We start from the raw sequence: 57,671 nt of genomic DNA, 5'->3' as shown, positions 1-57,671 counted from the left end.
GTGATCCGGTGATTTATCGTATTAAATTTGCCGAACACCACCAGACTGGTAATAAGTGGTGCATCTACCCAATGTACGACTTCACCCACTGCATTTCCGATGCGCTGGAAGGCATTACACACTCGCTTTGTACGCTGGAATTCCAGGACAACCGTCGTTTGTACGACTGGGTGTTGGATAACATCACAATTCCTGCGCATCCGCGTCAGTACGAGTTCTCTCGCCTGAATCTCGAGTACGCCATCATGTCTAAGCGTAAGCTTAACCTGCTGGTGACTGAGAAGGTTGTAGAGGGTTGGGATGACCCACGTATGCCGACCATCTCTGGTCTGCGTCGTCGTGGTTATACCGCCGCTTCTATTCGCGAGTTCTGTAAGCGCATTGGTGTGACTAAGCAAGACAACACCGTTGAAATGGCATCTCTGGAATCTTGTATTCGTGATGACCTGAATGAGAACGCACCACGCGCTATGGCTGTTCTCGACCCGGTTAAAGTTATCATCGAAAACTTCCCTCAGGGTGAAGTTGAAATGGTAACGATGCCTAACCATCCTAACAAACCAGAGATGGGTAGCCGTCAGGTGCCGTTTAGCCGTGAGATCTATATCGATCGTGCTGACTTCCGTGAAGAAGCCAACAAGCAATATAAGCGTCTGGTGTTGGGCAAAGAAGTACGCCTGCGTAATGCATATGTGATTAAAGCCGATCGCGTTGAGAAAGATGATGCAGGGAATATCACCACGCTGCATTGCTCCTACGATCCGGACACATTAAGCAAAGACCCAGCTGATGGCCGTAAAGTTAAAGGTGTGATTCATTGGGTGAGTGCAGAACATGCATTGCCTGTTGAGATTCGCCTTTATGACCGCCTTTTCAGTGTTGCAAACCCAGGGGCTGCAGAAGATTTCCTTGCAACGATTAACCCGGAATCACTGGTTATCAAACAAGGCTTCGTCGAACCAAGTCTGCAAAATGCCGAAAAAGGCAAAGCGTATCAGTTCGAGCGCGAAGGTTATTTTTGCCTGGACAGCCGTTATGCAACTGCCGAAAAACTGGTATTTAACCGTACCGTTGGCTTGCGTGATACTTGGGCGAAAATGGGCGAATAGTCCCTTTTTACTAGGTCAATATCTGACAAAAACGCCGCAAATTGCGGCGTTTTTTTTCGCTTTATAATCATTTGCTTAAATATATCTTCACATTCGCGTTGCGAATTAATGTTATTTACACTTCTTCCTCTCTACTTTTTATGGTCAACCTCGGAACATTAAAAATTCTTATTTTAATTATGTGAGCGCTCTCATATAGAGTTTTGTATTTTATAAATAGTAATTATCAAGATAAAACTCTTGTGTCGTTATTTGTTACAAATGCTCATAAATTATGTGCTCTCTGTCATAATATCGGAATGAACTCTTACAAAGTCATTGATAATTCGCGTCGCGAAAAATAGTCTTAAGGGCAGCAGTAATGCGGGCAAATATTCATAACCGCTTTAGCCGTTAGGCATTTTTACTTTTTTTCGCCATAAGGCGTCTTTTAACGTCCGGCGATTATTGATACGTCAAAGAGGAATAATATATGCGTACGTTTAGTGGCAAACGTAGTGCACTGGCGCTTGCAATTGCAGGTGTCACGGCTCTTTCAGGACTTGTAGTCATCCCTCAGGCAAGCGCAGCAGGCTTTGTTGATGACTCGACTCTGACCGGTGGTGTTTATTACTGGCAGCGTGAGCGTGACCGTAAAGATGTTACGACTGATAAATATGAAACTAACCTTGCGCATTCCACCTGGAACGCCAACCTGGACTTCCAGTCTGGTTTCGCCGCTGACATGTTCGGTCTGGATATTGCGGCCTTTACTGCTATCGAAATGGCAGAAAATGGTAACAGCGGTCACCCGAACGAAATCGCATTCTCCTCTGTAAACAAAGCTTACGACGAAGATTACTCAGGTGATAAGAGCGGTATTAGCCTCTATAAAGCCGCAGCTAAATTCAAATACGGCCCGGTTTGGGCACGTGGCGGTTACATTCAGCCAACCGGGCAAACCTTGCTCGCACCACACTGGAGCTTCATGCCTGGTACTTACCAGGGCGCTGAAGCCGGTGCAAACTTTGATTACGGCGATTCTGGTGCGCTGAGCTTCTCCTACATGTGGACCAACGAGTACAAAGCTCCATGGCACCTGGAAATGGACAAGTTCTATCAGAACGACAAAAAAACCAAAGTTGAATATTTACACTCTCTTGGCGCGAAGTATGACTTCAAAAATGATTTCATTCTCGAAGCGGCATTTGGGCAGGCTGAAGGCTACGTTGATCAGTACTTCACCAAAGCAAGCTATAAGTTTGATATCGCGGGCAGCCCGTTAACAACCAGCTACCAGTTCTACGGTACGCGTGACAAAGTTTCAGATGGCAGCGTTAACGATCTGTACGACGGCACTGCATGGTTGCAGGCATTGACTCTCGGATACAGAGTTGGCCAGGTTGATTTGCGTCTTGAAGGAACTATTGTTAAGGCCGATGGCCAGCAAGGTTACTTCCTGCAGCGTATGACCCCAACTTATGCATCTTCAAACGGTCGTCTTGATGTGTGGTGGGATAACCGCTCTGACTTCAATGCCAACGGTGAAAAAGCAGTATTTGCAGGCGCGATGTATGACCTGAGCAATTGGAACCTGGCAGGTTGGGCAGTGGGTGCTTCTTATGTGTACGCATGGGATGCTAAACCAAGCTCTAAACCAACCACTGACGGTTACTACGATGCTGATAATCGCCTGAAAGAATCTGCGTACAGCCTTGATGCGTTGTACACCGTTCAGGATGGTCGTGCGAAAGGCACGCTGTTCAAACTGCACTTCACTCAGTACGACAACCATTCAGACATCCCAAGCTGGGGCGGTGGTTACGGCAACATCTTCCAGGATGAGCGCGACGTGAAATTCATCGTCATCGCACCGTTCACCATCTTCTGATTCGAATCCGGGCGTGAAAACGCCCGGTTTTCTTAAGGATATCAAACATGAAAAAAATCGTTCTGACTGTGGTGATGGCGTTAGGTTTAAGTGCGTGTGCGCAGCAACAACCTAAAACGGCTCCGGAAGACACAAAACTAAAACAAGCGTATAGCGCCTGTATTAACACCGCAGAAGGCAATCCGGATAAAATTCAGGCCTGCCAAAGCGTATTGAATGTGTTGGCTCAGGATAAGGAACACCAGGAGTTTGCGAAGAAAGAAACGGTTCGTACCCTGGATTACCAGAACTGCATTCAGGCAACACGTACCGGTAATGACCAGGCCGTGAAAGCAAAATGCGATAAAATCTGGCAAGAGATCCGCGCCAACAATAAGTAATCGCTGTATTCAGGCAATAAAAAAACCGATGAGCTTCCTCACCGGTTTTTTTATTGCCTGACACCCAACTCTGGGTGCCGGAGGTGCAGATTACTTTTCGCTGATTTCGTGTGCGTTTTCGTCGGTACGGCAATCACCTTCAGCACAATGACCATAAAGGTACAGGCTGTGGTTAGTCAGACGAATACCATGACGTGATGCGATTTCACGCTGACGGGCTTCGATTGAATCATCGCTGAATTCAATTACTTTGCCGCAGTCCAGGCAAATCAGGTGGTCATGGTGATGCTGCTGTGTCAGTTCGAATACGGATTTGCCGCCTTCGAAGTTATGGCGCGTCACAATGCCTGCATCATCAAACTGGTTTAGTACACGATAAACGGTGGCGAGACCAATCTCTTCGCCCATATCAATCAGACGTTTATATAAGTCTTCCGCACTGACGTGGTGGTTCACCGGCCCCTGCAGCACTTCAAGGATTTTTAATCGAGGAAGCGTGACTTTCAGGCCGGCCTTCTTTAATGCGGTATTATTGTCAGTCATGCGGAAATTGTCCTGTTGCTTAACGATTCGCTCGGAGTCAGGGTGAGCGTTAAGATGAATGCGTCTCATTATAGAACTGCCCCTTCTAAATGGGAACCGCAAGTATTATGCATAACCAAGTTAAAAAATTGCGGTTGAGTCGCGATTTGATGGCCTTGATAGCTATTTGTCAGGAGTTCATTGTACAGGGACAAGCTGAAAAGTTAAAAATTTGTAGCAATTATTTTAATCGGAAATAACTATCAATGTGGCGAAACCCAATAGTCTCGCCGCATTGATGCCCATCGCCCTTGAATATGCAGGTTTATTGCCAGCCTGCATCTTAAAGTAGCCTGGGTTTAGAATCAGGCGTTGATGATATCAGCCAGGTTGAGCTCATCAGAAACTTGTTTAACCCATTTCTGAACGCGTTCAGCAGTCAGTTCTGGTTGACGGTCTTCGTCAATCGCCAGGCCAACAAAGTGGTCATCGTCTGCAAGACCTTTAGATGCTTCGAAATGGTAACCCGCAGTCGGCCAGTGACCGACGATAGCTGCACCGCGCGGCTCAATGATGTCGCGGATAGTGCCTAATGCGTCACAGAAGTATTCTGCGTAGTCTTCCTGGTCACCGCAACCAAACAACGCTACCAGTTTGCCATTGAAATCAACTTCTTCCAGAGTTGGGAAGAAATCGTCCCAATCACACTGGGCTTCGCCGTAGTACCAGGTTGGAATGCCGAGAAGCAGAATGTCGAAGCCTTCCAGGTCTTCTTTGCTGCTCTTAGCAATGTCATGCACCTCAGCAACATCTTTACCGAGCTGTTTTTGAATCATTTTCGCGATATTTTCGGTGTTACCAGTGTCGCTGCCGAAAAAAATGCCTACGATTGCCATGAGTAAAATAACCTCTTGATACTTAATGGTATGGTGGCTGCTATTTGGCCACAGATAGGGCAATCATAGCAGAACACTTCGTGGTGCGGAAACTGCTATCGCCCCGGTGTGCACAGACTGCAAAATCGCATACCAGGACATAGCACTAAAACTAACTGAGATGTTGCTTCAGTTGTTCGAGAAGTATCTCTTCAATCAATTCACTACGACTGATATTGCGCGCTTCAGCCAGCTGATTGAGAGCATCTACCGCATCGTTATTGAGCTTTAGCTCCACTCGCTTCAGGCCGCGTACTTTATCGCGCTTGAGTTGGTTGCGTTTGTTGATACGCAATTGCTCATCACGCGTTAGCGGATTGGTTTTTGGTCGCCCCGGGCGACGCTCGTCCGCGAACAGATCTAATGTAGTACGGTCCGTTTGTTCTTTTGCCATGATTAGACTACTGACAGGGAATTCAGGTGGCACGGAGCGGGGTGCTCTGGCGCAATTTAGCGCGCAATCATACATCAGCATGGCTTGCGCGCCAACGCGTTAGCCACATCTTGCGGCCAGTCGGTTTGTTTTTAATCAGTTTGCCGCTGTTGTGTCGATAAAACGATGGATTGCGCGCAAAACAGCATCAGGTTTTTCTGCGTGAACCCAGTGTCCGGCACCTGCAACCACATGAGCACGCGCCTGAGGGAACTGTGAAAGCAACTGGCTACGATGCGATTCATTAACATAAGGAGATGCGCCGCCGCGAATAAATAGCGAGGGTTCATTCCATGCAGGAATGTTTTCCCAGCCGACAATATTCTCATATTGCTCCCATAGCACCGGCACGTTGAATTTCCATTCGCCATCGGCAAAGGATTTTAGCAAGAACTGAATAACACCTTCTTCATCAAGATACTCGCGCATCACGGTCGCGGCCTGCTGCCGTGTTTTAACGCAAGCGGCGCTGACGGCATTTATTGCAGTGAAAATTTCATCGTGGCGGCGCACCTGATAATCCACCGGTGCAATATCAATCAGTACTAATTTGTCGATACGCTCTGGGGCAATCGCCGTCAAAGCCATCGCCACTTTGCCACCCATTGAATGGCCAATAATAATGGCTTTCTCAAAGTCATATTCATCGAGCGTTTCGACGACATCCTGCGCCATAGCAGGGTAGTTCATCTCAGAGCTTTGTGGTGATAAACCGTGGTTGCGCAGATCGATTTGCAGCAACGTATGATCCTGCCCAAGGTCACGGGCCAGCACGCCCAGGTTATCAAGGCTACCAAAAAGACCGTGAATAAGAACGATGGGGGAATTACTAGTCGATTGTTGCGCAGTTTGCAGGCGAGCATTCAATTTCATGGCAAAGTTCTTTTTTTTTACTTCGTGTGGTTAGGGTATCATAACGGCATCCTGCCGCACTGCCGCAAATTTCCAGTTTAGTCTGACTTTGTGGTGTGACAAAAGCTTGGCGCTACCCGAGGTTGGGATTTGTCCTTATAATCCCAATTACTTGCATTCAGAAAAGATATCGCACTGGATTAAGATGAAAACAATTGAAGTTGATGACGAGCTCTATCGCTATATTGCCAGCCACACGCAGCACATTGGTGAAAGCGCGTCCGATATTTTACGGCGCATGTTGAAATTTACCGCCGGCCAAACCCCAGCTACACCTGCAATTACCGGCCAGACAGGCGCAACTGCTGCACCTGCTCCGGAAGCCAAACCCGTAAATAAAGCACGCGATCGCGTTCGTGCGGTTCGTGAATTATTGCTGTCCGATGAATATGCGGAGCAAAAGAAAGCGGTTAACCGTTTCATGATGGTGCTTTCAACTCTGTATACACTTGATGCTCAAGCTTTTGGTGAAGCGACTGAATCGCTGCATGGTCGTACACGTGTCTATTTTGCAGGTAATGAACAGACGTTGCTGCAAAATGGAAACCAGACCAAACCTAAGCATGTTCCAGGAACGCCATACTGGGTTATTACTAACACCAATACTGGCCGTAAATGCAGCATGGTCGAACACATCATGCAATCAATGCAGTTCCCGGCGGAATTGATTGAAAAGGTTTGCGGCACAATTTAACACCTCGTGTCAGAAGGAAAGGCCAATGGCTAACCACCCTCGTGCAGGACAACCGGCACAACAGAGCGATTTGATTAACGTAGCCCAACTGACGGCTCAGTATTATGTACTGAAGCCCGAAGTGGGGAATAGCGAACATGCGGTGACGTTCGGAACATCCGGTCACCGTGGTAGTGCGGCACGTCAAAACTTTAACGAGCCTCACATTCTCGCAATTGCTCAGGCGATTGCAGAAGATCGTGCAAAAAATGGCATTACCGGGCCGTGCTATGTGGGTAAAGATACTCACGCGCTGTCTGAACCTGCGTTTATCTCCGTACTTGAAGTGCTGGCTGCGAACGGTGTGGAGGTTATTGTGCAGCAGGCGAACGGCTACACGCCAACGCCAGCTATCTCTCACGCCATTCTGACGCATAACAAAAAGGGTGGCGCACAGGCTGATGGCATCGTTATTACGCCTTCGCACAACCCACCGGATGACGGCGGTATCAAATACAATCCACCTAACGGTGGCCCGGCTGATACCAACGTCACCAAAGTCGTAGAAGATCGCGCTAATGCATTGCTGGCCACAGATCTGAAAGACGTGAAACGTATCTCTCTTGATCAGGCGTGGAAAAGTGGTCACGTCCAAGAGCAAGATCTGGTGCAGCCGTTTATCGAAGGGCTGGTGGATATCGTTGATATGGCCGCCATCCAGAAAGCGGGCCTGAAACTGGGTGTTGATCCACTCGGTGGTTCCGGTATCGAATACTGGCAGCGTATCGCGAAGCACTACAACCTGGATCTGACGATTGTTAACGATCACGTTGATCAAACCTTCCGCTTTATGCACCTCGACAAAGATGGTGCGATCCGTATGGATTGCTCGTCCGAATGTGCGATGGGAGGCCTGTTAGCGCTGCGCGACAAATTCGACCTGGCTTTCGCCAATGACCCGGATTACGACCGCCACGGTATCGTCACGCCAGCTGGCCTGATGAACCCGAACCATTACCTGGCTGTTGCGATTAACTACCTGTTCCAGCATCGCCCACAGTGGGGCAAAGATGTTGCCGTGGGTAAAACACTGGTTTCTTCTGCAATGATTGACCGTGTAGTGAACGATTTGGGGCGTAAACTGGTAGAAGTACCAGTTGGTTTCAAATGGTTTGTCGATGGTCTGTTCGATGGCAGCTTTGGTTTTGGTGGCGAAGAGAGTGCTGGGGCATCGTTCCTGCGTTTCGACGGCACACCGTGGTCTACCGATAAAGACGGCATCATCATGTGCCTGCTGGCGGCAGAAATCACTGCCGTTACCGGTAAGAACCCGCAGCAGCATTACGACGAACTGGCTGCTCGCTTCGGTGCGCCAAGCTATAACCGTCTGCAAGCCTCTGCCACTTCTGCGCAGAAAGCGGCACTGTCTAAACTTTCCCCGGAAATGGTTAGCGCAAGTACCCTGGCGGGTGATCCAATCACCGCACGCTTAACTGCGGCTCCGGGTAACGGCGCCTCCATCGGCGGTCTGAAAGTCATGACCGAAAACGGTTGGTTTGCTGCACGTCCTTCCGGTACGGAAGATGCGTACAAAATCTATTGTGAAAGTTTCTTAGGTGCAGAGCATCGCCTGCAAATTGAGAAAGAAGCGGTAGAGATTGTCAGCGAAGTGCTGAAAAACGCGAAGTAAGATGTGAATCTGAAAAGGCGCCGGAAGGCGCCTTTTTTACGTCTGTTGTGTCGGATGTCGCTACGCTAATCCGACCTACGAAATTCAGATTCAAAGCATAAAACGGTAGCCAATTCCGGTTTCGGTAAGCAGATGAGTGGGTCGAGCCGGGTCGTTTTCCAACTTCTGACGTAAATGCCCCATATAAATCCGCAAATAATGGCTGTGCTCCACGGCGTTTGGCCCCCAGACCTGGTTTAGCAACTGGCGTTGTGTCAGAACTTTTCCATGGTTATTGATAAGGGTGGCAAGCAGGCGAAATTCGATCGGTGTGAGGTGGATTTCCGTGCCATCGCGGGTAATGCGGCGGTTCGCGAGATCAACGCTGATATTTGAAAACTGATAAACCGGATCGGGTTGCGCAAGGCTTGCATGGCGACGTAAGACTACACGCAGTCGCGCTTGCAGCTCACCAATACCAAAGGGTTTGCTGAGATAGTCATCGGCGCCGGCATCCAGCGCGTCAATCTTCACTTGCTCATCGCTACGGGCAGAAAGCACCACAATCGGGGTCTGGCTCCACTGGCGAAAATCGCGGATAAAATCAATACCATCGCCATCGGGCAAACCGAGATCGAGAATCACTATATCGGGTTTACGCGTGGCGGCTTCCAGCAAACCACGTTGCAATGTTTCTGCTTCATGTACGCGCAGCGATTCAGCTTCCAGCGCGGTACGCAGAAAACGACGGATCTCTTTTTCGTCTTCAACAATCAGAACTGATATCACATAACCTCGTTCATCTCAGCCAGCTCAGGTGGTGGGGGCAGAGGTAAAATAACATGAAAACTGGCGCCACCTTCTGGTCGATTGGCTGCAGCAATTTTCCCATTGTGAACTTCGACAATCGCCCGGCAAATTGCCAGCCCCAATCCGACTCCAGGGATGGCTGACTCTTTTTTGCCTCGGGAAAATTTATCAAAAATCTTCTGTTCTTGCCCAACCGGAATGCCAGGACCACTATCCCAGACTTCAAGATCGAGTTTATCAGCCAATGGGTGCGCGCGGATGCCTATGTTTGCCTGAAAGCCTGTGTACTTCGCCGCATTTTCCAGCAAGTTTATCAGCACACGTTCAAACAACGGGCCGTCGACATGAATCAGCATCAGCGGGTCAGGCAAATCCAACGCAATATGCCGCCCACCCAAACCCGGCTCCAGCATCTTCAGCGCGCTGCCCACCACTTCTTCCAGCGTTAACCACTCTTTGCGCAGATTAAACCCGCCGGACTGAATACGCGCCATATCCAGTAAGTTGTTCACCAGGCGCGTGGTATTGAGGACGTGCTGGCGAATATCGTTTGCTTGCGGAGCGTGTTTCGAACCTTCAGAGGCTAGATCTAACGTCAGAATTTCTGCCTGACCAAACAGCACTGTCAGTGGTGTGCGCAAGTCGTGTGAAAGTGCTGCAAGCAACGAGTTGCGCACTTGTTCTCGCTCACTGGAAAGCCGGGCTTGTTCTTCGCTGGCGGTCAGTAACAATCGCTCCAGTGCAGTCGCCGCCAGTAACGTGAAGGTCTCCAGTAACCGTTGCTGCTCGGGGATCATTAACTGGCGCAAATTACTGGGTTCGACAATCAACAGGCCGAGAGTTTTTTCCGGCGTTTTTAGCGGCAGAATTTGATACGGCACGCCGGGCAGTGTATCTGTCCCGGCACCGGCTGGTTGGCCTTTATCAAAGCTCCAACGCGCGATAGCTTCGTCCCAGTTTTGAGGTTCGCCCCTGGCATTTACCCGCTCTAATTGGCCATTTTCGTTGGGCAGCAACAACTGTGTACGGGCATTGAAACTGTTATTGATAAATAGCTCGCTGGTGGCAGCAATATCTTGCGGAGTACGTTCTGCGGCGAGGGCTTTCGACATCTCATAAAGATGACGAGTGCGCTGTTCGCGATAACGGGCAATTCGTGCCTGATAACGCACACCTGCGGTGAGATTACCGATAACGAGGCCGACCGTTAGCATCACGGCAAACGTTAGCAGGTACTGAATATCAGAAACCGCCAGCGTGCCGTGGGGGGCAATAAAAAAGAGATCAAAACTAAGAACGCTAATCACAGTTGCCAGCACCGAAGGCCAACGCCCGTAGAATAGCGCGACGATAACGACACCTAGCAAATAGAGCATCACCAGGTTGGCGGCATCGAAGTCCATCAGCCACTGATTGGCAATAAACGTTGTGATGGCACACAAAGCAATCGCCACCCCGCAGCCGCGTAATTGTACGCGCCATTTTTCCGCAAAGCTGCGCGAGTCCAGGGCCGATGGTGATGCTGACGTAGGTTTATCGTCGAGGGCGACGATCACTAAATCGAGGTCTGGGGCACGGCGGGCTAAACGGTCGGCAAAGGATTCCCTGCTCCAGAAGCGACGCGTGGTGCGCCTGCCGATAATAATTTTGCCGAGGTTATGCTCGCGCGCGTAACGCAAAATCGCTTTATCTTCTGCCGGGTCGGCAAGTGTGGTGGTCTCTGCCCCCAACTCTTGAGCGAGTCGAAGCGAAGCTAAAATAGCGCGACGTTGATGTTCAGGTAAACGGTGAAGCTGTGGCGTTTCGACATACACAGCATGCCAGATGCTACCTAGTTTTGCTGCCAGGCGTGCGGCGGTACGAACCAGTTTCTCATTGCCAGAACTGTGGCCGATACACAACAAAATGGCATCACGCGTGTGCCAGACTTTCTCTTCACCCTGATTATCACGCCAGGCCCGCATTTGGTCGTCAACGCGATCGGCGGTGCGGCGCAGTGCCAGTTCACGCAGCGCAATCAAATTCCCTTTACGGAAGAAGTGTTCAATGGCGCGTTCAGCCTGGCCTGCGATATAAACTTTGCCTTCGTGCAGGCGCTGGCGTAAATCATCAGGCGGCAAATCGACCAGCACGATTTCATCGGCCGCATCGAAGATGGGGTCGGGAACCGTTTCGCGCACCTGAATACCAGTCACGCCGCCGACAATGTCGTTGAGGCTTTCAAGATGCTGCACGTTGACGGTGGTGAACACATCAATACCGGCGTCCAGCAACTCTTCCACATCCTGCCAACGCTTAGGGTGACGAGAACCTGGCGCATTGCTGTGCGCCAGTTCGTCCATCAGAATCAGGGCCGGGTTACGCGCCAGTGCAGCGTCGAGGTCGAACTCATGAACCCAGCGTCCACGATGGTGCGTGCGCTTGGCGGGCAGCAGATCCAGCCCGTCAAGCAACGCAGCCGTCTCTTTACGCCCGTGAGTTTCCACCACGCCAATCAGAATACCTAGCCCTTGTGCGCGCAGGCGCTGCGCCTCCTGGAGCATGGCATAGGTTTTCCCTACACCCGCACAGGCACCGAAAAATATTTTCAGCTTCCCGCGTATTGGGCGGCTAACCTGCTCTAGCAGCTTATCCGGATCGGGGCGCTGCGGTTCCTGTGTCATAACAACTCCTTTGAACCTGACTTGGGTAGATGTCGCTTACGGTGCCTGCAAAGCATCCAACGCCACGTTAACCAACAACACATTCACCACCGGTTTACCGAGAAAACCGACCAAAGGCTGAGTGGTATTTTCGGCTATCAACCGTTGGATTTGTTCAACCGGCAGATTGCGTGCTTTAGCGATACGCGGGATTTGCCAGGCTGCCGCTTGCGGGGAAATTTGCCCGTCCAGGCCGCTGGCTGATGCGGTCACCAGTTCAACGGGAACCGCTGGATTAGCCTGCGGATTTGCCGCGCGTAACGCCGCAATACGTGTCGCGACCACCTTATCCAGCTCTGGGTTACTTCCCGCCAGGTTGCTACCGCCTGAAGCCATGGGATTATAGGGCGTTTCAGCCGTAGCAGAAGGGCGGCCTTGTAAATACTTCGCCTCGGTGAAGTTTTGCCCAATCAACTTCGAGCCACGTACCACCGTGGTATCAATAATCAATGAACCATTGGCTTGCGCCGGGAACCACCACTGGGCTAGCAGCGTTGTCATTAGTGGGTACAGCCCCCCTGTAATCAGGGTGAGCAAAATCAGTAACAGTATAGCGGGACGTAAGGTAGACATTTGTTTTTCCTCTTAAACCAGGCCGCAAACGGTTAGCAGCAAGTCGATAGCTTTGATACCAATAAACGGCACAATTAATCCGCCGAGGCCATAAATCCACAGATTGCGGCGTAACATCGCTGCGGCACTGAGCGGTTTGTAGCTCACGCCGCGTAACGCCAGTGGAATCAAAAAGATGATGATTAACGCGTTAAAAATTACCGCACTTAAAATCGCCGACGCAGGGGAGTGCAGGTGCATCACGTTTAGCGCATTAAGCTGCGGGTAAGTCGCGGCAAACGCGGCAGGGATAATCGCGAAGTATTTCGCTACGTCGTTGGCAATACTGAAGGTGGTCAGCGAGCCACGGGTCATCAGCATCTGTTTACCGATGTGCACCACTTCAATCAACTTGGTAGGGTTAGAATCCAAATCCACCATGTTTCCCGCTTCTTTTGCCGCTTGCGTGCCGGAGTTCATGGCCACCGCCACATCCGCCTGCGCCAGCGCCGGGGCATCATTGGTGCCATCACCGGTCATTGCCACTAAACGGCCTTCCGCCTGATACTGGCGAATTAGCGCCAGCTTGGCTTCTGGTGTTGCTTCCGCGAGAAAATCATCAACACCCGCTTCGGCAGCAATCGCTGCCGCCGTCAGACGGTTATCCCCGGTGATCATCACCGTTTTAATCCCCATCTGGCGCAGTTGTGCAAAGCGCTCCTTAATACCGCCTTTCACGATATCCTTCAGGGCGATAACACCGAGCACATTGGCACCTTCTGCCACCACCAGCGGTGTTCCGCCAGTGCGGGCAACACCTTCTACCAGAGTGTCGACCTGCGGCGGGAAGTGTCCGCCGTTCGCCTCAACGTGGCGACGAATAGCATCCACCGAACCTTTGCGAATCATGCGGTCCTGAATATTGATGCCACTCATGCGGGTTTGCGCGGTAAACGGCACAAAGGTGGCATGCAGGTTTTGCACGTCGCGTTCGCGTAGATTAAAGCGTTGTTTTGCTAGCACCACAATGCTGCGGCCTTCTGGAGTTTCATCAGCAAGAGACGAAAGTTGTGCCGCGTCGGCCAGAGTTTTTTCATCAATACCGGGTGCAGGCAGGAAATCAGAAGCCTGACGGTTGCCCAGTGTGATCGTGCCGGTTTTATCCAGCAGCAATACGTCGACATCGCCCGCTGCTTCAACGGCACGCCCGCTGGTGGCAATCACGTTTGCACCCAGCATACGGCTCATCCCGGCAACACCAATCGCTGAAAGCAGCCCGCCGATGGTGGTGGGAATCAAACAGACCAGCAGGGCAATCAGCACTGTAACGCTAACTGCCACACCACCGTATTGCGAGAAGGGCCACAGCGTGGCGGTTGCCAGTAAAAAGACGATAGTCAGCGCCACCAGTAAAATCGTCAGCGCGATTTCGTTCGGTGTTTTACGGCGTTGCGCACTTTCCACCATCGCAATCATGCGGTCGAGGAAGGTTTCACCCGGATTCACGCTGCACTGAATCACCAGCCAGTCGGAAAGGATACGCGTCCCGCCAGTCACCGAGGCAAAGTCGCCACCCGATTCACGGATAACCGGTGCGGATTCGCCGGTAATCGCGCTTTCATCGACCGACGCGCCGCCCTCCAGCACTTCACCATCACAAGGGATAATGTCGCCCGCTTCAACCAGCACAATGTCGCCTTTACGCAGATCTGCGGCGGGTACGTGGTCCATTTGCGCATCATGGTGAGGAGCGCGTAATTTGCGCGCCCAACTGGTTTTCTTCACCCCTTTCAGGCTATTGGCTTGCGCCTTGCTACGGCCTTCAGCCAGCGCTTCGGCAAAGTTTGCGAACAGTACGGTAAACCACAGCCAGATGCTGATGGCTAAGGTAAACGGAGCATCGCCCTGAAGTTTTCCACTGAACATGGCAATGGCCATAAGCGTAGTCATCACGCTACCCACCCAGACGATAAACATCACCGGGTTACGCCATTGCACCTGCGGGGTAAGTTTTTTAAAGGAATCTATTAGCGCCTGACGAATCAGTGCTGGTTCAAATAGCGCCTGTTGCTTGCGACTCATGGAAGCCTCTTAATCACAAATTCACGAAGGAAAGGTGTTCCGCAACCGGGCCTAATGCGAGGGCGGGAATAAAGGTCAGTGCTCCAACTAACAATACGGTACCAATCAGCAGGCCAATAAATAGCGGGCCGTGAGTCGGCAGCGTACCGACGCCTGCGGTTTGCGACTTTTTAGTGACAAGCGTTCCGGCAATCGCCAGCACCGGCACAATCACCGCAAAGCGGCCGAACCACATGCACACAGCCAGAAGCACGTTCCAGAAAGGCGTATTGGCGCTAAGTCCTGCAAATGCGCTGCCGTTGTTATTAGCGGCAGATGAGACGGCGTAAAGCACTTCGCTAAAGCCGTGGATGCCAGAGTTGAATATCCCGGCTCGACCAGCCTCAGTCATCATCGCAAGGGCGGTACCGAGCAGTACCAACGTCGGGGTGACGAGGATCGCCATCGCAGTCATTTTCATCTCCGCAACGTCGATTTTTTTACCGAGATATTCCGGCGTGCGGCCAATCATCAACCCGGCGATAAACACCGTCAGCAAGACAAACAACAACATGCCGTATAGCCCGGAGCCGACGCCGCCAAACACCACTTCACCAATCTGCATCAGCCACATTGGGATCATGCCGCCTAAAGCCGTGAAGGAGTCATGCATTGCATTAACAGCGCCACAAGATGCTGCAGTGGTAATCACCGAAAACAGGCTACTGGCCAGAATGCCAAAGCGGCTCTCTTTACCTTCCATATTGATATTGCTATCCGCGCCAAGCTGCATGAAATGCGGGTTACCTTGTGTTTCAGCCCACATCACCACCACAACGCAGATAACAAAAATGATACCCATCGCCCACAAAATGGCGCGCCCCTGGCGTTTGTCGCCCACTGCTTCACCAAACGCAAAACACAGAGCGGTTGGGATCAGGAAGATCGCCAGCATCTGCACAAAGTTGGTCAGCGCCGTTGGGTTTTCGAACGGGTGAGAGGAGTTAGCGTTAAAGAAACCGCCGCCGTTGGTACCGAGCATTTTGATCGCTTCTTGCGAAGCCACCGGCCCCATCGGCAAGACATGCTGCACACCTTCAAGCGAGGTGAATGGCTGATATGCGGCGATGTTCTGCAAGGTTCCCTGGCTAACAAAGAACAGTGCAATCAACAGTGAAATCGGCAGCAGGATGTAAAATGTGATGCGAGTTAAATCGACCCACGCGTTACCCAGCGTAGTGGCGCTATGGCGGGAAAATGCGCGAATAAGCGCAAACACCACTGCAATACCCGTTGCGGCAGAAAGGAAGTTTTGCACCGTCAAGCCAACCATCTGGCTGAAATAACTCAGCGTGGTTTCGCCACTGTAGGATTGCCAGTTGGTATTGGAGACAAAACTAACAGCGGTGTTTAACGCCAGATGCCAGGAAAGGCCAGGCAATTGCAGCGGGTTAAGCGGCAAACTCCCTTGCGTCATTAAGATGAGGAAAAGCAGTAGTAGACCTAAAACGTTGAAGGCCAGGATCGCGGCAAGATAGCGTTTCCAGCTCATTTCAGCCGTTTCGCTTCCCAGCACTTTCCACATCACCGACTCAACACGACCCACGCCCGGCAGCGGTTCTCCTTCAATTAACCGTGCCAGCACGCTACCCAGCGGTTTTGCCAGTGCAAAAAGCACCAGCAAGAAGCTGGCAATTAATAAGAATGCAGAAGCGGCCATTAGAACGCCTCCGCATTAATCAGGGCATAAATTAAGTATCCCAACAGCATAAATACCAGCACTACACCTGCAATTAGTCCTGCGCTCACAGTCCACCCCCAGTTGCCCGTCATACTTCGCGTTGCAGGTGTGTTGGCTCTTCTCGTTCACCCTTAAGTCAGTTCATCGCGATTCGCTCGATTGCCGCGTTACTCGGCAGAGCCTCGCCCCGTAGGGGCCAGCGCAAGCGCTGTTCAAAAGGATTAAGCCTTTTATCCTGCAACTCGAATTATTTAAGGCTGATAAGTAATTGGAATAAGTGTGAAAGTTTCGGTGCAAAGATGTCGTAAAAGTCTGAGGGCGGGGTGTAAAAAAAGTATAAAAATGCCATATATCCGTCGCCCTTCAAGATGCGGGGGGGATTTGGTATAAAGCCATTAATTAACTAATGGTTAGTATTTATTTAACTATTTTGTAACTTTATTACACCGGGAAATGTAAATTAGTGGCAAAAAGTGTCCTTTAGTGGTCGGATGAGTAGTAAACTTTCAGCCAATGCGATACTATTTTGGCCAGATAACAAGTTCCAACTTCCCGGTTTTTGCTACCGGTCACAATTTAAGGGAGAAGCCTATGACTCTATATAAAGACTATCCATTGCATCAGGTCATCCTGCGTCGCACTTTTGTTGTTGTAGCAGGTGTTCTGGCTTTGCCAGTGATGCTGTTCTGGAAAGATCGCGCCCGTTTCTACAGCTACCTGCACCGCGTCTGGTCTAAAACCAGCGAAAAACCAGTTTGGATGGCTCAGGCTGAAGCCGCATCCGCTGATTTTTACTAAGCTTGCTGAGAAGTCATTACTACGGATACAAAACATCAAAGCCCCATCAGTTCACAACTGATGGGGCTTTTTTACGGCTGATGGACGCGGATTAATGTGCCAGCTCTTTCCAGTTATAAATCTGATTGGTGGTATCCATTACGGGCGCTTTTCCTGCCAGCCTGTTAGCGATGTGTTGCACTGTTTCTTCAGGCCTATCTCCAGGTAGTAAAATCCCCATCCAGCGACGCATTAATTTATCGTTATTGGCGGTTGAATAAATATCCTCTACCGTTCCGGTATCCGGGTTATTAACCTGCGGGCTGTACCAGATAAACATGGGCACTTCAAAAGCGTGCTGGCTTGGTTTTACCCCACCATGATGGTAAACCACGCTTTGTATCGGTTCGCGTTCCAGTGCATGATCGGAAAAATAAGCGACAGAAGCTCGCCTGTCTTTCAGCAGCGCGAAAATATTGCCCAGTAGCTTATCAGTGAAGCGGATTGAGTTGTCATAACAGGCATCAATACCATCGCTTTGCGGCGTGAATAGTGCGTCAGTTGCTGGAAAACGTGTACATTCCGGTTCATGGCTACCATAAATATGCAGCACAATGAGCTGTTTACCTTGATGGTTTAATGCCTTGCGCAAGTCAGGTAATAACGCATCATCATAGCCATCTTTAACCCAGTGTTTATGGGCGGCATTCATCGCGATACCGGTAATCGCGTTATTGTAGTCACCCAGCATCCCTTGCTTGCTAAACCACGATGTATCAAAACCCGCCTGATTAGCCAGATTAATAATATTGTCCGAATAGTGCTGGATATTATGGTTTATCACGGTATCGGCTGTGATCGCCAGCGGCACGGCGGTAATGGTGATAGGTGCTCCGCTAATGGCATGATTCCACAGTAGCAGATGGCTGCGTTCAGCTTCTAATTGCGGTGTGGTGGGTTGCGGGTAACCATAAATACTCATGTTTTCGCTACGTGCGGACTCCCCGATAACCAACACATAAGTATCAATCCCGGTTTCCTGGGTTTGCAGGGAGTAATCGGGAATCTGGCTTGCGATCTGCTTAATTAAATGTTGATCGCTCCATGCCTGAAGAAAATATTTAGTATTACTTATGGGTAAATAGTTCATGACACGCGCGGTGATACTTCCCTGACTGTTTTTCTTAATATGATGGACAGTCGCTTGCACAATATTACTGATAAGTAAAATGGCTAATAAATAAAACGGGTATTTTGCCAGCCATTTACTGCCAGCAGCAGGCATCATCGCAACGCTGCCTAATAACAAAATGACCAGCGCCAGAAAACCTAAACAGTATTTTTGGTATAACCACAACATCGCGCTGATTTCGTGGCTATCACTATCCAGAATGCTCATCGCAAAGCCATAGCTAAACCCGGAGCCAAAGGTGCCTCGCGCATAGAACGTCAGTGTGACATCCCATGCCACCCACAATATTGGCAACACTGCGGCTAATAAGCGGACGAGTTTATTTTTAATTAAACTCAAAGATAACATTAACAATACAAATATTATTAATCTTTGAAACATAACATGTGCCGGAGCAAACAAAACATTAGCTACAGCCACAATCAATATACCTATCCCCAAAGGAATAAATTGGCGTGCTCTACTTAACATATAAATAACATCCGCGCAGAATTACCGTTTTAAACGGTTTTATTAAATTTGCTATCAACGGGCATTAATATACTTAAAGGCATCAATAAGCATAGATATATTCATTTGATGAATTGTTTCTTTGACATGCGTCAGTAAGTCATCTGAACAACAACGCCCTCGGCACTGTTATTTATCGCGCAAAATGTGTGAAGATAAGGCACTACTCATCGAAATCACTGGGGCAGCAGCATGTTGATTTGGCAGGATTTACACCATTCAGAATTGAGCGTAACCGATCTCTACACGCTTCTGGCGCTACGCAATGAAGTGTTTGTCGTCGAGCAGAATTGCCCCTACCAGGACATTGATGGTGATGATCTGGTGGGTGAGAACCGCCATATTCTTGGTTGGAAGGGCGGGAAATTGGTGGCCTATGCCCGTATCCTGCAAAGCGACAGCGAGTTTGAACCGGTAGTGATTGGCCGTGTCATTGTCGATAAAAGCGTGCGTGGCGAAAAACTGGGTTACCAGTTGATGGAACTGGCGATGGCTTCGTGCCAGCAGTATTGGCCAGAGAAAACAGTCTATTTAGGCGCTCAGGCTCATCTGCAATCTTTCTACGCCCACTTCGGGTTTACCCCAGTTACTGACGTGTATGACGAAGACGGTATTCCCCATATCGGTATGGCAAATCGTTAATGACAGATTAATCGCCAGGTAAAAAGCACTAGTGTTGTCTATAGTTAGCGGACGAGTATTTTTTAAACACGGAGAACAGTGATGCAACCGTATGAATCTCGTCTTGATGATGATTTAACTCTGCTTAGTGAAACGTTAGAAGAAGTGCTGCGTTCCTCAGGCGATCCTGCTGACCAAAAATACATTGAGCTGAAAGCACGTGCAGAAGCGGCGCTCAGCGAAGTCAAAGCCCGGGTCAGTAGTGCGTCGGACAATTATTACTATCGTGCAAAAAAAGCCGTTTATCGCGCCGATGATTATGTGCGTGAAAAACCATGGCAAGGAGTTGGCGTTGGCGCTGCCGCTGGTCTGGTACTAGGGCTTTTATTAGCCAGACGCTAGATACCCTTCGCCCTTCAAGTTGCAGGGGCGTTGGCTGCTCTCGTGCACCCGAATCACTTGACTTCAGTAAGCTCATCGGGATTTACTCGATTGCCGCCTACCTGCATCTCGAAGTAACTTGGGTATAATAATTGCGTCGAGTGCCAGCAGAAAAATCTTACCCATTGGGTGGGATTTTTTTTTGCCGCCATGACCACGTATAATCAGGGGTTTTCAGGGAAGGTGAGGTAAACGTGAATTCAGTTGTCGTCGCGCTGCAACAGTTACAGCTTGCATTGAACGCAGAATTTGCGGATGCACCGGGTTTACAGCAATTATCTTGTGCTGTCACCCTAAGTGATGCCTCTGATGCACTCGCATGGTTGGCCAGCCAGCGTCTTTATCCCCAGTTTTACTGGCAACAGCGCAATGGCGATGACGAAATTGCCGCCCTCGGTGCTGTGCGTCTGTTCGATACCTTAGATGCCGCCGGGGCATTTATTGATGACTATGCCGACCAGCCAGCTGTTCGTATTACTGGCGTAAATGCATTTTCACCCACCAGCAGTTTTTTATTTCTCCCACGCCTCGAATGGCGGCGCATCGGTGGCGATGCTTTTCTCTACCTTAATATTTATAGCGAAACTTCCCTGCAAGATGATGCGCGGGTAGCCCTTCAATTCCTTGAAAAAATGCTGCCTGCAAAGCAATTGCCATTGCAGCGTTTAAATTGTGTCGGTGAGCAACATATTCCAACGCAACCAGAATGGAATCAGTTAGTTGACCGTGCAATATCTGCCATTGAGCAGCATGAGCTCGATAAAGTCGTCCTGGCGAGAGCCACCGATCTGCAATTTACTACCGCAGTTTCCGCAGCCGGATTTATGGCGGCCAGTCGCCGGGTGAACCTGAATTGCTATCATTTCTTGATGGTGTTTGATGGCAGCCATGCGTTCCTTGGCTCGAGCCCAGAACGCTTGTGGCGGCGCATTGATAGTGCTTTGCGCACCGAAGCGCTAGCCGGAACGGTCGCTAACCATCCCGACGATCATCGAGCCTGGTCTTTGGGGCAGTGGTTGCTTAAAGACGATAAAAACCAACGTGAAAACATGTTGGTCGTTGAAGATATTTGCCAGCGTTTGCAAAAAACGGTGGGGGCTATTGATGTATTGCCGCCGCAGGTGGTGCGCCTGAGAAAGGTACAACATTTGCGCCGTTGCATCTGGACCGATTTGGCTCAGCCTGACGATGCTGTATGTCTTGCAATGTTGCAACCTACTGCCGCTGTAGCCGGGTTGCCACGTGATGTGGCACGCGGGTTTATCGCCCATAATGAACCGTTTGAGCGTGAATGGTATGCGGGTTCGGCGGGTTATATCTCGCAACGGCAGAGTGAGTTCTGCGTTGCTTTACGCTCGGCAAAAGTAATCAATAATATGGTGCGCTTATACGCCGGAGCTGGAATTGTCGCAGGTTCTGATGCGGCGGAAGAATGGCAGGAAATAGAAAATAAAGCCGCCGGGTTGCGAACGTTGCTAACAAAATCAACGTTCTAAACTATAGGCATGTCTGAGACAATTCGGACTTAATCGTGCTTGTTGCCAACAAAAATGCAGTTTGAAGGGTATTACCGACCCATATCAAAATAACCGTTCCAGCAATAATTATAATGAGTCAGCAAAATTGACTCAGGACTGAATCATGTCGATAAGCTCGTTTAACCGCCGTTGGGCTACGGTAATCCTTGAAGCGCTGACTCGCCACGGTGTGCGCCACGTCTGCATCGCTCCCGGTTCGCGTTCTACACCTCTGACCCTTGGGGCGGCTGAAAATCGGGCTTTTATTTGTCATACCCATTTTGACGAACGTGGTTTAGGTCACCTGGCATTAGGTCTGGCAAAAGCAAGCCAGGCTCCAGTCGCTATTATCGTGACTTCGGGTACAGCGGTGGCCAACCTCTATCCGGCAATTATTGAAGCCGGTTTGACGGGCGAAAAACTGGTGGTTCTTACCGCTGACCGCCCACCGGAACTTATTGATTGCGGCGCCAATCAGGCGATTCGCCAGCCTGGGATTTTTAGCACCCATCCTACTCAATCGATTAATTTACCTCGCCCAACGCAGGATATTCCTGCGCGCTGGTTAGTTTCGACTATCGATAACGCGTTGGGCCAGCAGATGGCTGGTGCGGTTCACATCAATTGCCCATTCGCCGAGCCGCTGTATGGCGAGCCTGATGAAACTGGCATGAGTTGGCAACAGGCATTGGGCGACTGGTGGCAAGGTGATAAACCCTGGTTACGTACGGGCCTGACTCAGGAAGTGCTTAAACAGCGTGACTGGTTCTTCTGGCGTCAAAAACGTGGCGTTGTAATTGCCGGGCGTTTGAATTCTGAAGAAGGAAAACAGGTCGCTGCATGGGCGAAAATGCTCGGTTGGCCGTTAATTGGCGATGTGCTATCGCAAACTGGGCAGCCGTTGCCATGTGCAGATTTATGGCTGAGCAACAGCCAGGCAGTGACAGAACTTGCCGAAGCACAAATTATTATTCAGTTTGGCAGTAGCCTGACCGGAAAACGCGTTCTGCAATGGCAAGCGACCTGTGAGCCTGAAGAGTACTGGCTGGTGGATAATCTCCCAGGCCGGCTTGATCCCGCGAATCATCGTGGCCGTCGCTTGTGTTGCGATATTACACAATGGCTGGAACTTCACCCTGCTGAAAAGCGCGTGGCGTGGGATGAGAAATTAACTACGCTTGCAAAAATAGCTCAGCAGGCGGTGAAAAAGGGCACTCTTGAATTCGGCGAAGCCCAGGTCGCGGCGCGACTGGCTGAATTATTACCGGAAGCCGGGCAGCTGTTTGTCGGCAATAGCCTGATTGTTCGTCTGGTCGATGCTTTTGCGCAATTGCCTGCGGGTTATCCGGTATTTAGCAATCGTGGTGCGAGCGGTATCGACGGCTTACTTTCAACAGCTGCCGGCGTGCAACGAGCCACCGCACGCTCGACGCTGGCGATTGTTGGCGATCTCTCGGCACTTTACGACATCAACTCACTGGCATTATTACGTCAGGTTTCCGCTCCCTTCGTTTTGCTGATCGTCAATAATAATGGCGGGCAAATATTCTCGCTGTTACCAACGCCGGCAGACGAACGTGAACGCTTCTATACCATGCCGCAAAACGTCAATTTTGCCCACGCAGCAGCGATGTTCAGACTCTCCTATAACAATCCGGCAAGCTGGGATGAGTTGCAGGAAGCCGTGACCCATGCCTGGCGTACTCCTCATGCGACCATCATTGAGCTCACCGTTAGTGAAACTGACGGTGCGCAAACCTTGCAGCATTTGCTCGCACAGGTTAGTCAGGCATGATTCTGCATGCTGTTTTTCATGAAGGCCGCGATGCCAACTTGCCGTGCCTGGTCTGGCTGCACGGTTTTTTAGGCAACCGGAAGGAGTGGGAAACTTTCAGCGAACATTTCACCGATTGGCCGCAACTCTTCATCGACTTGCCCGGTCACGGGAAATCAGCCGATATTACGGCTGAAGGCTTTGCTCAAGTCGATAAATTACTGCGAAATACGCTTGTTAGTTACAACATTCTAAGTTACTGGCTAATTGGCTACTCTCTTGGTGGACGAGTGGCGATGTATCATGCTTGTCAGCTTGAGAATTCCGGTTTGTGCGGCTTGATTGTTGAGGGGAGCCATCCTGGACTTACGGATGAGACTGCCCGCCGAGAAAGAAAAAGTAGCGACCAGCAATGGGCGCAGCGGTTACGCACACAACCACTAAAAGAGGTGCTGAACGACTGGTATCATCAAGCTGTTTTCCAGTCGCTCAATGATCAGCAACGCGCTTCGCTTATCGCACAACGCAGCCAGAATAATGCCCAAAGCCTTGCCGCAATGCTTGAGGCGACGTCTCTTGGCAACCAACCAGATTTAAAGGCTACGCTCAAACAATTGCCGTTGCCTTTTTACTATTTTTGCGGTGAGCGGGATGAAAAATTCCGCGCCGTGGCAACCAGCCTGGAATTGTCACCGCAGCTTATTACTGCCGCAGGCCATAATGCACATCGGGAAAACCCAATTGCTTTCACAGCCTGCCTGCTCAATTTATTGCGAAAACCTATCGAGGAAACACCATGATTTATCCAGATGAAGAAATGCTTTATGCGCCAGTTGAATGGCAGGATTGCTCGGAAGGTTACACCGATATTCGCTATCACAAATCAGCTGACGGTATCGCTAAAATAACGATCAACCGCCCTGAAGTGCGTAACGCATTCCGCCCGTTGACCGTAAAAGAGATGATTAATGCGCTGGCTGATGCCCGTTACGACGACAACATTGGCACCATCATCCTGACCGGCGAAGGCGAAAAAGCTTTCTGCGCAGGCGGCGATCAAAAAGTACGTGGCGATTACGGTGGCTACCAGGATGCAAGCGGCACCCATCACCTGAATGTGCTGGATTTCCAGCGCCAGATTCGCACCTGTCCAAAACCAGTTGTGGCGATGGTTGCGGGTTATTCCATCGGTGGTGGTCATGTACTGCATATGATGTGCGACCTGACAATTGCTGCTGAAAACGCGGTATTCGGCCAGACTGGCCCGAAAGTGGGTTCATTTGACGGTGGCTGGGGTGCTTCTTATATGGCTCGTATCGTCGGCCAGAAAAAAGCGCGTGAAATCTGGTTCCTGTGCCGCCAGTACGACGCAAAAGAAGCGTTGGATATGGGCCTGGTGAACACCGTTGTGCCGAATGCAGATCTCGAAAAAGAGACCGTGCGCTGGTGCCGCGAAATGCTGCAAAACAGCCCAATGGCGTTGCGTTGCCTGAAGGCTGCTCTAAATGCCGACTGCGACGGTCAGGCAGGTTTACAGGAACTGGCTGGCAACGCCACCATGCTGTTCTACATGACTGAAGAGGGTCAGGAAGGTCGCAACGCGTTCAACCAAAAACGCCAGCCGGACTTCAGCAAATTTAAACGGAATCCGTAATGCGTAGCGTCGAACTGTGGCGCTTTCAGGTGCCGATGGATGCGGGTGTGGTGCTGCGTGAGCGGCGCCTGAAATCACGCGACGGGCTGTTAGTGTGCCTGACAGATGGCGAAAAACAGGGCTTCGGCGAGATCTCGCCGTTGCCTGGTTTTAGCGTAGAAACTGTCGATGACGCATTGAACGTGGCACAAACCTGGTTGCAAGCCTGGCAAACAGGCGCGGAAATCGACTTGCCAGAAATGCCATCGGTGGCGTTTGGCCTGAGTTGTGCGCTGGCCGAAATCAGCGGTGAATTGCCTCAGGCGGCGGATTACCGCGCGGCGCCCTTGTGCACCGGTGACCCGGACGAACTGTTTGCCATGCTAGCTGCTATTCCCGGTGAGAAAATCGCCAAGGTGAAAGTGGGTTTGTATGAAGCTGTGCGCGACGGAATGGTGGTCAATCTTCTACTGGAAGCGATGCCAGATTTGCGTCTGCGTCTTGATGCCAACCGTGGCTGGACACCGATCAAAGCGCAGCAGTTCGCCAAATACGTTAATCCTGATTTCCGAGCGCGCATTGCGTTTATCGAAGAGCCGTGCAAAACCCGTGAGCAATCCAGTGAGTTTGCCCGTGAAACGGGAATTGCGATCGCCTGGGATGAAAGCCTGCGTGAGCCTGATTTTGAGTTTGCCGCCGAACCTGGTTTGAGTGCGGTGGTTATCAAGCCGACCTTAACCGGTAGTCTTGAGAAAGTACGTCAACAGGTTGAGCAGGCCCATGCCCTGGGATTGACAGCGGTTATCAGTTCTTCGATTGAATCGAGCCTCGGCTTAACACAATTGGCGCGTATTGCCGCGTGGCTGACGCCGCAAACGTTGCCTGGCCTCGATACGCTGTCGTTGATGCAGGCACAATTGGTGCGCGAATGGCCTGGCAGCCCATTGCCGTGCTGGTCACTGGAATCTCTTGAGCGAGTGTTATGAGTTTTCAAGATTTTCCCTGGCAGTATTGGGCACAAATTCGTGGTGACCAACCAGCACTTACGTTAGGCCATGAAAGCCTGAACTGGTACGAGCTATGCCAGCGCGTTGATGCGCTGGCAGGGGGCTTCCGCCAGCAGGGTGTGCTTGAAGGGCAAGGCGTTGCGCTACGTGCGAAAAACAGCCCGGAAATGGTTTTCGCACTGCTTGCGTTGTTGCAATGTGGGGCGCGTGTATTGCCGCTTAACCCACAGTTGCCTGCACCTGTGCTCGAACACTTACTTCCCACGCTGACTATCAGCCATGCCTTGACCTTTGATGCGCCGCTTACAGTTGCCGATATCAACCCGTTAACTCTGCTGGAAAGCGAACCTTTCAAGGTTGAGTGGCAGCCTGCAAGGTTTGCATCGATGACGCTTACCTCCGGCTCAACGGGCTTACCCAAAGCGGCGGTTCATACCAGTGATGCTCATCTTGCTAGTGCTGCAGGTGTGCTGGCGGTGATGAACTACGGCGCGAATGACAGTTGGTTGTTATCACTACCTCTGTTTCATGTCTCCGGCCAGGGCATTTTGTGGCGCTGGCTGCTGGTGGGTGGTTGCATGGTAGTGCGCGATTTATATCCTTTGAGTGATGCGCTGCAAGGCTGTACGCATGCGTCACTGGTGCCGACCCAGCTCTGGCGCATGCTTGAGCAATCTCCTCCGGAATCCTTGCGTGAGGTGTTGTTGGGTGGTGCGGCAATTCCTGTTGAGCTCACGCAAGCGGCGCAAGAAAAAGGCATCAATTGCTGGTGTGGTTATGGGTTAACGGAGCTGGCCTCAACGGTCTGCGCCAAACGTGCTGATGGGTTGCCTGATGTGGGTGAAGCTCTGCCAGGCCGGGAAGTGAAAATCGTTGACCAAGAAGTGTGGATTCGTGCCGATAGCCTGGCATCAGGCTACTGGAAAGAGGGGGTTGTCGTGCCGCTGGTTAATTCCCAGGGCTGGTTTGCAACACGCGATCGCGGTGTTCTGAATGCGCACCGTCTAACGCTTATTGGCCGGCTCGATAATCTGTTTTTCAGTGGTGGGGAAGGTATCCAACCAGAAGAAGTTGAGCGCGTGATTGCAGTTCATCCCGCGGTGAAACAGGTTTTTGTCGTACCAATCGATGATCCCGAATTTGGCCAGCGCCCGGTTGCGGTGGTTGAAGCCGACGAGGATTTTGACCTGTCGCTATTGTCTGAGTGGTTGCCGGGAAAAGTAGCCCGTTTTCAGCATCCGGTGCGTTGGTTACGCTTGCCTGATGAATTCAAGCAGGGGGGGATTAAGATTTCGCGAGTGCAGTTAAAGTTATGGGTAAAGCGGGAGGCTACAATTTAATGCCACCCCCGTTTTAATGTCGGGTGTCGTTAACGCTAATCCGACTTACATACCTGACTCTAATACTGATTTCTGCCGCTCTGTTCGAGCGGCTTTTTTATTGGCAATCCATATAAACCAGATAAAAATATTGCAAACCGCTTCGCTAGCAAGTTAATGAACCTAAAACTATACTTGGGTTGCAGTAAAGTTCTGCAATCACTGAGGAATGAGTTATGAAAACACTAAACATGAACGTTTCCAAAGAGCAGCCTAAAAACCCAGATAAAGCACCTAAGAACGATGAGAAAAAGCCAAAGCAAAATCAAAAATAAGCTTTGTTCCATTTGTAGGTTTTAAATGCTCTTACGTTGGAGGTTCTTATGTCTAACCATCCAAACTTGGTCGACCCGGTACCTATCGATGAACCGCTGCCCGGAGATACGGTACCAGATGTTCCAGACCCCATTGAGCCGCTTGATCCTGACTTACCCTTGGACCCGGTAAGATGAAGAGGGAAATGAAACCGCCTAAGGGCGGTTTTTTGTTGCCTTAACTACCATAAATGCCGTCTCGCTTACACTTAAACTCGCCTATTTTTCTACTGCTGCAACTTGTGGCGGGGATTGGTGAGAGTAAAGCTGGCGGCTGTTTAACAGGGCGTTTTTTCATTTTCTTACAAACGAATGAAGAAAAGCATTTCTAACGCATTGATTACCTCACCCCTGGCTGTAAAATCGGCGTTTTTTCAGGGACATCCCTTTTTACTGCTCAGGATTGAAAGCATGAACAAATTACTTTTGGCTGGCTTTGCCGGTTTAGCACTCGTATCTGCATCTGCAAGCGCTATTAGCGTTAGCGGCCAGGCGGGTGAAAAATATACAAACATCGCAGTAGGCTTCGGCCAGGATTCTGCCGGTCTGACCATGAACGGTAACTACGCGCATAATGATGACGACGGTGATACCGCAGGTCTGGGACTCGGTCTGAATGTGCCATTGGGTCCATTTATGGGTACAGTTGGTGGCCGTGCGGTTTATCTGAATCCGAAAGATGGTGATGAAGGTTATGCGTTGGCAGTGGGTGGTGGTTTGAGCTGGCAGGTATTTGATAGCATCTCCGTATTCGGTGATTACTACTACTCTCCAGACTCTCTTTCCAGTGGCGTGAAAGATTACCAGGAAGCCAGTGCGGGTGCTCGTTGGACTGTGATTCGCCCAATCACTGTTGAAGCTGGTTATCGCTATATCGGTGTTAACGGTAAAGATGGCAGCCGTGATAACGCTATCGCCGATGGTCCGTATGTGGGCGTGAGCGCAGGCTTCTAAACCCTTCGTCTTTCGCGTTGCAGGTACGTTTGCTGCGTTCGCTTACCCGAATCACTTAGTTTACTAAGCGATTCGGGATTCGTTCTCTTGCTGCCCTCCTGCAACGTGAAGTCTATCGTGGATTATCATTTCTGATTCCCTCTCTATACCTAAAATGATTTGCGCTATAGTGAACCGTTTTCTTCCCGCGGAGCACAACAATGATAAAAGTGGAAATGCTGTCTACCGGCGACGAAGTGCTGCATGGTCAAATTATTGATACCAACGCAGCCTGGCTTGCTGATTATTTCTTTAACCAGGGTTTACCAATGTCGCGCCGTAATACGGTGGGCGATAGTCTTGACGATTTAATCGCGGTGCTCAAAGAGCGCAGCGAACATGCCGATGTACTGATTGTGAACGGTGGCCTTGGGCCAACCAGCGATGACCTCAGTGCGCAGGCAGCCGCTACTGCCGCAGGCGTTGAACTGGTTATGCACCAGCAATGGCTTGAGCATATGGAACGTTTCTTTGCCGAACGCGGGCGTGAAATGGCACCGAGCAACCGCAAACAAGCGCTTATTCCGGCTACCAGCGAAATGGTCGATAACCCAGTCGGCACCGCATGCGGGTTTGCTCTACAACTCAACCGCTGCCTGATGTTCTTCACCCCAGGCGTTCCTTCCGAATTTAAAGTGATGGTTGATCAACAAATCATGCCGCGCCTGCGTGAGCGTTTTGTGTTGCCTGAGCCGCCAGTTTGCCTGCGCCTGACGACCTTCGGGCGTTCTGAAAGTGAGTTGGCGCAAAGCCTTGAACCTCTGTCATTACCCGAAGGCGCGGTAATGGGCTATCGCTCATCAATGCCGATTATCGAGCTGAAACTGACCGGGCCTGCCACTCAGCGGGCGGCAATGGAAGCTGTCTGGCCACAAGTGCAACGTGTGGCAGGACAAAGCGCTATTTTTGAGGGCACCGATGGTTTGCCTGCGCAGTTAGCGGAACGCCTGCGCGAGCAGTCACACAATATTGCCGTCAGTGAACAATTCACCGCCGGGCTGTTGTGCCTGCAACTCGCCAGTGCGCAAGCGCCATTGGGTAATAGTGAAGTGCTTTCTGCACGCCCTGAAACACTGCAGCAGATAACTGAGCGTGCAAAAACTTTCGCGCTGCAAGCGGGTAGTGCTCTGGCGCTGGTGGTGGGGTGCCTTGATGATGAGCATCTTCATTTCGCATTGCACACGCCAAAAGGGACTTATGGCCTGCAAGTGAAATTCAACGTTACCCGCTATGCCCTGCGTACACGCCAGGAAGTCTGCGCGATGATGGCCCTCAACATGCTGCGCCGCTGGCTCAACGGCTGGGATGTCGCCGCTGAGCATGGCTGGGTGAATGTTGTCGACTCACTAGAAATCTAAAAATTATGCGAGTGCCCGAGCCAAAAGCGTAATCGGGTGCTCGCATTTCTTGCTGGTGGACATCTCAATCTGCCATTTGCAGGTTTCGCAATCCGTCACCACCAAATTGACACCGCTCTCTTCGATCTGCTGGAATAACGGTGCGCCAATGCTTTGTGAAAATTGATAGTTTTCCTTTTTAAACCCGTACGTGCCTGCAATTCCACAGCACTGGGATTCGAGCATTATCAACTCCACACCCGGCAAGCGCCGCAGTAAATCTAGCGTATAGAGTGACCAGCCCATTTTCTCCATATGACATGGCGTGTGGTAAGCAATACGCAGTGGTAATGCTTTCAGTTTCAACTCCCGCCCGTCTTCGAGCTGCTTCCAGATAAAGCGAGTCGCCAGTTCAATATGGTCACGCATTGGGCGCGTGTCGATATCCAACACCTGCGGGTATTCATCGCGCAATGTAAACGTGCAGGTGGAGGACGTCGCGATAACCGGCAGCCCTTGCTCGAGTACGGCTTTGCCCAAAGAAGCCGCGTTAATTGCCGCCTGCTTTTTCGCTTTGTCGATAAAACCGTTAGCAATTAACGGTACGCCGCAGCACTTTTCACGTTCCAGCAGTTGTACGCCAAAGCCCATGGCATTCATCACGCTGACCAGATCTTTGCCCAACTGCGGGTGGTTGTAATTCACATAGCAACCGTGGAAAAACGCCACTTGCTCAGCAAAGGATTTTTGCGCCGTGGCATGTTTGCGATACCACTGACGAAATGTTCCCGAGGAGTATTTCGGTAATGTGCGGTGGCTGTCGATGCCGAGCGTTTTATCAAGCAAGTTTCGCACCGGCATAAGAGATGTCGCGGTATTCACCAGCGGTGCAAATGGCGTCGAAAGGGTGCCCATCAAATCGGTATGGCTGAGAATGGCATCTCTTAATTTAAAGGGTGTTTTGCCATAACGCGCTTTAGCACGCTGGATAATATCGCCAATTTTCACATCAGACGGGCAGGCGACTTCGCAGCGTTTGCAGTTAGTGCAAAATTTAAGGGCGTCGTCATAAAGTGCGGCATCTTTCAGGCGCAGGCGCTCTCCGTCAGGCCCGGACTGCTTAGGACCGGGGTAGTCCGGGTTAACCCGGCTGACCGGGCAGACAGTAGTGCAGACAGTGCATTTAATGCAGTTTTCAAAACTGGTTTCATCAAGCAGATTCATGCGCTGCCCCCTGCGATTCAAGAATGCGTTGTGCGACATGCAGTGCGCCAGTCATTGACACACCCGCGCCGCAACCTTGTTGCAGCGGGTCGAACCCGGCCAGTACCGAACCGATGGCGTAAAGGTTTTCGATACGTTGCCCGGCGCGGGCAGGGTGGAAATGCTTATCAACGGCAACACCTGCCTGCAAATACGGCTGCGGGCTGAAAAAGTCCTCTTTGCACCACGCTTCACGCTCGGCTGGGGCGCAGATATCGAGGCCAAAAACGGGTTCGCGTATGCCGCTGAATTTTGCCTCAAGGCCGTTACTGAAAAAGCTGCCGCTGGCGAGGACATAATGGTTTGCCCGCAGCGGGACTTCTGCGTGGTTGCGGGTGAAAATCGCACTGATATTTTGCAGCTGTGTTTCCGTCCTCACCACGGCGTCACCGGGCATCATTATCCCGTTGAGCTGCTGAAAACGGCGGCGCAACTGGTGATACAACCGCATACCGAGCACCGAAGGGGGAAGTGTGGGTAACAGGCGAAGCGGGCAGGGTAATTCACGGCTTACCGCCTGCCAGGCTTTATCATCTTCACTCCCGAGGCATGCCGGAAGGAACAGGGCATCAGTGTCATGCGCCAGCGTTTTAAGCTCATCAATAAGCAGGCGTTGTTGTTCTGGCATATCCAGTACGCGGGCGATATTGGCAGCGCGGAACTCGCTGGGGTTATTGCGTAACGTGTCCAGTGCGGGAAGTGTCAGTTCCGCGGTTTTCACATTGATGTGGTTTTCTGCCAGTGAACCAGCGACAAGTTCTGGCTGAAAATCGAGAAAACCGGCAATACCGACTACCGTGATGTGTTTCCACGGAAGGGGTGCTACGGGGATTTCCATTGGGCTAAGCCACGTTGCACGTTCAATTCCAAGCGGCGTAATACGCTGGTGGTTCTGCTTATAGCTGCCCGTAAGTGTGATATGGCAACGGGCCAGCAGCGCTTCACTCTCCATCGCGAAACGCTGTACGTTTTGCGCCCCCATCAGACTATAAGGGTGTTCTGGTGCCTGCAGTTTTAATGCTGCCAGTGCATCCAGGGGAGAGTTTACCGGAGTGCCATCGGGCAACTCCGCCAGTAAATCCAGCGATCCTGACGAAAAATGAAGTGCGCTTTGCCCGCGACTGACGATAGCGCAACGCAGCCCCGCTTCCGCCAGACGGATACCGCACACCAGTCCGGCGAGTCCACCGCCAATAATCAGGCTGTCGAATTTCATTGTGGCGTTCCTTTTTTTAGCCCGCACAACCCCTGGTACACCCAAGCGGTAAATTCGCTTTCTCGCAGCGCATCATCCCAGGCAATAGGGCGGATCCCTTTCCAGCGTTCATTGAGAAAAAGCGATAACTGGTCGAGCGATTGCGCAGGCGATGACGTGCCAAAACGTTGTAATAAACCGGCGGCGCGACAGGCGCATAACTCACCCTGGCAGGTACCCATTCCTACGCGGGTTCGACGGCGTAAATCGCCAAGATTGGCGACAGCCAGTTTATTGACCGCGTAGCGAACTTCACCGGCCGTTACCGCTTCACATTCGCAAACCAGGCTGTTGCTCAGGCGGTCGCCCGCCAGAAGTTGTTCAGCACGATCGCCGTGGCGCCAGACAGCAGAGCGGCGGATGGTTGGCGGTAGCGAAATGACTTTACTGAGTGTCTCTTCTTGCGAGCTTCCTGAACCAGGAAGCGGGACGGTTGCGGTGGTGCAGGGGCTGGAATGACCGAGTTTTTCGCACACCGCATTGGTGGCCCATTCAGCCATCAGGCGATAGGTCATGAGTTTGCCGCCAGTGATGGTGATAAAGCCGTCCATTCCGTCACGCTTTGCGTGATCCATCAATACGATCCCCCGGCTGGCGTTGCGCCCGCTCGGATCGTTATCGCTGGCAACCAGTGGGCGAACGCCAGCATAGGCACGCAAAATGCGGGTGGCTGCTAGTTTGGGCGCAAGTTTAGACCCTTCACGAATCAGGATATCGACCTCTTGCGGTGTGACGCGCATATTGTCGATTTGGTCGTACTCAACAGGTGTTGACGTGGTACCAATCAGCGAAATGGTATCGCCGGGCACCAGAATATCGGCATCAGCAGGTTTGCGGCAGCGGTTGATCACCATATTGTTGATGCGATGCCCGAGTATCAGCAACGAGCCTTTTGCAGGCAGCATACGAATACTTAAATCAGCATATTCAGCGATACGCTGCCCCCAGATCCCGGCAGCATTGACGACGATATTTGCATATAAATCGTGGCGTTGATGGCTCTGGTGGTTGTAGACCCTGACACCCATTACGCGACTGCCCTGGCGAATCAACCCGGTAACCTCCTGCCCGGTAAGAATTTCTGCGCCATGTTCTCTGGCATCGAGCATATTGGCGGCGGTCAGGCGGAAGGGGTCGACAGTTCCATCCGGCACGCGAACCGCACCGATAAGCGCAGGATTGGCCGCAGGTTCTATCCGTAATGCTTCTTTAGGATCGAGCTGTTGAGCATTGATTCCGGCGTCCTGGCACGCAGCAATAAACATGCTCTGCAAGGCTAAATCATCTTCAGGAAGGGTGATAAACAACCCGTCTGTGCGCTCAATACAGTGGCGAGCAATGCGTTTAAGGATGCGGTTTTCTTCAATACACTCGCGGGCTGATTCGCTATCTGTCATGGCGTATCGCGCGCCGCTGTGGAGTAAGCCATGGTTTCGGCCTGTCGCACCGGTGGCGATATCATGCCTTTCCAGTAGTAGCGTGCGTAACCCGCGTCGCGCACAGTCGCGGGCAATCCCGGCACCCGTTGCACCTCCACCAATAATAATGACATCCCTTTCTTTGCTATCCGCGTTCATGCGCTTCTCCTGGAAAGAACCTCTTGAACGCTATTCAGCCACAGAAAAGATTATCAATGTTTGATATCGAGCAAATTCGAGCATAAATCGAAAGTGAAGTGTGATGCCATGCACTATTTCGATAGTTTGTAATAAAAATGTAATAATTTGCGGGGTGTTTCACACTAACCAGACGGGATAATTCTTACCATGCGCTCGCAAAAGAACATTGCCTGATAAAACCTGCCACGGAGGCATTTATGCTGAGCATTTTCAAACCTACCGCCCATCAGCCACGGCTGAAAAGCGAGCACATAGATCCAACTTATAAACGCCTGCGCTGGCAAATCTTTATGGGTATTTTCTTCGGTTACGCGGCCTACTATCTGGTGCGTAAAAACTTCACCCTGGCGATGCCCTACTTGATTGAGCAAGGTTTCTCGCGAGGGGATTTAGGATTCGCGCTTTCTGGTATTTCTATCGCCTACGGCTTTTCAAAATTCATCATGGGGTCGGTTTCTGACCGCTCTAATCCGCGAGTTTTCTTACCCGCCGGTTTAATTCTGGCGTCGTTAGTCATGCTATTCATGGGATTTGTGCCATGGGCGACATCGAGCATCGCAGTGATGTTTGTGCTGCTGTTCTTATGTGGCTGGTTCCAGGGCATGGGCTGGCCGCCGTGTGGGCGCACCATGGTGCACTGGTGGTCCAAGAAAGAGCGTGGCGGAATTGTTTCTGTCTGGAACTGCGCACATAACGTGGGTGGGGGTTTGCCGCCATTGCTGTTCTTACTCGGGATGGCGTGGTTTAACGACTGGCATGCGGCACTTTATATGCCAGCCTTTGCGGCGATTCTGGTGGCATTGATTGCCTTTGCATTAATGCGCGATACCCCGCAATCCTGCGGCTTGCCGCCAATCGAAGAGTACAAAAACGATTACCCGGACGACTACAACGACAAAACGGAAGAGGAACTGACGGCTAAACAGATCTTCATGCAGTACGTTTTCCCTAACCGCCTGCTGTGGTACATCGCCATTGCTAACGTTTTTGTCTACTTGCTGCGTTACGGCATTCTCGACTGGTCGCCAACGTATTTGAAAGAAGTGAAGCACTTCGCGCTGGATAAATCATCCTGGGCTTATTTCCTTTATGAATACGCCGGGATCCCTGGCACGCTGCTGTGTGGCTGGATGTCGGACAAAGTGTTCAGAGGCAACCGCGGCGCAACCGGTGTGTTCTTTATGATTCTGGTGACGATTGCGACCATTGTGTACTGGCTGAACCCGCCGGGAAATCCGAGTGTGGATATGGCGTGTATGATTGTGATTGGCTTCCTGATCTACGGACCGGTGATGCTGATTGGCCTGCACGCGCTGGAACTGGCACCGAAAAAAGCCGCGGGAACGGCAGCGGGCTTCACTGGCTTGTTCGGCTACCTCGGTGGGTCGGTCGCCGCGAGTGCCATTGTCGGTTATACCGTTGATTTCTTTGGCTGGGACGGCGGCTTTATGGTGATGATAGGCGGCAGTATTATGGCCGTGATTCTGCTGCTGGTGGTGATGGTGGGTGAAAACAAACATCACCAGGAAATGAAAGCGCGGGAAGGTCAGTAATCCCCAGAAAATAAAAAACCTCCAGCGGGAGGTTTTTTTTACATCTCTATCTCAATATCGCCCTGCGCCTGGCAGCAGCAGGGCAGTATTTCACCGGGCTGGATAAACGCCAGCGGTTCGGTAAGCCACTTCACTTCGCCTGCCGTCAACCGGATACGACAGGAGCCGCAATAACCTTCCCGGCACTGATATTCCACGGCGACCTGGTGAGATTCCAGCGTCGCCAGCAGGGAAGGATGTTCTTCTTCACACAGGAGTTGTGCTCCGGTGATTCGTAGCGTAATACGGCTCATAAATTACAGCTGGAAATCGCTTAAATCGTCGGTGTTAACGTTCGAATCAATCTGACCGACCAGATAAGAGCTCACTTCCACTTCTTGCGGTGCAACCTGCACGTTGTCAGACACCAGCCAGGCGTTAATCCATGGGATTGGGTTAGAGCGCGTTTTAAATGGCAGGTCCAGGCCAACTGCCTGCATACGGATGTTGGTAATGTAATCAACATACTGGCAGAGAATATCTTTGTTCAGACCGATCATCGAACCGTCGCGGAACAGATAGCTTGCCCACTCTTTTTCTTGCTCGGCAGCCAGTACGAACAGGTCGTAGCATTCCTGGCGGCATTCCTGGGCGATTTCCGCCATTTCAGGATCGTCTTCACCGGAGCGCATCAGGTTCAGCATGTGCTGAGTCCCGGTCAGGTGCAGCGCTTCGTCACGGGCAATCAGTTTGATGATTTTCGCGTTGCCTTCCATCAGTTCGCGCTCGGCGAATGCGAAGGAGCAGGCAAAGCTGACATAGAAGCGAATCGCTTCTAGTGCGTTAACGCTCATCAGGCATAAATAGAGTTGGCGCTTGAGTGCACGCAGGTTCACGGTCACGGTTTTGCCGTTCACGTTGTGCGTACCTTCACCCAGCAGATGCCAGTAGCTAGTCATCTCAATCAGTCGGTCGTAGTAACCGGAGATATCTTTTGCGCGCTTTAAGATTTCCTGGTTAGTAACGATATCGTCAAACACAATCGCCGGATCGTTAACGATATTACGGATGATATGGGTGTAAGAGCGTGAATGGATGGTTTCGGAAAACGCCCACGTTTCAACCCAGGTTTCCAACTCAGGGATGGAAATCAGCGGCAGCAGAGCCACGTTCGGGCTGCGGCCCTGAATGGAGTCCAGCAGAGTCTGGTATTTCAGGTTGCTGATGAAAATGTGTTTTTCGTGATCGGGCAGCGCCTGATAGTCGATACGGTCACGGGAAACGTCCACTTCTTCCGGACGCCAGAAGAAGGAGAGTTGCTTTTCAATCAGCTTTTCGAAGATGTCATATTTTTGCTGATCGTAGCGAGCCACGTTAACCGACTGGCCAAAGAACATCGGTTCTGCAAGCTGATCGTTTTTCGTCTGTGAAAAAGTGGTGTAAGCCATGAGGTTAAATCCTGTAATGCGTCGAAAAAATCCCCTCAGCAAGGTGAGGGGATTTTAAGTTAGATTTTACATGCGCCGCTTTCGCAGCCATCGTCCTGGATTGAAGGCGCCAGGTCGTCTTGCGCATCTTCCGCACCGTCGCGGGTGTTCTGATAATAAAGCGTTTTAACACCGAATTTATAAGCAGTGAGCAAATCTTTCAGCAACTGCTGCATCGGCACTTTACCAGACGCGAAGCGTGTTGGGTCATAGTTGGTGTTTGCAGAGATCGACTGGTCGATAAACTTCTGCATCAGACCCACTAATTGCAGGTAACCGTCATTATTCGGCAGATCCCATAGCAGCTCATAGTTGTCTTTCAGCGTTTCGTAATCTGGCACAACCTGGCGCAGGATACCGTCTTTTGACGCTTTAATGCTGATATGGCCGCGCGGTGGCTCGATACCGTTGGTAGCGTTAGAAATCTGTGAAGAGGTTTCAGACGGCATCAAAGCAGAAAGTGTTGAGTTACGCAGGCCGTGGGTCTTGATTGACTCACGAAGCGCTTCCCAGTCCAGATGCAGCGGCTCATTGCTGATCACATCCAGGTCTTTCTTATAAGTGTCGATTGGCAGAATGCCTTTTGCATAGGTGGTTTCGTTGAACCACAGGCAAGGGCCTTGCTCTTTCGCCAGTTCGTTCGAGGCTTTCAGCAGGTAATACTGAATCGCTTCGAAGGTTTTGTGCGTCAGGTTGTTGGCGCTGCCATCGGAGTAACGAACGCCATTCTTCGCCAGGTAGTAAGCGAAGTTAATCACGCCCACACCCAGAGTACGGCGACCCATCGCACCACGTTTAGCGGCAACGATTGGGTAGTCCTGGTAATCCAGCAGCGCATCCAGAGCGCGTACTGCCAGAATCGCTAACTCTTCCAGCTCATCAAGGCTGTTGATAGCGCCCAGGTTGAATGCTGACAGCGTACACAGCGCAATTTCACCGTCTTCGTCGTTGATGTCATTCAGTGGTTTGGTCGGCAGCGCGATTTCCAGGCACAGGTTAGACTGGCGAACTGGTGCGATAGCCGGGTCAAACGGGCTGTGGGTGTTGCAGTGGTCAACGTTCTGAATGTAGATACGGCCAGTTGAGGCACGCTCTTGCATCATCAGTGAGAACAGCTCAACCGCTTTCACACGTTGCTTACGGATGCTGTCGTCTTTTTCGTATTTGGTGTACAGCTGCTCGAACTTTTCCTGGTCGGCAAAGAATGCGTCATACAGACCTGGAACGTCAGACGGGCTGAACAGTGTGATGTCTTCGCCTTTGAGCAAACGGGTGTACATCAGTTTGTTGATTTGCACACCGTAGTCCATATGACGGACGCGGTTGCCTTCAACACCACGGTTGTTTTTCAGTACCAACAGGCTTTCAACTTCCAGGTGCCACATTGGGTAGAACAGTGTCGCAGCACCGCCACGCACGCCGCCCTGAGAACAGGATTTCACTGCGGTCTGGAAGTGTTTGTAGAACGGGATACAGCCAGTGTGGAACGCTTCACCGCCGCGAATTGGGCTACCCAGCGCACGGATACGACCGGCGTTGATGCCGATGCCTGCTCGTTGGGAAACATACTTCACAATCGCGCTGGAAGTGGCGTTGATGGAGTCCAGACTGTCGCCGCACTCGATCAGTACACAAGAGCTGAACTGGCGAGTAGGGGTGCGCACGCCTGACATAATTGGCGTAGGCAGAGAAATTTTGAACAAGGAAACCGCATCGTAAAAACGTTTCACGTAGCTCAGACGGGTTTCACGCGGATAGCCGGAGAACAGACACGCGGCAACCAGAATATAAAGGAACTGTGCGCTTTCGTAGATTTCGCCGGTGACACGGTTCTGAACCAGATACTTACCTTCGAGCTGTTTTACAGCCGCGTAGGAGAAGCTCATGTCGCGCTCATGGTCGATGTAATCGTCCATCTGCTTGAACTCTTCTTCCGTGTAGTCTTCCAGCAGATGTTGATCGTATTTGCCCATCTCAACCATTTTCACGACATGGTTATAGAGTTTAGGCGGCTCGAACTCACCGTAAGCTTTTTTGCGCAGATGGAACACAGCCAGGCGCGCAGCCAGATACTGGTAATCAGGCGCATCGCGAGAGATTAAATCGGCCGCTGCTTTGATGATGGTTTCATGAATGTCAGAGGTTTTGATGCCGTCATAAAACTGGATGTGCGAGCGCAGTTCAACCTGTGATACGGATACGTTATTTAAGCCTTCGGCGGCCCAATCCAGAACTCGATGGATTTTATCCAGATCGATACGCTCAGTGCGACCGTCACGTTTTGTAACCAGCAGACTCTGATTCATGTGCGTTTGTACCTGTCCGTGAAATGAAAAATGCCCCGTTTATCCACAGTTGGCCTCTAGTGGCTAACCTTGTGGATAAATACTATATGTAGGGGGTTGTGGATTACTTGATCACTATATGGTGAGTATTCTAGTAACTAATCGGCTGAGAACAAGTATTGATTTCGAGACGGATTTAAGGTTGTGACAAGCGGAATTTCGCTAAGTCCACGTCACATAAGGCCTGTGACAATTGTCAATGGGATGCAAAAAAAATGATATTTTTGATCGAGTGCTGATTTCTTAAACTTCATTGATAAGTGCGCGGTTTGATACCGCGCAATTTTCATCAATCTGGCTTATGGATACAAATCATTTTTCAGCTTTTGTATGCAGCATGTAATTAACATCGACACCTGGTGCAAGTTTGAACGTATTGGTCAGCGGGTTGAAATGTAACCCGGTGATGTGGCGTTCGCGCAGTGGGGTGTCGTCAACCCAGGAGAGTAATTCCGCAGGCTTGATGAATTTCTTAATGTCGTGCGTGCCTTTTGGCACCATGCGCAGGATGTATTCAGCACCAACCACCGCCATCAACCAGGATTTGCCATTACGGTTAAGAGTGGAGAAAAAGACGTGGCCACCCGGTTTTACTAATTTCGCGCAGGCAGTGACGACCGATTTCGGATCCGGCACGTGCTCGAGCATTTCCATACAGGTGACGACGTCATACTTCCCGGCAAATTTTTCCGCGTGCTGCTCAACGGTTTCCTGAACGTAATCCACCTTAATACCGCTTTCCAGCGCATGGAGCTTAGCAACCTGTAATGGCTCGAAACCCATATCCAACCCGGTCACATTAGCGCCTTCGCGCGCCATGCTCTCTGCCAGAATCCCACCGCCACAGCCGACATCAAGCACCGTTTTACCAAACAACCCATCTGCGCGTTGGCTGATATAACCCAAACGCAGCGGGTTGATGCGATGCAGAGGCTTAAATTCGCCTTCAAGATCCCACCAGCGTGAAGCTACGGCTTCGAATTTGGCGATTTCATCATGGTCGACGTTCTGGATAACCGGCTGGTTTTCGGCATTCATGGGGCTACTCACTCCTTGTTCGTTTCGTGGCAGGAGTATATCAGTCAATGTGTGTGAATAAACCATTCGGCAACCATGTTGTGGTTTCCCCAAAGTAGGGCGATTGTGTTATAATTTGCGACCTTTGAATCCGGGACACAGTAGAGGGATAGCGGATACATGAGCGACCTTGCCAGAGAAATTACACCGGTCAACATTGAGGAAGAGCTAAAGAGCTCATATCTGGATTACGCGATGTCGGTTATTGTCGGCCGCGCACTGCCAGATGTCCGCGATGGACTCAAGCCGGTACACCGTCGCGTACTTTACGCCATGAACGTATTGGGCAATGACTGGAATAAAGCGTACAAAAAATCCGCCCGTGTTGTTGGTGACGTAATCGGTAAATATCACCCTCATGGTGATACCGCTGTCTATGACACTATCGTGCGTATGGCGCAGCCATTCTCATTGCGTTACATGTTGGTAGATGGCCAGGGTAACTTTGGTTCTGTGGACGGTGACTCCGCCGCGGCGATGCGTTATACGGAAATCCGTATGTCGAAAATCGCTCACGAACTGATGGCCGATCTCGAAAAAGATACGGTAGATTTCGTCGATAACTACGACGGAACCGAGCGCATTCCTGATGTTATGCCGACCAAAATTCCTAACTTGCTGGTTAACGGTTCATCCGGTATCGCAGTAGGCATGGCAACTAACATCCCGCCTCATAACATCACTGAAGTTATCAACGGCTGTCTGGCGTTTATTGAAGACGAAGAGATTACCGTTGAAGGGTTGATGGAACACATCCCAGGCCCAGACTTCCCAACTGCCGCTATCATCAATGGCCGTCGTGGCATTGAAGAAGCGTACCGCACCGGCCGTGGCAAAATTTACATTCGCGCCCGTGCAGAAGTTGAAGCAGATGCGAAAACAGGTCGTGAGACCATCATCGTTCATGAAATTCCATACCAGGTTAACAAAGCACGCCTGATTGAGAAAATCGCTGAACTGGTGAAAGACAAACGCGTTGAGGGCATTAGCGCTCTGCGTGACGAGTCTGATAAAGACGGTATGCGCATTGTTATCGAAATCAAACGCGATGCAGTGGGCGAAGTGGTTCTGAATAATCTTTATTCTCAGACTCAGCTGCAAACGTCCTTCGGTATCAACATGGTTGCGCTGCACCAGGGCCAGCCGAAGATCATGAACCTGAAAGATATTCTTTCTGCGTTCGTGCGTCACCGTCGTGAAGTCGTTACGCGTCGTACTATTTTCGAACTGCGCAAAGCACGCGACCGTGCGCACATCCTCGAAGGTCTGGCGATCGCTCTGGCGAACATCGACCCGATTATCGAACTGATTCGTCATTCTCCGAATGCAGCAGAAGCGAAAGCTGGCCTGATTGCCCGTTCATGGGCGCTGGGCAATGTTTCTGCCATGCTGGAACGTGCAGGTGATGATGCTGCGCGCCCTGAGTGGCTGGAACCTGAGTTCGGTATTCGTGATGGTCAATATTTCCTGACCGAGCAACAAGCTCAGGCAATTCTGGATCTGCGTTTGCAGAAACTGACTGGCCTTGAGCACGAAAAACTGCTCGACGAGTACAAAGAGCTGCTGGAACAGATCGCTGAGTTGCTGCACATTTTGGGCAGCGCTGAACGTCTGATGGAAGTGATCACCGAAGAGCTGGTTGCCATGCGCGATCAGTTCGGCGACAAACGTCGTACTGAGATCACTGCAAATACCTCTGATATCAACATTGAAGATTTGATCAACCGAGAAGATGTGGTTGTGACTCTGTCCCACCAGGGCTATGTGAAATATCAACCGCTGACCGACTACGAAGCACAACGTCGTGGTGGTAAAGGTAAGTCCGCAGCACGTATTAAAGAAGAAGATTTCATCGACCGTCTGTTGGTTGCCAATACTCACGACACCATCTTGCTGTTCTCCAGCCGTGGTCGTCTGTATTGGATGAAGGTTTATCAGTTGCCTGAAGCGAGCCGTGGTGCGCGTGGCCGTCCAATTGTGAACCTGCTGCCACTGGAAGCGAACGAACGTATTACCGCGATCCTGCCGGTGCGTGAGTATGCTGAAGGCGTTAACGTGTTCATGGCGACCGCAAGCGGTATCGTCAAGAAAACTGCGTTGACCGACTTCAGCCGTCCACGTTCAGCGGGCATCATCGCCGTCAACCTCAACGAGGGTGATGAGCTGATTGGTGTTGATTTGACCGACGGTAGTAACGAAGCGATGTTGTTCTCGGCTGCGGGTAAAGTGGTGCGCTTCAAAGAAGACGCCGTTCGTACCATGGGCCGTACTGCAACAGGTGTTCGCGGTATTAAGCTTGCGGGTGAAGACAAAGTCGTTTCCCTGATCATTCCACGCGGCGAAGGTTCTATCCTGACCGTGACGCAGAATGGTTATGGTAAACGTACCGCAGCTGATGAGTATCCGACTAAGTCACGTGCGACTCAGGGCGTTATTTCCATCAAAGTGACCGAGCGTAACGGCAGTGTTGTTGGCGCGGTACAGGTGGAAGATACCGACCAGATTATGATGATTACCGATGCTGGTACTCTGGTTCGTACTCGCGTTTCTGAAGTGAGTGTCGTTGGCCGTAACACCCAGGGCGTTATTCTTATCCGTACTGCGGATGATGAAAACGTGGTGGGCCTGCAACGTGTTGCAGAACCGGTTGATGAAGAAGAACTGGATGCTATCGACGGTACCGTTGCGGAAGGTGATGACGAAATCGCACCTGAAGCAGACGTAGATGACAACGCTTCTGATGAAGCAGACGACGAAGCAGACGAATAATCTGAATTTTGTTGTTTGATATGACTCATAACGCCCGATGCATTTATTGCATCGGGCGTTTTTTATTTTAATATCAAGTTAGGCTTGGTTTAACTCATAAGGTAATTCAATGGCTATTCCTGAGAAGTATGAAGATGTAGAACGCTGGGCATTTGGTGATACAGAAAAACAGGCGGACGAACTGGTTAAATTAGTGCTCGATGGCGTGAAAACAGCCACCTGCGCTAATCTGGATGGCGAGGGTATTGCCCAGCCAGGCGATATCTTTGTGGTGGTAGATGGCAAGAATAAGCCGGTTTGCGCGATTGAACTGACCACCACGGAAATGACTACTTTTGAACAGGTGGGCGAAGCCCACGCTCTGGCAGAAGGTGAAGGTGACCGCACGCTGGCGTACTGGCGTAACGAGCATAAACGCTTTTTTGAAGAGTACGATCTGTTCTCTCCGGATATGACACTGGTGTTGATGCACTTCAAGGTTATCGAAAAGTTCTGAAAGTAATACCTCGCGATCGGATAAATACAGGCGCCCGCCACGGCAATTTGTAGGTATCGATCGCGATAAACCTTACCGGTTTGCCGTTGCGGGCTGCCATTTTTGCGGCTACCTTAACGGCATCCAAAGTTTAGCTATTTCCACGACCAGGCTCAATTTGAAATATCTTGTCTCCTTTCGCGCCACACTAAAAGTCTCCCGCTACCTGTTTCGGGCACTGGCTTTATTGCTTTGGCTGCTGATTGCGCTCTTTTCGGTGTTCTACATCATGAATGCCCTACACGAAAAAGAGTCAGAAATTCGCCAGGAATTTAATATCAGCTTTGACCAGGCTCAGCGTTATATCCAGCGTACGTCTGATGTGGTGAAAGAGCTCAAGTACATTGCGGAAAATCGCCTGACCGCCGCTAATGGCGTGTTGCCGTCCGTGGAAAATGATGACAACAGAGTCGACCCACCGAGTTTCATGCCGTTGTTCCCCGACTCTGACTGTTCAGCTGTCAGCTCAACCTGGCGTTCTTCTTTGCAATCCCTGGCGTGGTTTTTACGCTATTGGCGAGACAATTTCTCAGCGGCCTACGATCTCAATCGCGTCTTTTTAATTGGCGGTGACAATCTTTGCATGGCGGATTTCGGCCTACGTGAAATGCCCCTTGAGCGTGAAAAAGCGTTGAAAACGCTGCATGAGCGCATCATGAAATATCGCAATGCACCACAGGATGAGCGCAGCAATAGTATTTACTGGATTGGTCAGGGTTCACGCCCAGGAGTCGGGTATTTCTATACTCTTACGCCGGTGTATCTGGCTAACCGCTTGCAGGCTCTGTTGGGGGTTGAGCAAACCATTCGTATGGAGAACTTCCTTTCACCGGGTTCAATGCCAATTGGCGTGACAATTCTCGATGAAAATAGCCATCCATTGATTTCACTTACCGGCCCGGAAGCAAACATTCAGCCTGATGAAAAATGGCTTCAGGAACGTTCCTGGTTTGGCTATACCGCCGGATATAAGCAATTTATTCTCAAGAAAAACTTGCCGCCGTCATCGATGAGCGTGGTGTACTCCGTACCTGTGGATATGGTGCTGGAACGCATTCGCATGTTGATTCTCAATGCGGTGCTGCTGAATATCCTGGTTGGAGTTGTGCTGTTTACTCTGGCGCGTATGTATGAAAAACGGATCTTTATTCCGGCGGAAAATGATGCCCTGCGCCTCGAAGAGCACGAGCAGTTCAACCGTAAAATTGTCGCCTCAGCGCCGGTCGGTATCTGTATTTTGCGCACTCAGGATGGGACAAACATTCTGAGTAACGAACTGGCGCACAATTATCTCAATATGCTGACACATGAAGACCGACAGCGGTTAACGCAAATTATCTGTGGCCAGCAGGTTAACTTTGTCGATGTGTTGACCAGTAGCCACACCAACTTGCAGATTAGCTTTGTCCATTCGCGTTATCGTAATGAAAACGTCGCAATTTGTGTGCTGGTGGATGTCAGTGCGCGCGTCAAGATGGAAGAGTCGCTCCAGGAAATGGCACAAGCCTCAGAGCAGGCGAGCCAGTCAAAATCCATGTTCTTAGCCACCGTGAGCCACGAACTGCGCACACCGCTATATGGCATCATCGGTAACCTGGATTTATTGCAAACTAAAGAGCTACCGAAAGGGGTCGATCGCCTGGTGACGGCGATGAACAACTCATCGAGCCTGTTGCTGAAAATCATCAGCGATATTCTCGACTTCTCAAAAATTGAATCCGAGCAGTTAAAAATAGAGCCGCATGAGTTCTCACCACGTGAAGTGATGAGCCATATCACCGCAAACTACCTGCCGCTAGTGGTGCGTAAACAGCTCGGACTGTACTGTTTTATCGAACCGGATGTGCCGTTGACGCTGCAAGGCGACCCAATGCGTTTGCAGCAGGTCATTTCCAACTTGCTCAGTAACGCCATCAAATTTACCGATATTGGCTGTATTGTTCTTCACGTCAGTGTGGAAGGGGACTACCTCTCCTGGCGTGTGCGTGATACCGGCGTGGGTATCCCGGCTAAAGAAGTCACGCGCTTATTTGACCCATTCTTCCAGGTGGGCACAGGCGTGCAGCACAACTTCCAGGGTACAGGGCTTGGGCTGGCCATCTGCGAGAAGCTAATTAGCATGATGGATGGTGATATTGCCGTAGATACTGAAGTGGGGATGGGTAGCCAGTTTACGATCCGTATTCCTTTATACGCTGCAAAATACGCCGAGCAATCCCAGGTCGAAGGGTTGGTTAATAAACGCTGCTGGCTGGCGGTGCGTAATGCTTCGCTGAGTAAATATCTCGAGTCTGTGCTTGTTCGTAACCAAATCGATGTTCAGCAGTATCAGGGTCAGAGGCCGGATAACGACGATATTTTGATAACCGATGATGAGCTGGAAAATGCCTGGGAAGGGCGCGGCGCCATTATCTTCTGCCGTCGCCATATCGGGATCCCAATTGAAGCCTCGCCGGGTTGCTGGTTGCATAGCCTTGCAGCACCCCATGATTTATTGCTGCTCCTTGGGCGCATTTACAGCATTACGGTTAATCTGCCAGGGACTGACTCCACCCAACCGGTAGTCGTTGATAGCAATGAAAAAAATGACGATATGATGATTCTTGTTGTCGATGATCATCCTATCAACCGACGTTTGCTGGCAGATCAGCTGGGATCATTGGGTTATCAATGTAAAACGGCAAACGACGGTGTCGATGCACTGAATGTGTTGAGTAAAAATCACATTGATATTGTGCTGAGCGACGTCAACATGCCGAATATGGATGGTTATCGTCTGACACAACGGATTCGTCAGCTCGGTTTGACTTTGCCGGTGGTGGGAGTGACGGCAAATGCGCTGGCAGAAGAGAAACAACGCTGTATTGAGTCGGGAATGGATAGCTGCCTGTCGAAACCGGTCACGCTGGATATTCTGAAAACGACGGTCGATCTGTATGCCGCAAGGGTGCGTAGCGGCAGATAAAAAAATGGTGGATGTCGCTTACGCTAATCCACCCTACGATTGCTTTCTTGTCGGTCGGATAAGCGCAGCGTCATCCGACATTGAATTAGTCTTTGTCGGCCGGAGACAGACTTACCGACGAAAGATAGTTCAGCAACGCAATGTCATTTTCCACACCCAGTTTCATCATTGCTGATTTCTTCTGGCTACTGATGGTTTTGATGCTGCGGTTCAGTTTGCGGGCAATCTCAGTCACCAGGAAACCTTCGGCGAACAGACGTAAAACTTCGCTCTCTTTCGGAGACAAACGCTTGTCACCGTAACCGCCGGCGCTGATTTTTTCCAGCAGGCGAGATACGCTTTCCGGTGTGAATTTTTTGCCTTTCTGCAGTGCTGCCAGCGCTTTTGGTAAATCAGTTGGCGCGCCTTGCTTGAGCACAATTCCTTCGATATCCAGTTCTAACACCGCGCTCAAAATAGCTGGGTTGTTATTCATCGTCAGAACGATGATAGAAATGCTAGGGAAGTGACGCTTGATGTACTTGATAAGCGTAATGCCGTCGCCGTATTTATCGCCAGGCATTGAGAGATCGGTTATCAAAACATGAGCATCAAGTTTTGGCAGGTTATTGATAAGCGCTGTGGAATCTTCAAACTCACCGACAACATTCACCCACTCGATCTGCTCGAGTGATTTACGAATGCCGAACAGGACAATCGGATGGTCGTCGGCAATAATTACGTTCATACTGTTCATGTAATAGGCTACCTTGCTACAGCAAACTCTTGACGTAAGTGTCAATATCGCTGGTATATTTTTGTATGTTGGTAGCATCACTTTCACGAATGTGATGCTCTAACGTTTCACATAACTGCTTGCCGGGTACCAGATTGAGCATTGCAAACACTCCCTTCAGGCGGTGAGCTGTTTGTGCTAATGCTGCGAAATCGTGCGCCGCTGATTCAGTATACAATCTCCTAACATCTTCCGGTACTGTGTCGACAAACAGCGCGTAATAGCCGCTGGCATGAAGTTGTGCATTTTCATCGCCACCCAATGGTGATTCTGAAATACCTTCTTGCGCCAGTTGCTCTTCTATCAGCTGCAGCACCGCATCCTGCATAGCATTACTGATATTAAAGTTAACTCGGAACTGGCCCGGGCCTAGCTTCCGCATTCCGTTCTCATCATCGCTTAAAAGCAAACCCGAAGATGTAAGATTAGACGGATTATCTGTCAGGAAGATATCAAACTCTTGACTTGCCAGTCTTTCATCCGGAGTGATGCACTGCGCGCCCCAGTTTTCCAGCAGGCGAGTGACAATATTTCGGACTTCATTGGAGGTGATATCAATCATCGCCACCACATCATCGAGCAGTTTCTCTTCCTGCTCTTCCTGCTGCGGTTCGGCTGTCATTCTGATGTGCAAATTGTAACGTGTACCAATTTCCTCTCGGGTCTTGATATTCAGATGCCCGCCGAGTTTGCGTGAAAGCTGATCGCATAAATAGAATGTTAATCCATTAGCACGCCCGTAACGATCTTCACTGGTTTCGTTGAGGAAAGGGAAGTGGAGATTATCGACTTCACCACTACTGATGCCTTCACCGGTATCCAAAATACGGAATAGTAGACGGTCAGGCCCGGACTCTTCTTCAGTAATATCCAGGGTGATTTTGCCAATTTGGGTAGTCGTTACCGAATAATGCAGCAATAACTGCAGCACTTTACGTAGTGCTTCCCGGTCGCCATGACGCTCTTCATCTGCTGCCAGATGGTTGTTAATCAGCAGCTGCAAACCTTTACGCTTGATAATGGGCAACATCTCAAGTGCAACTTCATCAATCAGTGGCTGGATTGCGAACAGCGTTGCATTAGTTTTCCAGGTATCGGTTTCCAGCATGTTCAGCAACTGAATCTCATCCACCAGGCGCACAATGCTTTGGGCTTCATTGGCAACTGCATGCCCCTCTGGAGTATTTAGTGCACTGGCGTGTTCGGCGATATTTTTCACCGGTAGCTGTAGCGCTTCACCAATATGCTGCATGAACGTAATTCGTCCCTGCTGGTTTTTTTCATATAAACGCTGAGCTTGCTTGAGCTTTTTGTTAACCAGAATTTCGCGGTCCTGGTCCCGAATCACAAATATCTGCGTGCGCGGCGCAATCTGGCTGCGAAACTGGCGAATCTCATACAGTTCATTATTGATAGTTGCCTGAATTACACCTTGATGCTGATCGGCCATCGCAATGATGTTTTGCAGATTAAGGTGTGGCAACAAATGGTCGGCAATTTTATTGCTGATGACTGTGCGATTTGAATCCAGGTCATGTACCAATAGGCCTAGTGGCAATTGCGAGACAATCTCTTCGTTAAGTGCACGTAAAATTTGTAATTCGCCGTTGCCGTTTTGCACTTCTACGGGACGGGCTGCCTGTTGGCGGAAAGTGGTGAAGCCGAACAGCGCCAGCGCCAGCAGGCCGATATTGAGTAGCAGAGGTAATATAATATTCTGCAAGGTGTCCATCAGCAGAGTGCCGAGAGGAACCTGCCAGACCAGCCGCATATGGGTTGTAGCAAGCGGGGAAGCTATTTCAATCTTCGCGCCATTAAAATTAATGGAGATGCTATCCGGATCTTCTTTTTCTATGCCGTTAGCCGCCATTGGAGCATCGTTATTTTCCAGACGGAAGCTGTCTAGTGACATCCCTGGTGGAATCAAATCGTTAATGGGTAAATCAAACGCTACGACCGTTGCCAGGTGGCCTGGCTGGTTAAAGGTTGTTCGCAGGGTAAAGTAATAACCGTTTTGCCACGCAAGATGGCGTAGTTGAGAGAAGCTTTCGCGCTCATCCAGTGCGTTTGCTTGCTGAAGCATTTCAGCGCGGCGTGAGTCGACTATGGAACCGACGCCGCTTTCTTTAAGACCGGAAGACAGATCTTTAAGTGGCAAGGTCGAGACCAGGATCATGCTGTTATCCTGGCCATTTAAATAGTACATCGACCATGGGCTGTTTTCAGCACCCCACAACGTATCAAGATAAGTAGAGATACGTTGTGTCATATCCAGTGTTGAGCTGTCATGTGAGCCAAAAATCAGGGCTTCGGTTTTACGACGCGGCTTCTCTAAATAATACACATCCTGGCGTAGACGCGTTTCTTGCAGGCCGTCGCTTGCTGGCGCCGTTGAGACGGCGATGTTGTCATAGATTTGCCAGGTAGCGTAACGGTAGGTATCGACCCTTTTGTGAAGCGCATGGGTGATGTCGACAATCTGATAGCTTTTATCTTTGAGCCAAGTGTTGACGGCACTTTGCACCATGACCCCCATGGCAACCAGTAGCACGACTATCAATAGCAGGAAGAAGCGCGTGATATTGCTGGGGATAAGCGAAAATTTATTAGGGATCATTCGGTCTGACTGACTCATTGTTAGCGCGCAACCCGGCGAGCATTCGCCACTTAAAAAAATCCACTGCTCTGCAAGGCAAGCCAGCAGGCGTTATAGCTGTTAGTAAGTAAACCAACATATCCAGATTAAGAATACCTGCAACAGGCGTTGGCGTCATCGTCTGTGTCTTAAAACTCAACGAGTATAATTCGAAATCGTGATATTTCCAGGCTGTTGATAATTAGCCGAAATAACGCCATTAAACGGAGTGTATTTTAACCAATCTTTCGCGGTGTTTCTGTACAAATTAATTTCATTTGTACAATTATTTAATATGAAATGATTGTCTATTTAGGTTTTCTTTTTTGAGAAAGTTCCCGCATGAGAAGTGAGATTTGTCTGTAAGCGAAGCGGCAATTTGTTAATAGACGTTATTTTTTGAAGGGAGTAGCACAAAATGATTAAAGTTACGTAAAGAAGCGTAAAAAAAACCGGATGCAAGCATCCGGTCCAAAATACTAGTAAACAGACATTCGAAGCTGAATGACGGTAATAAATAAAGTTAATGATGATAGCGGGAGTTATTTTATATATAAATATTGAGTGTGTTTTATCATTCAGTGCTACGTATATTTATTTAATCCATCAAATTGATTTTGTTGATTATTTTAATTTTTTTGACGATTAGTGCTTATATCATTGTCTTTTTGTGCGGAAAAAAGTTCCATCATATTTACATTTTGAAACACGTATATAGACAAATGAAACATCTCTGTGGTTTTAGTATCATATTCGGATTGGATTAATCTGTATTTGTTTTGGAGAATGGGTTAGCCGACTGATTAGTAAATTAATCAGTAAGCAGTGGCATATAAAAAGGCATATAACAGAGGGTTAATAACATGAAAGTTAAAGTACTGTCCCTCCTGGTTCCAGCATTGCTGGTAGCAGGCACCGCTCATGCGGCCGAAATTTATAACAAAGATGGCAACAAATTAGATCTGTACGGTAAAGTAGATGGCTTACATTACTTCTCCGACGACAAAAGCGCTGACGGTGATCAGACCTATATGCGTCTGGGCTTCAAAGGCGAAACTCAGGTAAATGACCAACTGACCGGTTACGGCCAGTGGGAATACCAGATTCAGGGCAACACCTCTGAAAGCGAAAACAATGCATGGACTCGTGTGGCGTTTGCTGGTCTGCGCGTTAGCGATTATGGTTCCTTCGACTATGGTCGTAACTACGGCGTAGTTTACGATGTAACATCCTGGACCGACGTTCTGCCAGAATTTGGCGGCGACACTTATGGTGCAGATAACTTCCTGCAATCCCGTGCTAACGGCGTTGCAACTTACCGCAACACCGATTTCTTCGGTCTGGTTGATGGCCTGAACTTTGCTCTGCAATACCAGGGTAAAAACGGTAGCACCAGCGGTGAAGACTTTGGCGGCCGCAGCGTTCTGAAACAGAACGGTGATGCTTACGGTATGTCTGTAACTTACGATCTGGGTTCAGGTTTCGGTGCTGGTGCAGCGATGTCTTCTTCCAAACGTACTGCTGACCAGAACAGCGAAGCTGGTATCTATGGTAACGGCGACCGTGCTGAGACTTATACCGGTGGCCTGAAATATGACGCCAACAATGTCTACCTGGCTGCACAGTACACTCAGACTTATAACGCAACTCGTTTCGGCGGCAGCTCTGACTCCGACGCTTACGGTTTTGCTGATAAAGCACAGAACTTCGAAGTAGTTGCACAGTACCAGTTCGACTTCGGTCTGCGTCCATCCATTGCTTACCTGCAATCTAAAGGTAAGGACATCAACAATGGCGCCACCAACTACGGCGACCAGGACCTGCTGAAATATGTTGATGTTGGCGCGACTTACTACTTCAACAAAAACATGTCCACCTATGTTGATTACAAAATCAACCTGCTGGACGAGAACGAGTTCACCAAAGCCGCTGGCATTGGTACTGACGATATCGTAGGTGTTGGTCTGGTTTACCAGTTCTAATTCCTGCTTTCGCAGTGTTCGTTATAAAAGGCGCCTTAGGGCGCCTTTTTTACGTCTGAACTCTCAACAATCCTTCACTTTTAATCCAATTCTTTGCCAGTTGGTGTACCCTTTTGCGCTCAAACAGGAGAGAGAAACAATGGACTTACGATTATTACGCTATGGCCTGTTTGCCATAGTTTTGGGTGCTTTGGCAGGCTGCGATAACCCAGCAGCAAAAGGTAATACTGGCATGGTGCTGGAAGGCAAAACCATGGGGACATACTGGCGTGCAAGTCTCGCGGGTGTGGATAATGCAAGACAGACTGAGCTGCGGGAAAAAATTCAGACACAGCTAGATGGTGACGATCGCCTCTTGTCGACCTACAAAAAAGATTCTGCCTTATCGCGCTTTAACCAGTCCTCTTCGACGGAACCTTATCCCGTTGCTGAAGCAATGAGCGATATTGTGACTATGGCTTTGCGCATTGGCGCGAAGACCGATGGCGCGATGGATATCACCGTCGGTCCGTTGGTGAATCTGTGGGGATTTGGCCCAGATAAACAACCGATAAAAACGCCTAATCAGGCACAGATTGATGCTGCGAAAGCGCTGACCGGTTTGCATCATCTCACGGTGATAAACCAGGCCGGGAAACAGTGGTTACAGAAAGATCTTGTGGGTTTGTATGTTGATCTTTCCACGATGGGTGAGGGTTATGCTGCCGATCATCTGGCGCGTTTAATGGAACAAAATGGCATCAGCCGTTATTTAGTTTCCGTTGGTGGGGCGGTGGTCACGCGTGGCACGAATGCCGATGGCAAAGCCTGGCGCGTCGCCATTCAGAAACCGACCGATCGCGAAAACGCGGTGCAGGCGGTGGTTGATCTCAACGGGCACGGGATAAGCACCTCCGGCAGCTATCGCAATTATTATGAACTTGATGGCAAGCGTTTGTCCCATGTGATTGACCCACAAACAGGCCAACCGATTCAGCATAAATTAGTTTCCGCGACGGTGATTTCACCAACGGCGATGGAAGCCGACGGTTGGGATACTGGTTTGATGGTGCTTGGAACTGAAAAAGCCAAACAGGTGGCTGAAAAAGAGGGGCTGGCGGTTTATTTAATAACCAAAGAGGGCGATAGTTTTACCACCTGGATGTCTCCTCAGTTTAAAACCTTCTTACTTAGCGAGTAAAATTAGAAAGCAAGATTGCGGGTTCCCCAGCGTCCTCAAACTGTCAAAGTCATACCATGACAGCAAAATACAGGAGCCAGTCATGAATCATTTTTTTGATAAAGCCAACGATGAAAGCCGCTGGCAGGCTGTGGAAACCCGTGATAGTCGCGCTGATGGGCAGTTTGTCTTTGCGGTGAAAACTACCGGGATCTGCTGCCGTCCTTCTTGCAGCGCGCGTCATCCGTTACGCAAAAATGTGCTGTTCTTTGAAAGCGTTGACGCCGCCGTTGATGCCGGTTTTCGCCCGTGCAAACGCTGCCAGCCGGACAAACAAGCACCTGAGCAACAACGTATTGACCGCATCACGCAGGCCTGCAGAATCCTTGAAGCCAGCAACGATTCAATCGTTCTTGCCGACTTAGCTTCGCAAGTAGCAATGAGCCCGTTCCATTTTCATCGTCTGTTTAAACAAGTCACCGGGCTAACGCCTCACGCGTGGCAAAAGGCGTTGCGGGCAAAACGGTTACGTGCGCAGTTGGCCCAGGGTGAGCCAGTCACACGGGCTGTTTTCGACGCTGGTTTTCAGTCAGGAAGCAACTATTACCAGCAGGCGGATAAAGTCTTAGGGATGACGGCGAAACAATACCGCCAGGGAGGTGACCGCACCGTGATTCAATTTGTGGTGGGGTCATGTCGTTTGGGGGCGTTTCTGGTCGCGCAGAGCGAGCGAGGTATTTGCGCCATACTGTTAGGTAACGAGGCCAAAACGCTGATTGCCGAACTGGAAACGCTGTTCCCGCACTCTGCATTAATGGCCGGCGACGAACTCTTTGCGCAAAATGTCGCGCAGGTGGTGAGTTTACTGGAGCGCCCAGGCCAGCAGTTTGATTTGCCATTGGATATTCAGGGCACCGCATTTCAGCAACAAGTTTGGCAGGCGTTGCGTGACATCCCTGCTGGGCAGACTGCGAGCTATCGCGACATTGCCGAACGCATCGGCAAGCCGCAGGCAGTACGTGCAGTGGCCGGAGCATGCGCCGCAAACAAACTGGCGGTCATTATTCCATGCCACCGTGTTGTGCGTAATGACGGTGCGATTTCTGGCTACCGTTGGGGCGTTGAGCGTAAACGCCAACTTCTTAAGATCGAAGCCGAACAGCAGGGGGAGTGAGTGATGCTCGATTTATTTGCCGATGAAGCACCGTGGCTAGAGCCGTTGGCTGATGGCGCGGTTATTTTGCGCCGCTTTGCCTGCGCGGATGCACGGCTGCTTATCGCGCAAATTGAGGAAGTTGCTGCATTTTCCCCCTTTCGCCAGATGGTCACGCCAGGCGGGTACACGATGTCGGTGGCGATGACCAACTGCGGCGAAGTCGGCTGGACGACTAACGCTCACGGCTACCTCTATTCCCCGATTGACCCGCTGACGTCACAACACTGGCCCGCGATACCGACCGTTTTTCGCCAGTTGTCCGATGCCGCATCAAAGGCTGCGGGGTATCCTGATTTTAATCCTGATGCCTGCCTGGTTAACCGCTACGCACCGGGCGCTAAACTTTCGCTGCATCAGGATAAAGATGAGCTAAATCTGCAACAGCCAATTGTTTCGGTGTCGCTTGGGTTACCCGCCGTGTTTCAGTTTGGTGGGCTTAAGCGCAATGACCCGCTGAAAAGAGTGATGCTCGAACACGGTGATGTCGTGGTTTGGGGCGGGTCATCAAGGCTGTTTTATCATGGTATTTTACCGCTTAAACCGGGCCATCATCCTGCTACTGACGAGTTTCGCTACAATCTCACTTTCCGCCGCACCCGGTAACACGAATATAAATAAGAATTATTCTTGCTGTACAGTAATTGCCGTTTAAACTGCTCGCTGTTTTCGATTTTGGGTAGTGAGTGATGGAACTTTTACGTGTGGTTTACCGGCAGTATCGCTGGCCTTTCTTGACAGTCATGGCATTAAGCCTGCTCAGCGCGGCGTTAGGTATCGGCTTAATTGCCTTTATTAATTTGCGGCTGATTGAAACGCCCGATCTCTCCCTTTCGGTGCTACCTGAATTTCTTGGCCTGTTGCTGCTATTAATGGCAGTGACATTAGGTTCGCAGCTTGCGTTGACCACACTCGGCCACCATTTTGTGTTCCGCCTGCGTAGTGAATTTATTAAACGCCTGATGGACACGCACGTGGAACGGGTTGAACAACTCGGCAATGCGGCACTGCTGGCGGGTTTAACCAGTGATGTGCGCAATATTACCATTGCCTTTGTGCGCCTGCCGGAACTAGTGCAGGGCATTATTTTGACCTTTGGTTCAGCGGCATATCTGGCCTGGTTGTCACCAAAAATGCTGGGTGTCACGGCGATTTGGGTCGCGGTAACCATCTATGGCGGCTATGTGTTGGTGGCGCGAGTTTACAAGCACCTTGCGCAACTGCGCGAAATTGAAGACCAGCTTTACAACGATTACCAGACCGTGATTGAAGGGCGCAAAGAACTGGCTTTAAACCGCGAACGTGCTGAACGCGTCTATGAAGACACTTATATTCCTCATGCTAACGATTATCGCAGCCATATTATTCGCGCGGATACCTACCATCTGAGTGCGGTGAACTGGTCGAATATTATGATGCTCGGCGTGATTGGCCTGGTGTTCTGGATGGCAAACAGCCTCGGTTGGTCTGATACCAACGTTGCCGCCACGTTTTCTCTGACACTTCTGTTCTTACGCACGCCGATGTTGTCGGCGATTGGCGCATTACCGACGTTACTTACCGCTCAGGTGGCATTCAACAAACTGAACAAATTCCATCTTGCACCTTACGATGCCGCATTCCCACGAAGCCTTGAACCTGCCCACTGGCAAACCCTCGAAATGCGCGATGTGGTGTTCCAGTACGGTGACAACAGCTTCTCCGTTGGGCCGCTGAATCTCAAAATTGAACGTGGCGAATTGTTGTTCCTCATTGGCGGCAACGGTAGCGGAAAATCGACCATGGCGATGCTGCTGACCGGGCTTTATCATCCAGTATCTGGCGCTATTTATCTGGACGGTAAAAAGATTGATGCCGGTAATCAGGACGATTATCGCAAGCTGTTTTCTGCGGTGTTCACCGATGTCTGGTTGTTTGACCGCCTGCTCGGGCCGCAGGGTGAACAGGCTAACCCAGAGTTGGTTACGCAATGGATTGAGCGCCTGAAAATGAGCGACAAGCTCGAGCTGGAAAACGGCACTATTCTCAATCTGAAACTGTCGAAAGGGCAGAAAAAACGCGTGGCCTTACTGCTGGCGTTAGCTGAAGAGCGCGACATTATTTTGTTAGATGAATGGGCCGCCGACCAGGACCCGCATTTCCGCCGCGAGTTCTACCAGACGCTATTGCCGCTAATGCAGCAAATGGGCAAAACCATTTTTGCCATCAGTCATGATGATCACTATTTTGTTCATGCGGATCGGTTACTGGAAATGCGCCACGGGCAACTCGGTGAGTTAACCGGCCACGAGCGAGAGCATGCTTCGCGCGATGCCGTCGCGCGAACGGTCAACTGATCAATAAAACCAGCCTTAATCTGCTGGTTTTTTGTTTTATGGGCTTGAAAGGACTATAACTTAGCTCGTCGTTCTCAGGGAATATTGCCAGATGTCTGTCACTCCAAAGTACAGCACTAAACAACGTGCGCAAGACCGAGCCCGCATCCTCCAAATTCTATTAACCAATAAAGCCGTTGCCACAGGCATTCTGGGCAGGTTGCCGCAACCTGATGCCCACACTCCCGAACAGGATATTTCAGAGGTAGCCACGCTTGTGGCAAGACTGCCCGCGGCCGATCTTGCTGACGTCCTGGAAGCCTTACCGACGGAAGAACGCCATGCGTTATGGCGACTGCTCAAAGATGATCAGCGCGGCAAGATATTAATTGAAGCCTCGGAAACTGTTTGGGATGACCTGATTGAAGGGATGAGCGATAAAGCGCTGCTCAATATCATTCGCCCGTTGGATATCGACGACCAAATTTACCTTGCGCAATATCTGCCTCGCGACTTGATGGGGCGTTTGCTGGCGACCATGCCACAGGAACAACGCGTCCGAGTCAGGCAAGTGTTGCACTACGAAAAGCACAGTGTTGGCGCGATTATGGATTTCGAAGTGATCACCGTACGGGCGGATGTAACGCTTGCGGTGGTACAACGATTCCTGCGTTTACGCGGCAAAGTGCCGCAAAACACGGATAAAGTTTTTGTCACCACGCGGGATAAAACGCTGCTTGGGGAGCTGGGGTTAACCACCATCTTACTGCATGCTCCGCAGACGCTGGTCATGAACGTGATGGACGACAACCCAACCTGCTTTGCTCCCGAAGACAATGACGAAGTTGCGGCGCGTACCTTTGAACGTGATGACTTAGTCA

The 57,671-nt window shown here is 50.5% G+C and carries 46 protein-coding genes (2 of these 46 only partly in view); 26 read left to right on the top strand and 20 right to left on the bottom strand.

Annotated elements, in window-relative coordinates:
• The 3 genes from glnS to chiQ all read left to right on the top strand — a co-directional run.
• A protein-coding gene (gene glnS, locus EDF88_RS07185; RefSeq protein WP_134183758.1) for a glutamine--tRNA ligase crosses the window boundary here: on the top strand, positions 1-1,109 show its 3' portion. The gene continues 559 nt to the left of window position 1, outside the view; only the last 1,109 of its 1,668 coding nucleotides appear in the window; its start codon lies off the left edge, out of view; its stop codon occupies positions 1,107-1,109.
• A gap of 472 nt (positions 1,110-1,581) precedes the next feature.
• Positions 1,582-2,979, top strand: a complete 1,398-nt coding sequence (gene chiP, locus EDF88_RS07180; RefSeq protein ID WP_134183755.1) for a chitoporin — start codon at positions 1,582-1,584, stop codon at positions 2,977-2,979.
• 47 nt (positions 2,980-3,026) lie between these two features.
• Complete coding sequence (gene chiQ, locus EDF88_RS07175; protein ID WP_134183753.1) at positions 3,027-3,359, top strand: ChiQ/YbfN family lipoprotein; 333 nt, start codon at positions 3,027-3,029, stop codon at positions 3,357-3,359.
• A 90-nt stretch (positions 3,360-3,449) separates the two neighbouring features.
• Here the strand turns inward: chiQ and fur are convergent, their stop codons facing one another.
• The 4 genes from fur to ybfF all read right to left on the bottom strand — a co-directional run bounded on the left by fur (position 3,450) and on the right by ybfF (position 6,122).
• Positions 3,450-3,902, bottom strand: coding sequence for a ferric iron uptake transcriptional regulator (gene fur / locus EDF88_RS07170; RefSeq protein WP_034456677.1), 453 nt, complete (start codon positions 3,900-3,902; stop codon positions 3,450-3,452).
• 344 nt (positions 3,903-4,246) lie between these two features.
• The gene (gene fldA, locus EDF88_RS07165; RefSeq protein WP_064517084.1) at positions 4,247-4,777 is read right to left on the bottom strand and encodes a flavodoxin FldA; all 531 of its coding nucleotides are present in this window, start codon (positions 4,775-4,777) and stop codon (positions 4,247-4,249) included.
• A 151-nt stretch (positions 4,778-4,928) separates the two neighbouring features.
• On the bottom strand, positions 4,929-5,210 hold the full coding sequence (gene ybfE / locus EDF88_RS07160) for a LexA regulated protein (protein WP_064517087.1): 282 nt from the start codon (positions 5,208-5,210) through the stop codon (positions 4,929-4,931).
• 135 nt (positions 5,211-5,345) lie between these two features.
• A complete protein-coding gene (ybfF, locus tag EDF88_RS07155; RefSeq protein WP_134183751.1) occupies positions 5,346-6,122 on the bottom strand; it encodes an esterase in 777 nt (258 codons plus the stop codon).
• A gap of 184 nt (positions 6,123-6,306) precedes the next feature.
• Here ybfF and seqA point away from each other — a divergent pair, with 184 nt between their 5' ends.
• Complete coding sequence (gene seqA, locus EDF88_RS07150; protein WP_134183749.1) at positions 6,307-6,855, top strand: replication initiation negative regulator SeqA; 549 nt, start codon at positions 6,307-6,309, stop codon at positions 6,853-6,855.
• A 25-nt stretch (positions 6,856-6,880) separates the two neighbouring features.
• Positions 6,881-8,524 (top strand): phosphoglucomutase (alpha-D-glucose-1,6-bisphosphate-dependent), encoded by a 1,644-nt coding sequence (pgm, locus tag EDF88_RS07145; RefSeq protein WP_134183747.1) that lies wholly within the window; start codon positions 6,881-6,883, stop codon positions 8,522-8,524.
• 90 nt (positions 8,525-8,614) lie between these two features.
• On the opposite strand, the gene kdpE is transcribed toward pgm, so the two are convergent.
• Genes kdpE through kdpF form a run of 6 tightly spaced genes read right to left on the bottom strand, consistent with a single transcriptional unit; the run spans position 8,615 to position 16,437 of the window.
• Positions 8,615-9,292, bottom strand: coding sequence for a two-component system response regulator KdpE (gene kdpE, locus EDF88_RS07140; protein WP_134183745.1), 678 nt, complete (start codon positions 9,290-9,292; stop codon positions 8,615-8,617).
• Entirely contained in the window at positions 9,289-11,976 is a 2,688-nt protein-coding gene (kdpD, locus tag EDF88_RS07135; RefSeq protein WP_134183743.1) for a two-component system sensor histidine kinase KdpD, read from the bottom strand. The genes kdpE and kdpD overlap by 4 nt, the downstream gene beginning before the upstream one ends.
• A gap of 36 nt (positions 11,977-12,012) precedes the next feature.
• Positions 12,013-12,588 (bottom strand): potassium-transporting ATPase subunit KdpC, encoded by a 576-nt coding sequence (kdpC, locus tag EDF88_RS07130; protein WP_134183741.1) that lies wholly within the window; start codon positions 12,586-12,588, stop codon positions 12,013-12,015.
• 12 nt (positions 12,589-12,600) lie between these two features.
• Positions 12,601-14,649, bottom strand: coding sequence for a potassium-transporting ATPase subunit KdpB (kdpB, locus tag EDF88_RS07125; RefSeq protein WP_134183739.1), 2,049 nt, complete (start codon positions 14,647-14,649; stop codon positions 12,601-12,603).
• Positions 14,650-14,662: 13 nt separating this feature from the next.
• Complete coding sequence (kdpA, locus tag EDF88_RS07120) at positions 14,663-16,348, bottom strand: potassium-transporting ATPase subunit KdpA (RefSeq protein ID WP_134183737.1); 1,686 nt, start codon at positions 16,346-16,348, stop codon at positions 14,663-14,665.
• Positions 16,348-16,437 (bottom strand): K(+)-transporting ATPase subunit F, encoded by a 90-nt coding sequence (kdpF, locus tag EDF88_RS07115; RefSeq protein WP_081908377.1) that lies wholly within the window; start codon positions 16,435-16,437, stop codon positions 16,348-16,350. The genes kdpA and kdpF overlap by 1 nt, the downstream gene beginning before the upstream one ends.
• A 523-nt stretch (positions 16,438-16,960) precedes the next feature.
• On the opposite strand from kdpF, the gene EDF88_RS07110 reads away from it, so the two are divergent.
• Complete coding sequence (locus EDF88_RS07110) at positions 16,961-17,167, top strand: YbfA family protein (protein WP_034456665.1); 207 nt, start codon at positions 16,961-16,963, stop codon at positions 17,165-17,167.
• A 91-nt stretch (positions 17,168-17,258) separates the two neighbouring features.
• Here EDF88_RS07110 and EDF88_RS07105 read toward each other — a convergent pair whose 3' ends face one another.
• On the bottom strand, positions 17,259-18,677 hold the full coding sequence (locus EDF88_RS07105) for a phosphoethanolamine transferase (protein WP_166671954.1): 1,419 nt from the start codon (positions 18,675-18,677) through the stop codon (positions 17,259-17,261).
• A gap of 363 nt (positions 18,678-19,040) precedes the next feature.
• On the opposite strand from EDF88_RS07105, the gene EDF88_RS07100 reads away from it, so the two are divergent.
• From EDF88_RS07100 to EDF88_RS07055, 10 genes are all read left to right on the top strand, one after another.
• Positions 19,041-19,490: a GNAT family N-acetyltransferase gene (locus EDF88_RS07100; RefSeq protein WP_134183733.1), complete on the top strand. Its 450-nt coding sequence runs from the start codon at positions 19,041-19,043 to the stop codon at positions 19,488-19,490.
• Between the two features lie 81 nt (positions 19,491-19,571).
• Entirely contained in the window at positions 19,572-19,871 is a 300-nt protein-coding gene (gene elaB, locus EDF88_RS07095) for a stress response protein ElaB (protein ID WP_064517114.1), read from the top strand.
• A gap of 233 nt (positions 19,872-20,104) precedes the next feature.
• Positions 20,105-21,406, top strand: coding sequence for an isochorismate synthase MenF (gene menF, locus EDF88_RS07090; RefSeq protein ID WP_134183731.1), 1,302 nt, complete (start codon positions 20,105-20,107; stop codon positions 21,404-21,406).
• A 145-nt stretch (positions 21,407-21,551) separates the two neighbouring features.
• The gene (gene menD / locus EDF88_RS07085; RefSeq protein WP_134183729.1) at positions 21,552-23,222 is read left to right on the top strand and encodes a 2-succinyl-5-enolpyruvyl-6-hydroxy-3-cyclohexene-1-carboxylic-acid synthase; all 1,671 of its coding nucleotides are present in this window, start codon (positions 21,552-21,554) and stop codon (positions 23,220-23,222) included.
• Positions 23,219-24,001: a 2-succinyl-6-hydroxy-2,4-cyclohexadiene-1-carboxylate synthase gene (gene menH, locus EDF88_RS07080; RefSeq protein WP_134183727.1), complete on the top strand. Its 783-nt coding sequence runs from the start codon at positions 23,219-23,221 to the stop codon at positions 23,999-24,001. The genes menD and menH overlap by 4 nt, the downstream gene beginning before the upstream one ends.
• Positions 23,998-24,855 (top strand): 1,4-dihydroxy-2-naphthoyl-CoA synthase, encoded by an 858-nt coding sequence (gene menB, locus EDF88_RS07075; RefSeq protein ID WP_034456650.1) that lies wholly within the window; start codon positions 23,998-24,000, stop codon positions 24,853-24,855. The genes menH and menB overlap by 4 nt, the downstream gene beginning before the upstream one ends.
• Positions 24,855-25,820, top strand: a complete 966-nt coding sequence (gene menC, locus EDF88_RS07070) for an o-succinylbenzoate synthase (RefSeq protein WP_064517123.1) — start codon at positions 24,855-24,857, stop codon at positions 25,818-25,820. Before menB ends, menC begins: the two co-directional genes overlap by 1 nt.
• Complete coding sequence (menE, locus tag EDF88_RS07065) at positions 25,817-27,181, top strand: o-succinylbenzoate--CoA ligase (protein ID WP_134183725.1); 1,365 nt, start codon at positions 25,817-25,819, stop codon at positions 27,179-27,181. The genes menC and menE overlap by 4 nt, the downstream gene beginning before the upstream one ends.
• Positions 27,182-27,945: 764 nt before the next feature.
• Positions 27,946-28,488, top strand: coding sequence for a YfaZ family outer membrane protein (locus EDF88_RS07060; RefSeq protein WP_064517128.1), 543 nt, complete (start codon positions 27,946-27,948; stop codon positions 28,486-28,488).
• A gap of 200 nt (positions 28,489-28,688) precedes the next feature.
• Entirely contained in the window at positions 28,689-29,885 is a 1,197-nt protein-coding gene (locus EDF88_RS07055; protein ID WP_134183723.1) for a nicotinamide mononucleotide deamidase-related protein YfaY, read from the top strand.
• Between the two features lie 3 nt (positions 29,886-29,888).
• Here EDF88_RS07055 and glpC read toward each other — a convergent pair whose 3' ends face one another.
• From glpC to glpA, 3 genes are read right to left on the bottom strand one after another with little or no spacing between them, the layout of a single operon-like run.
• Positions 29,889-31,088, bottom strand: a complete 1,200-nt coding sequence (gene glpC / locus EDF88_RS07050; RefSeq protein ID WP_134183721.1) for an anaerobic glycerol-3-phosphate dehydrogenase subunit GlpC — start codon at positions 31,086-31,088, stop codon at positions 29,889-29,891.
• Complete coding sequence (gene glpB / locus EDF88_RS07045) at positions 31,075-32,343, bottom strand: glycerol-3-phosphate dehydrogenase subunit GlpB (protein ID WP_134183719.1); 1,269 nt, start codon at positions 32,341-32,343, stop codon at positions 31,075-31,077. The genes glpC and glpB overlap by 14 nt, the downstream gene beginning before the upstream one ends.
• Positions 32,340-33,959, bottom strand: coding sequence for an anaerobic glycerol-3-phosphate dehydrogenase subunit A (glpA, locus tag EDF88_RS07040; protein WP_134183717.1), 1,620 nt, complete (start codon positions 33,957-33,959; stop codon positions 32,340-32,342). Before glpA ends, glpB begins: the two co-directional genes overlap by 4 nt.
• Positions 33,960-34,198: 239 nt before the next feature.
• On the opposite strand from glpA, the gene glpT reads away from it, so the two are divergent.
• Positions 34,199-35,554, top strand: a complete 1,356-nt coding sequence (gene glpT, locus EDF88_RS07035; RefSeq protein WP_134183715.1) for a glycerol-3-phosphate transporter — start codon at positions 34,199-34,201, stop codon at positions 35,552-35,554.
• 38 nt (positions 35,555-35,592) lie between these two features.
• On the opposite strand, the gene yfaE is transcribed toward glpT, so the two are convergent.
• The 4 genes from yfaE to ubiG form a co-directional block, all read right to left on the bottom strand.
• Entirely contained in the window at positions 35,593-35,847 is a 255-nt protein-coding gene (yfaE, locus tag EDF88_RS07030; protein WP_134183713.1) for a class I ribonucleotide reductase maintenance protein YfaE, read from the bottom strand.
• Positions 35,848-35,850: 3 nt separating this feature from the next.
• The gene (nrdB, locus tag EDF88_RS07025) at positions 35,851-36,981 is read right to left on the bottom strand and encodes a class Ia ribonucleoside-diphosphate reductase subunit beta (RefSeq protein ID WP_064517141.1); all 1,131 of its coding nucleotides are present in this window, start codon (positions 36,979-36,981) and stop codon (positions 35,851-35,853) included.
• 59 nt (positions 36,982-37,040) lie between these two features.
• A complete protein-coding gene (gene nrdA, locus EDF88_RS07020; RefSeq protein ID WP_134183711.1) occupies positions 37,041-39,326 on the bottom strand; it encodes a class 1a ribonucleoside-diphosphate reductase subunit alpha in 2,286 nt (761 codons plus the stop codon).
• Between the two features lie 351 nt (positions 39,327-39,677).
• The gene (ubiG, locus tag EDF88_RS07015) at positions 39,678-40,403 is read right to left on the bottom strand and encodes a bifunctional 2-polyprenyl-6-hydroxyphenol methylase/3-demethylubiquinol 3-O-methyltransferase UbiG (protein ID WP_064517145.1); all 726 of its coding nucleotides are present in this window, start codon (positions 40,401-40,403) and stop codon (positions 39,678-39,680) included.
• Between the two features lie 159 nt (positions 40,404-40,562).
• On the opposite strand from ubiG, the gene gyrA reads away from it, so the two are divergent.
• The 3 genes from gyrA (at position 40,563) to rcsC (ending at position 46,711) form a co-directional block, all read left to right on the top strand.
• Positions 40,563-43,211 carry a DNA topoisomerase (ATP-hydrolyzing) subunit A gene (gene gyrA, locus EDF88_RS07010; protein WP_134183709.1) on the top strand — a complete coding sequence of 883 codons (2,649 nt, stop codon included), beginning with the start codon at positions 40,563-40,565 and terminating at the stop codon, positions 43,209-43,211.
• A gap of 109 nt (positions 43,212-43,320) precedes the next feature.
• On the top strand, positions 43,321-43,707 hold the full coding sequence (locus tag EDF88_RS07005; protein WP_064517149.1) for an ASCH domain-containing protein: 387 nt from the start codon (positions 43,321-43,323) through the stop codon (positions 43,705-43,707).
• 157 nt (positions 43,708-43,864) lie between these two features.
• Positions 43,865-46,711, top strand: coding sequence for a two-component system sensor histidine kinase RcsC (rcsC, locus tag EDF88_RS07000; RefSeq protein ID WP_134183707.1), 2,847 nt, complete (start codon positions 43,865-43,867; stop codon positions 46,709-46,711).
• A gap of 85 nt (positions 46,712-46,796) precedes the next feature.
• Here rcsC and rcsB read toward each other — a convergent pair whose 3' ends face one another.
• Positions 46,797-47,447 (bottom strand): response regulator transcription factor RcsB, encoded by a 651-nt coding sequence (gene rcsB / locus EDF88_RS06995; RefSeq protein ID WP_064517154.1) that lies wholly within the window; start codon positions 47,445-47,447, stop codon positions 46,797-46,799.
• A 16-nt stretch (positions 47,448-47,463) separates the two neighbouring features.
• Positions 47,464-50,121 carry a phosphotransferase RcsD gene (gene rcsD, locus EDF88_RS06990; protein ID WP_208326130.1) on the bottom strand — a complete coding sequence of 886 codons (2,658 nt, stop codon included), beginning with the start codon at positions 50,119-50,121 and terminating at the stop codon, positions 47,464-47,466.
• Positions 50,122-50,984: 863 nt separating this feature from the next.
• Here rcsD and EDF88_RS06985 point away from each other — a divergent pair.
• The 6 genes from EDF88_RS06985 to mgtE all read left to right on the top strand — a co-directional run.
• Positions 50,985-52,103 carry a porin OmpC gene (locus EDF88_RS06985; protein WP_064517158.1) on the top strand — a complete coding sequence of 373 codons (1,119 nt, stop codon included), beginning with the start codon at positions 50,985-50,987 and terminating at the stop codon, positions 52,101-52,103.
• A gap of 139 nt (positions 52,104-52,242) precedes the next feature.
• Positions 52,243-53,283 (top strand): FAD:protein FMN transferase ApbE, encoded by a 1,041-nt coding sequence (apbE, locus tag EDF88_RS06980; protein ID WP_064517160.1) that lies wholly within the window; start codon positions 52,243-52,245, stop codon positions 53,281-53,283.
• Positions 53,284-53,365: 82 nt separating this feature from the next.
• Positions 53,366-54,436, top strand: coding sequence for a bifunctional DNA-binding transcriptional regulator/O6-methylguanine-DNA methyltransferase Ada (gene ada / locus EDF88_RS06975; RefSeq protein WP_134183705.1), 1,071 nt, complete (start codon positions 53,366-53,368; stop codon positions 54,434-54,436).
• A gap of 3 nt (positions 54,437-54,439) precedes the next feature.
• A complete protein-coding gene (alkB, locus tag EDF88_RS06970; RefSeq protein ID WP_064517164.1) occupies positions 54,440-55,081 on the top strand; it encodes a DNA oxidative demethylase AlkB in 642 nt (213 codons plus the stop codon).
• Positions 55,082-55,164: 83 nt separating this feature from the next.
• Positions 55,165-56,811, top strand: a complete 1,647-nt coding sequence (locus EDF88_RS06965) for a multidrug ABC transporter permease/ATP-binding protein (protein WP_134183703.1) — start codon at positions 55,165-55,167, stop codon at positions 56,809-56,811.
• Between the two features lie 91 nt (positions 56,812-56,902).
• Positions 56,903-57,671 carry the 5' portion of a magnesium transporter gene (gene mgtE / locus EDF88_RS06960; RefSeq protein ID WP_064517167.1) on the top strand. The gene runs 659 nt beyond the window's last position, so the window shows 769 of its 1,428 coding nt (coding positions 1-769); its start codon is at positions 56,903-56,905; its stop codon lies off the right edge, out of view.

Origin of the sequence: Buttiauxella sp. BIGb0552 (genome assembly GCF_004366275.1) — a bacterium.
GTDB classification, from domain to species: Bacteria; Pseudomonadota; Gammaproteobacteria; order Enterobacterales; family Enterobacteriaceae; genus Buttiauxella; species Buttiauxella gaviniae.
The sequence above is the reverse complement of the archived record's forward strand: the minus strand, read 5'-3'. Positions and strand labels throughout refer to the sequence as shown.

Coding starts and splice junctions, on each gene's coding strand:
- chiQ (WP_134183753.1), top strand. CDS start 3,027: ATGAAAAAAATCGTTCTGACTGTGGTGATGGCGTTAGGTTTAAGTGCG.
- kdpD (WP_134183743.1), bottom strand. CDS start 11,976: ATGACACAGGAACCGCAGCGCCCCGATCCGGATAAGCTGCTAGAGCAG.
- ada (WP_134183705.1), top strand. CDS start 53,366: ATGAATCATTTTTTTGATAAAGCCAACGATGAAAGCCGCTGGCAGGCT.
- kdpB (WP_134183739.1), bottom strand. CDS start 14,649: ATGAGTCGCAAGCAACAGGCGCTATTTGAACCAGCACTGATTCGTCAG.
- chiP (WP_134183755.1), top strand. CDS start 1,582: ATGCGTACGTTTAGTGGCAAACGTAGTGCACTGGCGCTTGCAATTGCA.
- ubiG (WP_064517145.1), bottom strand. CDS start 40,403: ATGAATGCCGAAAACCAGCCGGTTATCCAGAACGTCGACCATGATGAA.
- alkB (WP_064517164.1), top strand. CDS start 54,440: ATGCTCGATTTATTTGCCGATGAAGCACCGTGGCTAGAGCCGTTGGCT.
- ybfE (WP_064517087.1), bottom strand. CDS start 5,210: ATGGCAAAAGAACAAACGGACCGTACTACATTAGATCTGTTCGCGGAC.
- EDF88_RS07060 (WP_064517128.1), top strand. CDS start 27,946: ATGAACAAATTACTTTTGGCTGGCTTTGCCGGTTTAGCACTCGTATCT.
- rcsD (WP_208326130.1), bottom strand. CDS start 50,121: ATGAGTCAGTCAGACCGAATGATCCCTAATAAATTTTCGCTTATCCCC.
- nrdA (WP_134183711.1), bottom strand. CDS start 39,326: ATGAATCAGAGTCTGCTGGTTACAAAACGTGACGGTCGCACTGAGCGT.
- kdpC (WP_134183741.1), bottom strand. CDS start 12,588: ATGTCTACCTTACGTCCCGCTATACTGTTACTGATTTTGCTCACCCTG.
- yfaE (WP_134183713.1), bottom strand. CDS start 35,847: ATGAGCCGTATTACGCTACGAATCACCGGAGCACAACTCCTGTGTGAA.
- menE (WP_134183725.1), top strand. CDS start 25,817: ATGAGTTTTCAAGATTTTCCCTGGCAGTATTGGGCACAAATTCGTGGT.
- elaB (WP_064517114.1), top strand. CDS start 19,572: ATGCAACCGTATGAATCTCGTCTTGATGATGATTTAACTCTGCTTAGT.
- rcsB (WP_064517154.1), bottom strand. CDS start 47,447: ATGAACAGTATGAACGTAATTATTGCCGACGACCATCCGATTGTCCTG.
- EDF88_RS07055 (WP_134183723.1), top strand. CDS start 28,689: ATGATAAAAGTGGAAATGCTGTCTACCGGCGACGAAGTGCTGCATGGT.
- apbE (WP_064517160.1), top strand. CDS start 52,243: ATGGACTTACGATTATTACGCTATGGCCTGTTTGCCATAGTTTTGGGT.
- fur (WP_034456677.1), bottom strand. CDS start 3,902: ATGACTGACAATAATACCGCATTAAAGAAGGCCGGCCTGAAAGTCACG.
- glpT (WP_134183715.1), top strand. CDS start 34,199: ATGCTGAGCATTTTCAAACCTACCGCCCATCAGCCACGGCTGAAAAGC.
- pgm (WP_134183747.1), top strand. CDS start 6,881: ATGGCTAACCACCCTCGTGCAGGACAACCGGCACAACAGAGCGATTTG.
- menH (WP_134183727.1), top strand. CDS start 23,219: ATGATTCTGCATGCTGTTTTTCATGAAGGCCGCGATGCCAACTTGCCG.
- glpB (WP_134183719.1), bottom strand. CDS start 32,343: ATGAAATTCGACAGCCTGATTATTGGCGGTGGACTCGCCGGACTGGTG.
- glpC (WP_134183721.1), bottom strand. CDS start 31,088: ATGAATCTGCTTGATGAAACCAGTTTTGAAAACTGCATTAAATGCACT.
- fldA (WP_064517084.1), bottom strand. CDS start 4,777: ATGGCAATCGTAGGCATTTTTTTCGGCAGCGACACTGGTAACACCGAA.
- nrdB (WP_064517141.1), bottom strand. CDS start 36,981: ATGGCTTACACCACTTTTTCACAGACGAAAAACGATCAGCTTGCAGAA.
- seqA (WP_134183749.1), top strand. CDS start 6,307: ATGAAAACAATTGAAGTTGATGACGAGCTCTATCGCTATATTGCCAGC.
- EDF88_RS06985 (WP_064517158.1), top strand. CDS start 50,985: ATGAAAGTTAAAGTACTGTCCCTCCTGGTTCCAGCATTGCTGGTAGCA.
- ybfF (WP_134183751.1), bottom strand. CDS start 6,122: ATGAAATTGAATGCTCGCCTGCAAACTGCGCAACAATCGACTAGTAAT.
- EDF88_RS07110 (WP_034456665.1), top strand. CDS start 16,961: ATGACTCTATATAAAGACTATCCATTGCATCAGGTCATCCTGCGTCGC.
- glpA (WP_134183717.1), bottom strand. CDS start 33,959: ATGAACGCGGATAGCAAAGAAAGGGATGTCATTATTATTGGTGGAGGT.
- gyrA (WP_134183709.1), top strand. CDS start 40,563: ATGAGCGACCTTGCCAGAGAAATTACACCGGTCAACATTGAGGAAGAG.
- kdpA (WP_134183737.1), bottom strand. CDS start 16,348: ATGGCCGCTTCTGCATTCTTATTAATTGCCAGCTTCTTGCTGGTGCTT.
- menC (WP_064517123.1), top strand. CDS start 24,855: ATGCGTAGCGTCGAACTGTGGCGCTTTCAGGTGCCGATGGATGCGGGT.
- EDF88_RS07100 (WP_134183733.1), top strand. CDS start 19,041: ATGTTGATTTGGCAGGATTTACACCATTCAGAATTGAGCGTAACCGAT.
- menD (WP_134183729.1), top strand. CDS start 21,552: ATGTCGATAAGCTCGTTTAACCGCCGTTGGGCTACGGTAATCCTTGAA.
- EDF88_RS07005 (WP_064517149.1), top strand. CDS start 43,321: ATGGCTATTCCTGAGAAGTATGAAGATGTAGAACGCTGGGCATTTGGT.
- menB (WP_034456650.1), top strand. CDS start 23,998: ATGATTTATCCAGATGAAGAAATGCTTTATGCGCCAGTTGAATGGCAG.
- EDF88_RS06965 (WP_134183703.1), top strand. CDS start 55,165: ATGGAACTTTTACGTGTGGTTTACCGGCAGTATCGCTGGCCTTTCTTG.